60 protein-coding genes (1 of these 60 running past the window's edge) are annotated in these 57,671 nt (G+C 40.4%); 57 read left to right on the plus strand and 3 right to left on the minus strand.

Annotated elements, in window-relative coordinates; genetic code table 11:
* Positions 1-161: 161 nt before the first annotated feature.
* The 26 genes from flgB to AX762_RS10435 all read left to right on the plus strand — a co-directional run bounded on the left by flgB (position 162) and on the right by AX762_RS10435 (position 20,784).
* Positions 162-542, plus strand: coding sequence for a flagellar basal body rod protein FlgB (gene flgB / locus AX762_RS10310; protein ID WP_256244744.1), 381 nt, complete (start codon positions 162-164; stop codon positions 540-542).
* A 23-nt stretch (positions 543-565) separates the two neighbouring features.
* Complete coding sequence (gene flgC / locus AX762_RS10315) at positions 566-1,006, plus strand: flagellar basal body rod protein FlgC (protein WP_071849051.1); 441 nt, start codon at positions 566-568, stop codon at positions 1,004-1,006.
* Positions 1,007-1,032: 26 nt separating this feature from the next.
* Positions 1,033-1,347 carry a flagellar hook-basal body complex protein FliE gene (gene fliE / locus AX762_RS10320; protein WP_143139355.1) on the plus strand — a complete coding sequence of 105 codons (315 nt, stop codon included), beginning with the start codon at positions 1,033-1,035 and terminating at the stop codon, positions 1,345-1,347.
* A 32-nt stretch (positions 1,348-1,379) separates the two neighbouring features.
* Positions 1,380-2,984, plus strand: a complete 1,605-nt coding sequence (fliF, locus tag AX762_RS10325) for a flagellar basal-body MS-ring/collar protein FliF (RefSeq protein WP_071849052.1) — start codon at positions 1,380-1,382, stop codon at positions 2,982-2,984.
* Between the two features lie 27 nt (positions 2,985-3,011).
* Entirely contained in the window at positions 3,012-4,034 is a 1,023-nt protein-coding gene (fliG, locus tag AX762_RS10330; RefSeq protein ID WP_071849151.1) for a flagellar motor switch protein FliG, read from the plus strand.
* Positions 4,018-4,794 (plus strand): FliH/SctL family protein, encoded by a 777-nt coding sequence (locus AX762_RS10335; RefSeq protein ID WP_071849053.1) that lies wholly within the window; start codon positions 4,018-4,020, stop codon positions 4,792-4,794. Before fliG ends, AX762_RS10335 begins: the two co-directional genes overlap by 17 nt.
* On the plus strand, positions 4,795-6,120 hold the full coding sequence (gene fliI, locus AX762_RS10340) for a flagellar protein export ATPase FliI (protein WP_071849054.1): 1,326 nt from the start codon (positions 4,795-4,797) through the stop codon (positions 6,118-6,120).
* A 12-nt stretch (positions 6,121-6,132) separates the two neighbouring features.
* The gene (fliJ, locus tag AX762_RS10345) at positions 6,133-6,570 is read left to right on the plus strand and encodes a flagellar export protein FliJ (RefSeq protein ID WP_071849055.1); all 438 of its coding nucleotides are present in this window, start codon (positions 6,133-6,135) and stop codon (positions 6,568-6,570) included.
* A gap of 33 nt (positions 6,571-6,603) precedes the next feature.
* A complete protein-coding gene (locus AX762_RS10350) occupies positions 6,604-8,229 on the plus strand; it encodes a flagellar hook-length control protein FliK (protein WP_071849056.1) in 1,626 nt (541 codons plus the stop codon).
* A gap of 17 nt (positions 8,230-8,246) precedes the next feature.
* Positions 8,247-8,675, plus strand: a complete 429-nt coding sequence (locus tag AX762_RS10355; RefSeq protein WP_083432928.1) for an FLgD tudor-like domain-containing protein — start codon at positions 8,247-8,249, stop codon at positions 8,673-8,675.
* A gap of 1 nt (position 8,676) precedes the next feature.
* Positions 8,677-9,069, plus strand: coding sequence for a TIGR02530 family flagellar biosynthesis protein (locus tag AX762_RS10360; RefSeq protein ID WP_071849057.1), 393 nt, complete (start codon positions 8,677-8,679; stop codon positions 9,067-9,069).
* An 80-nt stretch (positions 9,070-9,149) separates the two neighbouring features.
* Positions 9,150-10,037 carry a flagellar hook-basal body complex protein gene (locus tag AX762_RS10365; RefSeq protein WP_071849058.1) on the plus strand — a complete coding sequence of 296 codons (888 nt, stop codon included), beginning with the start codon at positions 9,150-9,152 and terminating at the stop codon, positions 10,035-10,037.
* Positions 10,038-10,114: 77 nt separating this feature from the next.
* Entirely contained in the window at positions 10,115-10,312 is a 198-nt protein-coding gene (locus AX762_RS10370) for a flagellar FlbD family protein (RefSeq protein WP_071849059.1), read from the plus strand.
* Between the two features lie 3 nt (positions 10,313-10,315).
* Positions 10,316-11,125, plus strand: a complete 810-nt coding sequence (locus tag AX762_RS10375) for a motility protein A (RefSeq protein WP_071849060.1) — start codon at positions 10,316-10,318, stop codon at positions 11,123-11,125.
* A gap of 13 nt (positions 11,126-11,138) precedes the next feature.
* Positions 11,139-11,933, plus strand: coding sequence for a flagellar motor protein MotB (locus AX762_RS10380; RefSeq protein ID WP_071849061.1), 795 nt, complete (start codon positions 11,139-11,141; stop codon positions 11,931-11,933).
* Positions 11,917-12,417 (plus strand): flagellar basal body-associated protein FliL, encoded by a 501-nt coding sequence (gene fliL, locus AX762_RS10385; RefSeq protein WP_071849062.1) that lies wholly within the window; start codon positions 11,917-11,919, stop codon positions 12,415-12,417. The genes AX762_RS10380 and fliL overlap by 17 nt, the downstream gene beginning before the upstream one ends.
* 17 nt (positions 12,418-12,434) lie before the next feature.
* Positions 12,435-12,833 carry a flagellar biosynthetic protein FliO gene (locus tag AX762_RS10390; protein WP_071849063.1) on the plus strand — a complete coding sequence of 133 codons (399 nt, stop codon included), beginning with the start codon at positions 12,435-12,437 and terminating at the stop codon, positions 12,831-12,833.
* A gap of 3 nt (positions 12,834-12,836) precedes the next feature.
* Entirely contained in the window at positions 12,837-13,502 is a 666-nt protein-coding gene (gene fliP, locus AX762_RS10395; RefSeq protein WP_071849064.1) for a flagellar type III secretion system pore protein FliP, read from the plus strand.
* Positions 13,503-13,515: 13 nt separating this feature from the next.
* On the plus strand, positions 13,516-13,779 hold the full coding sequence (gene fliQ / locus AX762_RS10400; RefSeq protein WP_071849065.1) for a flagellar biosynthesis protein FliQ: 264 nt from the start codon (positions 13,516-13,518) through the stop codon (positions 13,777-13,779).
* Between the two features lie 4 nt (positions 13,780-13,783).
* The gene (gene fliR / locus AX762_RS10405) at positions 13,784-14,542 is read left to right on the plus strand and encodes a flagellar biosynthetic protein FliR (protein ID WP_071849066.1); all 759 of its coding nucleotides are present in this window, start codon (positions 13,784-13,786) and stop codon (positions 14,540-14,542) included.
* Between the two features lie 35 nt (positions 14,543-14,577).
* Positions 14,578-15,645, plus strand: coding sequence for a flagellar biosynthesis protein FlhB (gene flhB / locus AX762_RS10410; RefSeq protein ID WP_071849067.1), 1,068 nt, complete (start codon positions 14,578-14,580; stop codon positions 15,643-15,645).
* A 22-nt stretch (positions 15,646-15,667) separates the two neighbouring features.
* Positions 15,668-17,746, plus strand: coding sequence for a flagellar biosynthesis protein FlhA (gene flhA / locus AX762_RS10415; RefSeq protein WP_071849068.1), 2,079 nt, complete (start codon positions 15,668-15,670; stop codon positions 17,744-17,746).
* Positions 17,747-17,761: 15 nt separating this feature from the next.
* Positions 17,762-18,478, plus strand: a complete 717-nt coding sequence (locus AX762_RS10420; RefSeq protein ID WP_071849069.1) for a sigma-70 family RNA polymerase sigma factor — start codon at positions 17,762-17,764, stop codon at positions 18,476-18,478.
* Positions 18,465-19,247: a flagellar hook-basal body complex protein gene (locus AX762_RS10425; RefSeq protein ID WP_083432931.1), complete on the plus strand. Its 783-nt coding sequence runs from the start codon at positions 18,465-18,467 to the stop codon at positions 19,245-19,247. Before AX762_RS10420 ends, AX762_RS10425 begins: the two co-directional genes overlap by 14 nt.
* A 13-nt stretch (positions 19,248-19,260) precedes the next feature.
* Positions 19,261-20,037: a flagellar hook-basal body protein gene (locus tag AX762_RS10430; protein ID WP_071849070.1), complete on the plus strand. Its 777-nt coding sequence runs from the start codon at positions 19,261-19,263 to the stop codon at positions 20,035-20,037.
* A 27-nt stretch (positions 20,038-20,064) separates the two neighbouring features.
* Positions 20,065-20,784, plus strand: a complete 720-nt coding sequence (locus AX762_RS10435) for a cell division ATP-binding protein FtsE (RefSeq protein WP_071849071.1) — start codon at positions 20,065-20,067, stop codon at positions 20,782-20,784.
* 186 nt (positions 20,785-20,970) lie between these two features.
* On the opposite strand, the gene AX762_RS10440 is transcribed toward AX762_RS10435, so the two are convergent.
* Complete coding sequence (locus AX762_RS10440; RefSeq protein ID WP_071849072.1) at positions 20,971-21,573, minus strand: hypothetical protein; 603 nt, start codon at positions 21,571-21,573, stop codon at positions 20,971-20,973.
* A 453-nt stretch (positions 21,574-22,026) separates the two neighbouring features.
* Between AX762_RS10440 and AX762_RS10445 the strand changes: the two genes are divergently transcribed.
* The 27 genes from AX762_RS10445 (at position 22,027) to AX762_RS10575 (ending at position 52,063) form a co-directional block, all read left to right on the plus strand.
* Positions 22,027-23,532 carry a DUF2254 domain-containing protein gene (locus AX762_RS10445; protein WP_071849073.1) on the plus strand — a complete coding sequence of 502 codons (1,506 nt, stop codon included), beginning with the start codon at positions 22,027-22,029 and terminating at the stop codon, positions 23,530-23,532.
* Positions 23,533-24,123: 591 nt separating this feature from the next.
* Positions 24,124-25,167 (plus strand): methyl-accepting chemotaxis protein, encoded by a 1,044-nt coding sequence (locus tag AX762_RS10450; protein ID WP_071849074.1) that lies wholly within the window; start codon positions 24,124-24,126, stop codon positions 25,165-25,167.
* 140 nt (positions 25,168-25,307) lie between these two features.
* Positions 25,308-26,894: a bifunctional diguanylate cyclase/phosphodiesterase gene (locus AX762_RS10455; RefSeq protein ID WP_071849075.1), complete on the plus strand. Its 1,587-nt coding sequence runs from the start codon at positions 25,308-25,310 to the stop codon at positions 26,892-26,894.
* Positions 26,895-27,086: 192 nt separating this feature from the next.
* The gene (locus tag AX762_RS10460) at positions 27,087-28,796 is read left to right on the plus strand and encodes a sensor domain-containing diguanylate cyclase (RefSeq protein ID WP_071849076.1); all 1,710 of its coding nucleotides are present in this window, start codon (positions 27,087-27,089) and stop codon (positions 28,794-28,796) included.
* A 3-nt stretch (positions 28,797-28,799) separates the two neighbouring features.
* Positions 28,800-29,192 (plus strand): prepilin-type N-terminal cleavage/methylation domain-containing protein, encoded by a 393-nt coding sequence (locus AX762_RS10465; protein WP_071849077.1) that lies wholly within the window; start codon positions 28,800-28,802, stop codon positions 29,190-29,192.
* Entirely contained in the window at positions 29,155-29,634 is a 480-nt protein-coding gene (locus AX762_RS10470) for a PilW family protein (RefSeq protein WP_071849078.1), read from the plus strand. The genes AX762_RS10465 and AX762_RS10470 overlap by 38 nt, the downstream gene beginning before the upstream one ends.
* Positions 29,635-29,639: 5 nt before the next feature.
* Entirely contained in the window at positions 29,640-31,112 is a 1,473-nt protein-coding gene (locus AX762_RS10475; RefSeq protein ID WP_071849079.1) for a pilus assembly PilX N-terminal domain-containing protein, read from the plus strand.
* A gap of 15 nt (positions 31,113-31,127) precedes the next feature.
* Complete coding sequence (locus tag AX762_RS10480; RefSeq protein ID WP_071849080.1) at positions 31,128-32,753, plus strand: GspE/PulE family protein; 1,626 nt, start codon at positions 31,128-31,130, stop codon at positions 32,751-32,753.
* A 12-nt stretch (positions 32,754-32,765) separates the two neighbouring features.
* Positions 32,766-33,797: a type IV pilus twitching motility protein PilT gene (locus AX762_RS10485; protein WP_071849081.1), complete on the plus strand. Its 1,032-nt coding sequence runs from the start codon at positions 32,766-32,768 to the stop codon at positions 33,795-33,797.
* Between the two features lie 28 nt (positions 33,798-33,825).
* Positions 33,826-35,028: a type II secretion system F family protein gene (locus AX762_RS10490; protein WP_071849082.1), complete on the plus strand. Its 1,203-nt coding sequence runs from the start codon at positions 33,826-33,828 to the stop codon at positions 35,026-35,028.
* A 239-nt stretch (positions 35,029-35,267) separates the two neighbouring features.
* Complete coding sequence (locus tag AX762_RS10495; protein ID WP_071849083.1) at positions 35,268-35,621, plus strand: competence type IV pilus major pilin ComGC; 354 nt, start codon at positions 35,268-35,270, stop codon at positions 35,619-35,621.
* A gap of 84 nt (positions 35,622-35,705) precedes the next feature.
* Positions 35,706-36,461: an A24 family peptidase gene (locus AX762_RS10500; protein WP_071849084.1), complete on the plus strand. Its 756-nt coding sequence runs from the start codon at positions 35,706-35,708 to the stop codon at positions 36,459-36,461.
* A 35-nt stretch (positions 36,462-36,496) separates the two neighbouring features.
* Positions 36,497-37,564, plus strand: coding sequence for a type IV pilus biogenesis protein PilM (gene pilM, locus AX762_RS10505; RefSeq protein ID WP_071849085.1), 1,068 nt, complete (start codon positions 36,497-36,499; stop codon positions 37,562-37,564).
* Positions 37,557-38,117 (plus strand): hypothetical protein, encoded by a 561-nt coding sequence (locus AX762_RS10510; protein ID WP_071849086.1) that lies wholly within the window; start codon positions 37,557-37,559, stop codon positions 38,115-38,117. Before pilM ends, AX762_RS10510 begins: the two co-directional genes overlap by 8 nt.
* Positions 38,098-38,661 (plus strand): hypothetical protein, encoded by a 564-nt coding sequence (locus tag AX762_RS10515; protein ID WP_071849087.1) that lies wholly within the window; start codon positions 38,098-38,100, stop codon positions 38,659-38,661. Before AX762_RS10510 ends, AX762_RS10515 begins: the two co-directional genes overlap by 20 nt.
* Before the next feature lie 395 nt (positions 38,662-39,056).
* On the plus strand, positions 39,057-40,430 hold the full coding sequence (locus tag AX762_RS10520) for an MATE family efflux transporter (protein ID WP_143139357.1): 1,374 nt from the start codon (positions 39,057-39,059) through the stop codon (positions 40,428-40,430).
* Positions 40,431-40,668: 238 nt separating this feature from the next.
* Entirely contained in the window at positions 40,669-41,931 is a 1,263-nt protein-coding gene (locus AX762_RS10525) for a tetratricopeptide repeat protein (RefSeq protein WP_071849089.1), read from the plus strand.
* 40 nt (positions 41,932-41,971) lie between these two features.
* Entirely contained in the window at positions 41,972-42,541 is a 570-nt protein-coding gene (locus AX762_RS10530) for a ReoY family proteolytic degradation factor (protein WP_071849090.1), read from the plus strand.
* A gap of 26 nt (positions 42,542-42,567) precedes the next feature.
* Positions 42,568-42,915 (plus strand): nucleotide pyrophosphohydrolase, encoded by a 348-nt coding sequence (locus AX762_RS10535; protein WP_071849091.1) that lies wholly within the window; start codon positions 42,568-42,570, stop codon positions 42,913-42,915.
* A 61-nt stretch (positions 42,916-42,976) separates the two neighbouring features.
* Positions 42,977-44,185, plus strand: coding sequence for a CCA tRNA nucleotidyltransferase (locus AX762_RS10540; RefSeq protein ID WP_071849154.1), 1,209 nt, complete (start codon positions 42,977-42,979; stop codon positions 44,183-44,185).
* Between the two features lie 23 nt (positions 44,186-44,208).
* Entirely contained in the window at positions 44,209-47,019 is a 2,811-nt protein-coding gene (locus AX762_RS10545) for a helicase C-terminal domain-containing protein (RefSeq protein WP_071849092.1), read from the plus strand.
* A gap of 102 nt (positions 47,020-47,121) precedes the next feature.
* Positions 47,122-47,595 (plus strand): DUF5590 domain-containing protein, encoded by a 474-nt coding sequence (locus AX762_RS10550; protein ID WP_071849093.1) that lies wholly within the window; start codon positions 47,122-47,124, stop codon positions 47,593-47,595.
* A gap of 17 nt (positions 47,596-47,612) precedes the next feature.
* Positions 47,613-48,908 (plus strand): asparagine--tRNA ligase, encoded by a 1,296-nt coding sequence (asnS, locus tag AX762_RS10555; RefSeq protein WP_071849094.1) that lies wholly within the window; start codon positions 47,613-47,615, stop codon positions 48,906-48,908.
* A gap of 90 nt (positions 48,909-48,998) precedes the next feature.
* Positions 48,999-49,715, plus strand: coding sequence for a DnaD domain-containing protein (locus AX762_RS10560; RefSeq protein ID WP_071849095.1), 717 nt, complete (start codon positions 48,999-49,001; stop codon positions 49,713-49,715).
* A 23-nt stretch (positions 49,716-49,738) separates the two neighbouring features.
* On the plus strand, positions 49,739-50,395 hold the full coding sequence (nth, locus tag AX762_RS10565) for an endonuclease III (protein WP_071849096.1): 657 nt from the start codon (positions 49,739-49,741) through the stop codon (positions 50,393-50,395).
* Positions 50,396-50,493: 98 nt separating this feature from the next.
* Positions 50,494-51,741 carry an aminotransferase class I/II-fold pyridoxal phosphate-dependent enzyme gene (locus AX762_RS10570; RefSeq protein ID WP_071849097.1) on the plus strand — a complete coding sequence of 416 codons (1,248 nt, stop codon included), beginning with the start codon at positions 50,494-50,496 and terminating at the stop codon, positions 51,739-51,741.
* A 16-nt stretch (positions 51,742-51,757) separates the two neighbouring features.
* A complete protein-coding gene (locus AX762_RS10575; RefSeq protein WP_071849098.1) occupies positions 51,758-52,063 on the plus strand; it encodes a YtxH domain-containing protein in 306 nt (101 codons plus the stop codon).
* Between the two features lie 556 nt (positions 52,064-52,619).
* Here the strand turns inward: AX762_RS10575 and AX762_RS10580 are convergent.
* The gene (locus AX762_RS10580) at positions 52,620-52,895 is read right to left on the minus strand and encodes a DUF2188 domain-containing protein (RefSeq protein WP_071849099.1); all 276 of its coding nucleotides are present in this window, start codon (positions 52,893-52,895) and stop codon (positions 52,620-52,622) included.
* A 91-nt stretch (positions 52,896-52,986) separates the two neighbouring features.
* On the opposite strand from AX762_RS10580, the gene AX762_RS10585 reads away from it, so the two are divergent.
* The 4 genes from AX762_RS10585 (at position 52,987) to trmL (ending at position 56,876) form a co-directional block, all read left to right on the plus strand.
* On the plus strand, positions 52,987-53,820 hold the full coding sequence (locus AX762_RS10585; protein ID WP_071849100.1) for a methyltransferase domain-containing protein: 834 nt from the start codon (positions 52,987-52,989) through the stop codon (positions 53,818-53,820).
* 299 nt (positions 53,821-54,119) lie between these two features.
* Positions 54,120-55,145 carry a D-alanine--D-alanine ligase gene (locus tag AX762_RS10590; protein ID WP_071849101.1) on the plus strand — a complete coding sequence of 342 codons (1,026 nt, stop codon included), beginning with the start codon at positions 54,120-54,122 and terminating at the stop codon, positions 55,143-55,145.
* Positions 55,146-55,188: 43 nt separating this feature from the next.
* The gene (gene queG / locus AX762_RS10595) at positions 55,189-56,355 is read left to right on the plus strand and encodes a tRNA epoxyqueuosine(34) reductase QueG (RefSeq protein WP_071849102.1); all 1,167 of its coding nucleotides are present in this window, start codon (positions 55,189-55,191) and stop codon (positions 56,353-56,355) included.
* An 11-nt stretch (positions 56,356-56,366) separates the two neighbouring features.
* Entirely contained in the window at positions 56,367-56,876 is a 510-nt protein-coding gene (gene trmL, locus AX762_RS10600; RefSeq protein ID WP_071849103.1) for a tRNA (uridine(34)/cytosine(34)/5-carboxymethylaminomethyluridine(34)-2'-O)-methyltransferase TrmL, read from the plus strand.
* Positions 56,877-57,046: 170 nt separating this feature from the next.
* Here the strand turns inward: trmL and argS are convergent, their stop codons facing one another.
* On the minus strand, positions 57,047-57,671 hold the 3' portion of the coding sequence (argS, locus tag AX762_RS10605) for an arginine--tRNA ligase (RefSeq protein WP_071849104.1). It continues 1,070 nt past the right edge of the window; 625 of the gene's 1,695 nt are visible here — the last part of the coding sequence; its start codon lies off the right edge, out of view; its stop codon occupies positions 57,047-57,049.

Here is a 57,671-nt window from a genome sequence, read left to right on the forward strand (position 1 = left end):
GTAATACTATTAATGGTTTGGAAATGATAAAAAATTCCGAATTCAATGGATTTACTAAAAAAGGTGTATTGCGACTTTGACCGTAGTCCTTTAAAATAAGTCTTGTCGGGAAAATGTAAGTATAAATATACATAAAAACCTACGTTGAAAGGATAAATCCAATGATAACTGGCTCAAATATGCACTTATTGAAAAATGCTCTCGATGCCTCTTCGATGAGACAGGAAATGATTTCATCAAATATTTCCAATGTGAATACAACGGGATACAAAGCTAAACGTGTAAATTTTGAAGAGACACTTAAAAAAGCGATAGATGGAACGGGCATGCAGGCACGTCATCCAAATCATTTTGGGGCGTCAAATTTTAATGCTGTCAGACCACAAACTGTGGAACAAAAAGGTAATCGAATAAATGAAAACGGTAATAATGTCGCGATCGATACGGAGATGGCTGAACTATCCGCTAATGCTCTTTACTTTCAGGCCGTGTCAGCGCAGTTAAACAATCAGTACGGTATGATCCGTTCAGTTCTAAGATAAATGTACATAGGAGGTTTTTAAACATGTCAATTTTTAATTCCATGCAGATCAACGCGAGTGGTTTGAATCTTGAACGCTTCAAGCTCGATACGATTTCAACGAACATAGCTAATGTCAACACAACCCGGACAGAAGATGGAGAAGGACCTTACATAAAGCAACAAGTACTTTTTGAAGAGAATTTAAGACAAGTAAAATCAGGCTTTACTGGTGAGGTTTCAACCAAAAGTCAGGGCGTAAGAATAGCTGGGGTACAAGCAGATCAGGACAATATACGTATGGTCTTTGAACCGGCTCATCCGGATGCGAATGAAGAAGGCTACGTGGCTTATCCCAATGTGGATATGGCAGACGAGATGGTGGATATGATGACGGCCATTCGTACATATGACGCCAATGTAACAGCTATCAATACCAGTAAAGACATGTTGAAACGTGCGATGGAAATAGGCAGTCAGCGTTAAATCTTAAATGAATAGGAATGAGTAGAATGATCAATCCATTAAACCAGCTATATCCAAAAGCGATGAACCAGATCGACCAGATTGCGCAAACGACTACCGCAAGAGTGTCAGAAAAAGAAACCGATTCGTTTACAGAACTGCTGAATCAGTCAATGAACACACTTGATACAAAACAAGTAGAGTCCACTCAGGCAATCCAGTCACTTGTCGATGGAACAGCGGATGACTTACATACAGTGATGATCAAAACAACAGAAGCACAACTCTCTTTAGAAGTAGCTGTTCAATTACGAAATAGAGCGTTAGAGGCATATAACGAAATTAAAAATATGCAATTTTAATAAGTGAGAGAACGGAGTAAGGGAGATTTAAGATGAATAAAGTCAAAGAAATGGGACTATCCATACAAAATGGCTGGATCCAGCTGGATAAAACGAAACGAAAGCGTCTGGTCATATTTGTCTCGATGGCACTGATATCGACACTTATCATAGGTTATTTTATGCAACGGAGTACCTATACCGTACTCTTTTCAAATTTAGATGAAGCAGATGCCGGTGCAATTGTTGAAGACTTGGAGTCACAAAGTTTAGCGTACCAATTAGAGGCTAATGGAACGACGATTTTGATCGATGAAAAAGAAGTCGATAATTACCGGATCGATTTAGCTGTGAACGGCTTGATGCCGCAAAAATCAACAGGCTTTGAAATATTTGATGAAACAAGCATGATGACGACGGATGAAGACAGACAGATCATGTACCAGCGGGCGTTATCGGGGGAACTTGAACGTTCCATTTCATCCCTGCAACAGGTCGAAGCAGCTAAAGTGATGTTATCTTTGCCCGAAGATAGTATTTTCCAAAACCCGGAATATCGTGCCGAAGCATCTGCGTCGATCGTTATAGAAACGAGGGGTGCGTTGTCTCAACAGAATATTCAGGGAATCGCGTCTCTAGTAACTGGTGCGGTCGAACGTTTGCCGATTGGGAATGTTCAGATTGTTGACACGAGCGGTAACTTGCTCAGTGGCTTTTTACAATCCGGTGGGGACAATTTATCCGCAGCTGATTTCACGTCAAATCATCAAGCGATGAAACAAGGGTATGAGAAAGATTTAGAACAGCGCGTTTTAACATTGTTGGCGCCTGTTTATGGGTATAACAATTTGCGTGTCGTCATTAATGCGGCGATGAACTTTGATATTGTCGAAGGCGAAACCATTGAATACACTGCACCCATGACTGAAGAGGGTGACGAAAACCGTAAAGGGTTGATACGCAGCCAGATAGAGAGTTTTGACGGTGCGCGTGACATGGTTCAGGGACTGATTGAAGAAGGCGCGATGCCTGTGGTCGAAGATGATGACTCGGATAATAATGCCTCACTTGACCGAACAACGAATTATGAACTGAATCAGGAAACAAAGAGATACGTACAGGCACCAGGCGTTGTTGAAGGTATAAACGCTTCTATTGTTGTGAATTCAAAATCAGGAGTTGTGCCCTCAGAAGCCGACATTTCACGAATAGTTTCTCGTGCGTTAGGTTTAGACAATGATGCAGATGTTCCGCTTTCAGGAGATGTGACTATCGGTATCTTACCTTTTGCTGATGGAGAAGAACTTATCATTGATGGCGTCGGGACCGGCGGTTTACTGGGCAGTATTACGCAGTTCCTACAGGCTAACTGGATTTATATGGCTATAGGATTACTCTTGTTGGTTGTATCCATTTTCGTCTTGTCTCTGGTAAAACAAGGGAAAACAGAAGAGGACTACTTCGAAGAAGAACCCGTGAATACGGCACCGGAGAGAATGAACAAAGAACCAGATATAACTGATATCTTGGAAAAAGAAAGTCAAGTCATGCAGCAAAAGAATAAAGTGATGAGTGATAAAGAAGATCAAGTAAGAAAAGAAGCAAAAGAAAATCCGGAATTAGTAGCAGATTTAATGAGAATTTGGTTGAAAGACTAGAAAGGGTGGACAGTATTGGCAGATACTATGGAAACAAGCGTAACTAAAAAAGAGATAGATGGAATTAAAAAAGCCGCTATTTTTTTGATTTCTTTAGGTCCAGAAACATCAGCTCAAATCATGAAACAACTACCGGATGGCTATATCCAAAAAGTCAGTTATGAAATTGCTAATATGGATCACGTGAGCCGGGAAGAACGTGAAAATATTATTAATGAATATATTGAGATGTCGCAGGCCAGAGAATATATTTTAGAGGGCGGCTTTGACTATGCAAAAAACCTATTGAATAAAGCGTTAGGGTCACAGCGTGCCAAAGAAGTGATCGATATGTTGAACCAGATCCAACTGCGTGAACGACCGTTCAATATTGCGAGAAAGGCCGATCCCCAGCAACTGACCAATCTTTTGCTGGGCGAGCAGCCTCAGACAGTAGCACTGATTTTGTGCTATATGCAGCCAGACAAAGCTGCCCAGATACTGGTCAATTTCCCGCATGAGAAACAAGCCGATATTGCCGAACGTATTGGCACGATTACCAATACATCTCCGGCGATCATTGAAAGAATAGAACAAGTTATTGAGAGCAAATTCTCTACATATATTGAAAACGATACTGAAAATGTCGGGGGCGTCTTGACCTTAGTTGAAATCTTAAATCAAGTGGGACGTACCACTGAAAAAGCTATCGTCAGCGAACTAGAACTGAAACAGCCTGTCCTTGCTGAAGAGGTTAAAGCCAGTCTCTTTACGTTCGAAGACATTGTGTCACTGCAAAAGAGCGATGTACAGAAAGTCTTGCGCGAAGTCAATCACGACGATCTGGTATTGGCACTCAAAGGTGTTTCCGACGAGTTGCGTGACTTTATCTATAATAATCTCTCAGAACGAGCAGTGGATACGCTCAAAGAAGATATACAATATCTGGGACCTGCACGTTTATCAGCTGTAGAAGAAGCGCAGCAACATGTGGTCACAGCGATCAGACGTTTAGACGAGCTTGGCGAAATTTATATTATGAGAGGCGATCAAGATGCCATTATCGAGTAGACTTATCAAATCGGTTCAAGCCAGTTCGCAGGAAACTCATGACTGGGTGATCGATACCGCCTATGAGGTTCAAGAAGAAGATACGGATAATTATATAGAAGAAAACGAAGACGCCTTTGCTGAAATCGAACAAGCGAAACAAAAAAGTGCCCAGTTGATCAAGAAAGCGTTGACTGAAAAAGAACAAATGATTGAAGAAGCAATGCAGGAAGTTGAACAGCTCAAAGAAGAAGCGTATAAGTGTGCCTTTGAAGAGGGTGAAAAAGCCGGATTTGACGCTGGTTTCAATCAAGGAAAAGAAATGGGTTTCAGTGCCGGCAAAGAAGAAAGTGACCATTTAATAAAAGTAGCACAAGCCTCGATAAGTGATGCCCAACGTGATATTGCACGCTATATTGAGGAGAAGAAAGACAGTTTATTGTCGCTGTCCGTGCATATGGCAGAAAAAATCGTACATGAACAACTGGATTTAACGCCAAATGGCATTATGGAACTGGTTCACCCTATCCTGCATCAACTTGATCGTAAAGAGGATTATGTCAGTTTGACTATGCATTCTTCTAAGCGACAAAAGTTAAGAGAACAAATACCCGCTTTGGAGAAAACATATCCGGGTGTCCGCTTTATCGCTTTACAAGATGATAACGTCGAACCATACGGCTGTGTGATTGAGAGCACCCATAAAATCGTTGATGTGCAGGTAAGAAAGCAACTCGCTGCCATGATTGAGGAAATGAAAGAAAGAGAACGTGAGATGTAGATGATTAATATACCGTTTGATCTTTATCATGAAACACTGAACACGAAGTCCGTGACTTTAAAACACGGTAAAGTAAGTCAGGTCATCGGGCTCATTATCAAAGTCGATGGTCTGGATGCCTTTATTGGGGAAGTATGCGAGATTGCAATCAAATCACGATCTAAATCGGTGTTAAGTGAAGTCGTCGGTTTCGTTGAGGAAACCGTACTCTTGATGCCACTTGATGATTTGGAAGGCATAGGACCGGGATGTCTGGTTTATCCAACAGGGAAAGCGCTGAAAATCGAGATCAGTGATGACATGCTGGGTAAAACATTTGATGGCTTAGGCCGTCCGATGAGCGATGAAGTACTTAAGAATCCGAAGACATTTGCGGTACACCGGGCTGCACCGGATCCATTCAAGCGACCTAAAATAGATACGATCCTACAAACTGGAATTAAAGCCGTTGACGGTTTACTGACAGTCGGTGAAGGCCAGCGGATGGGGATTTTTGCTGGGTCGGGTGTCGGTAAATCGACCTTACTTGGCATGATGGCCCGTTACAGTGATGCGGATATTATTGTTATCGGCTTGATCGGTGAACGTGGCCGAGAGGTTTTAGAGTTCATCGAGAACGATTTGGGTGAAGAAGGCTACAAAAAATCAGTGGTCGTTTGTGCGACATCCGATCAACCGCCTTTGGTTCGGTTGAAAGGCGCTTACGTCGCGACAGCTATCGCAGAGTACTTCCGGGACCAGGGGAAAAAAGTGGTACTGATGATGGATTCTGTCACGCGTGTGGCGATGGCCCAGCGAGAAATCGGCTTAGCCACAGGCGAACCGCCCACCACTAAAGGCTATACACCATCTGTTTTTACCGTTTTACCGAAGTTACTTGAACGCAGCGGAAAAACCGAAAAAGGATCGATCACGGCTTTTTATACGGTTCTAGTTGAAGGTGATGATATGAACGAACCGATTGCGGATGCTGTTCGTGGCATACTCGATGGGCATATCATCTTGTCCCGAAAAATCGCATCAGAAAATCACTACCCGGCTATAGATATTCAGAGCAGTCTAAGTCGTTTGATGAAAGATTTAATCAATGACGATCACGATGAATGGGCAGGCAAACTAAGAGAGAACTTGGCTACATATAAAGAATCCAAAGACTTGATCGATGTCGGCGCATACCAGCAGGGAACGAACCCTCTAATTGATCAGGCAATCCGCTTAAATCATCCGATCAAATCGTTTTTAAAACAGAAAACAACGGACTCATACACCTATGAAGAAACGATTCAAGAAATGAAAGCTGTATTTTCTAACCAGTCAATAAGGTAAGGAGAATGTTAAATGCAAGAGTATCGTTTTTCAATGGAAAAAGTATTGGATTGGCGTGAAGATTTAGAGGATGTTGCTCAGTTGAAGGTGAAAGAAAAAGAAGAAAAAATTAGCAATGAAAATGAGAAGTTGAACCGCATTGTTGGTGAGAGTAGAAAACTTAAAAGTGAACAATTATTCTATTCAACAATCGATCATCTTAAACGACATCACTTATACAGGGATTTGATCGACGAGAAGATCATACGTCAGCGCTTGACCGTGCAAAAGGCTGAGAAAGAACTCGAGCAGGTACGTATAGAACTACGCGTTGCTCACAAAGATAAAAAAGTGATGCAAAAATTGGAAGAAAAAGAACGTACGCGTCACCAGGACACCGTTAAGAAACAAGAACAGTCTCAGCTGGATGAAATTTCTACGCTTAGTTACGGTCGTCCTTCAATATTTTAAGGGCATTATTACTTGAAAGGGGGTGAAAACACAATGAACATCGCCCAAGTTGACACATCAGCAAAGGTCACATCTGCTAAAAGTAAGCTGACACTGATTGACGCCAAGTCATTTTCAGAAGAATTTGAGAAGTATTATACCTCAACAGCTAAAAAAGAAAAGCCTCTAACAACGGAGGATTTTGAAGCGGAAGGACTTAACGAAGAATTGTCAGATCCAAAAGAAGAAACAGATCAGGAAGTGGAATTAGCTTCTTTCAGTTTGATCAATCCATTTTTAAAACTGGACAGTGAAGTGACTGACTTGAAACAAACGCTTGAAGGTATGTCACTCGCTAGATTAACGAATGGAACAAATAGCATGAGTGATTCAATTTCACAAAAGGTAAATGCTGATACTGCTTTGAATGATTTATCTGACGAAGAACAAACTTTCATTTTACATAATGAACCAATTGATAATGAAAGTAACCTGTTCACAGAAAACCAAGCGAATACGATTGAGCTGCAAGTGAAACAGGATAGCAAAAATAGCTCAATCGATACGAAGCCTTTAACTGAAATATCATCTCAGGATCAGACAGAAATACTAACGGCTTTATCCGATTTCACTCAGACTCTCGACGCGAACTCGCTCTCTACATTAGTGAAAGAGATCAGTGAAATGATGGAGTCGATGGAATTAAACGAAGCCGCTAAATCGAGTGAATCTGAACTGTCACCTGCTATCAAAGAAATACTGGAAACGGGCAAGTTCGAACCAATCGATCCTGAATCACTTCAAAAAATAGCTGCTTCATTAAACGAAGTATTAGATACCGAAAAGAAAACTGAACAGAAATATGTAAATCAGCCTGAAGTCGAACAAATCACGCAGTCAGCAAAGAAAGATACTGAGTCACTGAAACAGCCGGACGAAGAACGAGGTAAAGCCCAAAAGACATTGAGTCAAAATCTGGCTAAATCACCAGATGAACAGAAATCGTCTCAAACAGTGGAAATGAATCGATCCAGGGAGTTGCAGACACCTGATGTTGAAACTGAAGTCACTGACAAGTTAGTTTCAGTGACAAGTGCAAAAAAAGAAGAGACACAAGCTGATACTGATCATGAATTTGTATCCATGCTTCGTCAAATAAGCACTCAATCAACGAAGGAAAGCAGTCAAGTAGCAGCAAAAAGTAATACGGAGGCTAGCGTCACTGTTCCAAAAGAGCAGAGCCTTAATCTTATTCAAGACATGGTAACGAGTCTGGCAGAAAATAAAGAAGGTCAAAAAACCTATCAGACAAGACTACACTTGTCACCTGAAACACTAGGAAAAGTAACGATTGAACTTTCATTAACCGAAGAAGGATTAAGCGGTAAGTTAACGTTCCAGTCCGACGAAACCAGAAAATGGATGGAAGGTGAATGGTTGGATCTGAAACTGCCTTTGGAATCAAAAGGAGTCATGATTAAATCTTTTGATTTTACAACCAGTCAGCCAGCTAATCAGCAGCAAAGTGGTTTTTCTTTCTCAGAAAACCCTTCTCAGTCTGAACAGGAATCACAAAAACAGAGATTTTCAAAAAATCAGCATGTACCATCGGCAGAGAAAGATGAACAAATGTCTGAGGTGAATTTGAACAAGAAAAATGGCATAAATGTCTATGTCTAACAGAAGGGAGAAAACGAGTGAATATTCCAAATAATATGATGATCGGGTCACTAAGTGCGATCCAGCCTGCAGAAGAAACCAAGCAAAATTCGGATCTTGATATGGAGCAGTTCCTACAAATCATTTCAAGTGCGATGAGCATGCCATCATTTGACGGTCAAGGTAGCGGCGGTGGTGGGTCAGAGACAGACTACATCGGCCAGATGGTACAGTTCGGTATGTTGAATGCCATGGAGGATTTGAATAAATCCATGCAGACAACGGTCTTGATGTCACAACAGCAACAAGCACTAGGACTGGTTGGTAAAAAAGTCACGTTAGCATCGGAAGAAGCACAGTTAGTTTCAGGCCCCGTCGAAAAAGTACGTTTTGATAATGGGTATGCAACTTTGCAAGTTAACGGTAAGACGTATCAATTAAATGACGTGATCGAGGTGAGCGAATAAGATGCTGCAAAACATCAACAGTGCCCTACCTGCAGCACGAGAAGTGAAAGTAAAAGAGCCCAAACAACCGACGATCGACAGAGCCTTTCAGTCATTTATGCAGGACGCACTGAACGAACCGGTAAAGAAATCAGCGACCGTTACTTTTTCTAATCACGCTCAAAAAAGAATGGATCAGCATGGCTTCAAATTAAGTGAAACAGATATGCAGCGTTTAGAAGAAGCTGTAGAAACACTTGAAGCAAAGGGATCTGAAAACTCATTGATTTTATATGATGATTTGGCCTTGATCGCCAGCATAAAAAACAAAACAGTGATCACTGCTTTGAAATCAACAGACATGTCTGAAGTAACAAATATTGACAGTGCCATAAAAATAAACCAGAAAAGATAAACGTAAAAGTTGGACTGAAAAGAGACTTTTTTCTGATGACCGATTGATTCAGAAACGTTAACTATTAGGAGGAAAATTAAATGTTAAATTCATTGTATTCAGGTATTACAGGTATGAAAGGCCAGCAAACAAAAATGGACGTGATTGCTAATAATATTGCGAACGTCAATACAACGGGCTTTAAATCACAACGAGTTCGTTTCCAGGATATGATATCTCAGATGAATGTGAATGCACAAGGACCAAACAACAACGGCCGTGGCGGAATCAATGCTCAACAAGTTGGTCTTGGAACGTCTGTCAGTTCAACAGACATGATGATGCAAGGCGGTTCGCTCCAATTCACCGGTCGTGCTTTAGATTTTGGAATTCAAAATGGCGACAATTCGTTCTTTATCGTCAGCCCAGATGGCAGCCCGGATGGCACCATGCAATACACACGTGACGGAGGTTTTTACACCGACTTTGAAGGTAACTTGACCACTTCAAACGGTTCACGAGTGATGGGAATAGCTAACACCCCACCGGCACAAGATAACGGAAACGTAGATATGGGTATCAACGATAATCAGGCTTTACGACCATTATCAATTCCACAAACCGTAAATGGCTTTCAATTACAAGATTACAACATTGATAATACTGGAACGATCCTAGGCACATACAGTGACGGGAATGCTTATGTTATCGGACGTGTAGCTTTAGCTAATTTTGCAAATGCAGATGGCCTGGAAAAAGCCGGTGAAAACTTGTATAATGCCTCAGCTAACTCAGGTGAACCTGTTGAAGGTGGACCAACCGATAATGGTTACGGAACGATTCGTTCAGGTTTCATGGAAATGTCAAACGTTGATTTAGCTACAGAATTTACTGAAATGATTGTAACAACGAGAGCTTATCAGGCTAATTCACGAAGCATCACAACGTCAGACGAAATGCTGCAGGAATTAATCAATCTTAAACGATAATTTTTCGGATATCAGTTGAGTATGAACTAAAATCCTGCTCAGCTTTCAGCCTATTTTAGACTAGAAAGAGGTTTGCCATGATTGCATTACGAACGGTTTCAGGAAAAGAATTTTATTTGAATAATGAATTAATTCTTAAAATGGAACGGGAATATGACACATTGATTACCTTAGTTGATTACAAGACCATTCGTGTCATGGAAACACCTGCAGAGATAGCGGAAAAAGTTATCGACTATAAACGAGAAATTTATCAATCATCGACGGGAGTGTAAACAGTGAAGCGAAATTTATTACCAGCTGTTGGATTAGTGGTCGGTATCGGGTTGATCATCGGAGCAATGTCGCAGAATAGTTCATTGATAAATTATTTTGATGCACCTTCATTGGTTATTACGTTGTTTGGATCTTTTTCAGCTATTCTTATCAGTTTTCCATTAAACACCTTGAAAAAAGTGCCAGCTTTACTCAAAAAATTGATGTTCACACCAGATGATGATCGAGTAGCTTTACTCGAGACATTAACTGCGCTAGCCAAGAAAAGTCGGACTGAAGGCATATTAGCGATTGAAGCAGACATAAAGGAGTTGGATAATTCGGTATTGGTATATGGACTGGAAATGGTTGTTGACGGGACAGATGTAAATACCATCGAAGAAATTTTAAATATCGAATTAGTTCAAACAGAAGATCGTCATTCTATCGGTCAGGAAGTTTTCTTGAAATGGGGAGAATTTGCACCTGCTTTCGGGATGATTGGAACCTTGATAGGACTGATTGCCATGCTGGGAGATTTACAAGACCCCTCATTAATCGGTACAGGAATGGCTACGGCTTTACTTACCACGTTTTATGGAAGTTTCTTGGCTAATATGATATTTTTGCCCGTTGCCAAAAATTTGGAGATGCAAACAGCCAACGAGTTGAAAACAAATGAAATGATTATTGAGGGTATTCTTGCTTTACAAAGAGGAGATAATCCAAGGATCATTGAACAGAAATTACAAAGCTTCATGTCGAACTCTGATCAGAACGTATCATCAAAGGCGAAGAATGAAGCAGTAAATGTTGCAGAAGAATTTTCATAGTTAGGAGAGTATCATGGCTAGACAAAGAAAGAAAGCTAAACAAACAGGGGCTCCTCCTTGGATGACGACCTATTCTGACTTAATGTCTTTGCTCCTTACCTTTTTCATTTTACTCTTCTCAATGTCGGTGGTGAGTGAAGAACGCTTCAGAGAAGTCGCGGAATCTTTACGTATGGCCTTGATCGGTAGCAGCAGTGATGCAATACTTGATAACGAAGGTAATGCTCTAGAAGATTACGAGTTTGAAGAGGTAAGTGAATTCGAAGATATAGAACCAGAAGATTTAGGGGTAGAGGAATCTATTTTAATGGAAGATACCATATCAGAAGAAGTTCATGAATTGTATCAGACCGTTACCAATTATTTAGAAATTAAAGGTATAGAATCAGATATAACGCTCTCTCGTGACCAGGAAGGTGTCTATATAGACATTCAAGAAGCGATTCTGTTTGATTCAGGGAGCGCTACTTTGAAACCAATCGGTCGAGAAACGATTGGATCATTAGCCGGCTTGTTTGAACTTTTTGATAATGAATTAATTGTTGAAGGGTATACTGACGATATACCGATGAGTTCAAGGCGATTTCCGTCGAACTGGGAGTTGTCAGTCGAACGGGCGGTATCCGTGTTGCGGTACTTAAGTGAATCACATTCTGTAAAAGCCACTCGGTTATCTGCTAGGGGTTACGGTGAGCACCGTCCAGTCGTTCTCAATGATTCGAGAGAAAACCGGGCGCAAAACAGAAGAGTGAATATAGTAATTGTTCATGAACATAGAAAGGAAGGCACAAATGGCTCAGAAGAATGAAACGAAAGGTTCTGAAATAAAAGGTTCTAAAACAAAAAAATCTAAACTACTGCTGATCAGTGTGTTGATGTTGATATTAGTGTTTGCCGGCGTAGGTGTTGGGGTTTTCTTATTCTCGGGTCCTGAGGATGAAACAGTCATTTCTCGTTTTTTTTCAGAAGCAGAAGCGTCGGAAAGTTCGATCCCGTTGAATGAATTTTTAGTCAATCTAAACAGCGATTCAGCTAGAAGTCAATCTGTTGTAAGAATGGAGATAACGGTCACAAGTTTAAATGAAGATGCCACGGAGATTGTTAATACAGATATTGCAAAAGTTAGAGACGCCGTTATTCATACCGTTTCCAGCCAAAGCGCAGAATCATTGTACGATGAAGCAGAGGGCCATTTCTTGATTAAAGATGAGATCAAGACGAAAATTAACCAGGCTCTAGAGGCTGAAATAGTTGAAAACGTTTATATTACGGATATTTTATTACAAAAATAGTTGAAAGGATGGAGAAAATGGGATTAGCTGATATCGGACAGATGCTTCTAGCATTAGGTGCAACAGTTTTACTTGCCAACTTTTCACTTAAAAAACTGAATAAGTATTCTCATAGTACAAGTGAAGTCATCAAAGTCATTGAGCGAGTCCCAGTTTCTAAATCTTCTTCATTGAGTATTGTACAGGTTGAATCGGAATACCTTTTGATGAGTATTTCGGAAACAAAGAGTGAAGTGATCAAAACGTTCACGCAGAAAGAAAAAGAAGCCATTCAAAAACGCTTGATTCAAAGCAGACAATCCAAGGAAATGGCAAGCAAAATTTCTCCTTACTCAAAACAAGTGATAAAAATAAAAGAAACGATTTTACATAAAGCAAAACAGTTTGAAGAACAACGTAGAGAAAGGAATACATAAAGAATGACAGAGAATTTAGTCGATGCCTTATCTCTAACGGGTGAATCAGCTGAAGCCGTTAACTTATATCTGCTGTTATTCATGATTGCACTCGTTCCGTCTTTTCTGATATTGACGTCAAGTTTTACACGAACAATTATTGTTTTATCTTTTACGCGTAATGCACTCGGCACACAACAGAGTCCACCGAATCAGGTGCTGCTGGGTTTGGCTTTGTTTTTATCCTTATTCGTTATGAGACCTGTTTATCAGGAAGTCAACGATCAGGCTCTGCAGCCGATGCTGGCCGGAGACATTACAAGAGAAGATGCGCTTTCAAGAGCAGAAGAACCGATCAAAGGGTTTATGCTTCAACAGACACGTACAAGCGATCTGGAATTGTTTGTAGAATTAAGTGGTGAGTCATTTCCAGATGAACCGGAAGATCTATCTATATTTAATGTGATTCCGGCCTTTGCAATCAGTGAACTGCGTACCGCCTTCACGATAGGGTTTCTCATATTCATTCCATTTTTAGTTATCGATATTGTGGTAGCGAGTATCTTGATGTCTATGGGGATGTTCATGCTCTCACCCGTCATGATATCGCTGCCGTTCAAGCTGCTGTTATTCGTTATGGTGGATGGCTGGTACTTAGTCGTCGAATCGTTAATTGAAAGTTTTTATTAGAAAGGATCAGAGGATGTCAACACAAAATGTTTTAGATGTTTTACAAGACGCATTCTTAGTATTGATACGAGTAGGAGGACCTGTTCTCATCATTGCTTTAGTCGTTGGACTTGTTATAAGTATCTTTCAGGCTACAACCCAAATTCAGGAACAGACACTAAGTTTTGTACCGAAACTCTTTTCCATACTTTTAACGTTAGTTCTGTTAGGCAACTTCATGTTGAATTCACTGATTTCGTTTACTGAGCGCATGTTTTCGATCATCGCAGGATTTTGATTGAATGACGGCCGATATCCAGCAATTTCTATTGATTTTAATAAGACTGACGGTTTTTATTACCGTTAGTCCCGGCTTTTCCCATAAATCTTTTCCGGCGGCCAGCAAAATAGCCCTATCCGTTGGCTTAGCCTTGCCTGTTATGGTAACTGTCAATGCATTTGATGCCGAAATATCCATGGCTTTGTTTTTGACGATAGCTGTTAAGGAAGTACTGATTGGTTTGGCGCTCGGATACATAACGTTACTCTTTTTTACAGCTTTTGAAATTGCTGGAGCATTTGTCGATTTTCAAGTCGGTTTTTCAATGGGACAAATATACGACCCGGCTCTAGGCGTTAATGCTTCTTACTACGGTAGAGTGTATTACTGGATATCAATGATGATATTCTTCATAGCCAATATTCATCACCAGGTGATTCGAAGTTTAGTGAAATCATTTGAGTGGGCACCACTTGAACAACTATCATTCAGTCATTTCGGAATGGAAGGGATGATACATTTATTCAGTCACATGTTTGCGACGGCAGTTCAATTAGCAATTCCGCTTATTATCGTCGCTATCTTGTCTGAATTAACTTTAGCATTGATCTCACGAACCGTTCCGCAGATAAATGTATTGATATTGGGGATGCCCATGAAGATTGTCGTTAGTCTGGTCTTTATGTTTTTCTTTCTGTCCCTGCTCATGAGAAATATAGGGGATGTCTTTCCGGATATGATTAAATACATGAACGAATGGTTATACGGGTTACAAAATTAACTGACTAGTCTGACTTTGAAAGGGGTGAACGTCTGATGTCTGAGAAAGATGGTAAAACAGAAAAACCCACGCCCAAGAAACTGAGAGACGCAAGGAGAAAAGGTCAAGTACCCAAGAGTCAAGATTTGTCCTCAGCCTTATCCTTTGGCTTTTTCGCGTTAAGTCTGACAGCATTAGCCTCTTATGTTTTGGAACGTTCCTTTGTTTTTTTAAGACAGTCCCTTAGGTTTGGACAAGATCCCATGTCGTCCATGCGTGAATTGTCTCAGATAGGGATGAATGCGATTATGTGGTTTATAGTTCTAGCCGCGCCCTTTTTGATCATTGCTTTTTTTACAGGCGTTGTCGGAAATCTGGTGCAGGTGGGCTTTCTCTTTACGACAGAATCGATGAAGCCAAGTTTCAGTAAAATCAACCCAGTAAGTGGCTTTAAAAATATCTTTGGTAAAAAAGCAGTTTTTGGATTAGCAAAAAATCTGATGAAACTATTCATCGTCGTTGGTTTTACCCTTTATACCTTATGGCAGTCCGCCCCTATTATTCTGCAGTCCGGGAGAATCGGTTTGTATGCTATTTTTCCGCTTGTTATCAAGCTCGTTTCGACTCTAGCTTTCAGGTTGGCACTGTTTTTAGCAGTATTAGGTATTGCAGATTATTTCTTCCAGCGTTATGACCATAAGAAAAAGTTGATGATGTCTATGCAAGACATTAAAGATGAATATAAGGAAATGGAAGGCGATCCGCAAGTTAAGTCGCAAAGAAAAGCCCTATACAAAAACATGCTTGCAGGAAATATCAAAGATGTTTTGGAATCAACTGTCCTGATCACCAACCCGACCCACTTTGCGATAGCGATTCGCTATGATCCAAGTAAAGATCAAGTACCGGTTGTATTAGTCAAAGGTCAGGATCAGGTAGCTTTAAGAATGAAAGAAATGGCAAAAGAAGAGGCTATTCCTATTATTGAAAACAAACCTCTGGCAAGAGCCATGTATAAAATAGTCGAACCCATGGATCCAATCCCAACGGATATGTATGAAACCATTGCAGAAATCCTGGCATTGATTTTCCAAGCCGAACAGAGTAAAAAGCATAAAATCTAAGTGAAAGGACGGGAGAGAATAAATGAATAATACAGCTGCTAAAAGTAAATCAACGAACTTAGGCAATTATTTAAATATCATCATCGCATTTGTTGTTGTATCTATCATCGGTATCATTATCATTCCTATGCCGACATTTTTACTCGATTTTCTATTAGTACTAAACATCTCATTAGCTATAACGATACTTGTCCTAACCTTGTTCACGCATTCTGTGTTGGAATTCTTGAGTTTCCCTACATTGTTGTTAGTGACAACAATGATTCGTTTAGGTTTAAATATCAGTTCAACTCGATTAATTTTAAGTGAAGGCGATGCGGGTAGAGTCATCGATGCTTTCGGTAGCTTTGTTGCTGGAAACAACTACATTGTAGGAGCTGTCTTATTTGTTATTATCGTCATCGTTCAGATACTTGTTGTAACCAACGGATCGAGTCGTGTTGCTGAAGTTTCCGCACGTTTTACATTAGATGCGATGCCTGGTAAACAAATGGCCATTGATGCGGATTTAAATAGCGGATTGATCACAGAAGAGTCAGCGAAAACACGTCGGTCAAACCTCGAAAAAGAAGCGAATTTTTACGGAGCAATGGACGGAGCCAGTAAGTTTGTCAAAGGGGATGCCATAGCCGGTATCATTATCACCCTGATAAACTTAGTGGGTGGGATTGCCATTCATTCCTTACAAGGTGATTACTCTGTCGGCGAAGCTTTAAGCCATTTTGGTCAATTAACTATTGGTGATGGTTTGGTCAGTCAAATCCCTTCCTTATTGATCTCGGTTGCTTCAGGTATTCTAGTCACTCGTACATCAAATGAAAAAGGTTTCGGAGACACTATTGGTGGGGAATTATTCCATACACCAGAAGTTATGTACATAGTCGCAACCATGTTATCTATTTTCGCTCTCGTTCCAGGCTTTCCATTCTTTCCTTTTATCTTGCTAGCGACCGGGTTAGTTGTGGCCGGCTACTTAGTTAACGAAAGTCAAAAAATAACCAGTCAAGAAGAAATGGATAGCCAGAGACAAGCGACCATGCAACACGAAAGTGCACCAGTCGAGGAAACAGCGTCGCAGTTCCAAGTTGATAGAATAGCCGTTGAGTTGGGTTACGGTCTGATTCCTCTGGCAAGTGAAGAACAAGAATCTAATTTGACGAATCAGATTGCAGCTATAAGAAAACAACTGTCGTATGAAATGGGTATTCTACTTAATCCGATCCGTATCAGAGATAATCTTCAAATGAGTCAACATGATTACGTGATCAAAATCAAAGGTAATCAGGTGGCCTCGGGGACGCTGTATCCAGATAAATTCCTAGTCGTCGAACCGGGTGGTATTGAAGACGAGATTGACGGAATCGATGCGAAAGAACCGGCTTTTGGTCTCGATGCCTTATGGGTCAATGACCGGAACAAGGAGATTGCCGAATTAAATGATTATACCGTCGTCGATCCACTAACGGTCTTGGTCACGCACGTAAAAGAAATCATGAAAACGAATGCGGATGAGCTTTTAGGTCGACAAGAAGTAAAAGAGCTGCTTGAAGGATTGAAAGAGGACTATAACGTGGTAATAGAAGAGTTGATTCCTGATATCCTGCAGCTTGGTGACGTGCAGAAAGTCCTGCAGCGCTTATTGCGAGAATTTGTGCCGATTACTGACTTGGTAACAATCTTGGAGACGCTTGCTGATTACGGAAATACAACAAAAGATCATGAAACCTTAACTGAATACGTAAGACAAGCACTCAAGCGTACAATCGTAAAAGAACACATTGATGACGAAGGAACCTTGAATGTCCTGGCAATTCATCCGGATGTCGAAGAACGCGTGAGCTCGAGCATTCAAAAGTCAACTCAAGGGTCCATTCCAGTCCTTCAGCCGCAAGAAGTCAATCGCTTGTTTGATAGCATCAATCAGCAGAGTTCGATATTATCAGCTCAGGGACTTCCGTTCGTCCTACTTACAGCACCGAAAATCAGACCGGCCATGAAAAATCTTTTATCATTTAATTTTCCAGAGTTAGCTGTTCTATCACTAAATGAAATTCCTAATGACAGTGCGATTGAAAGTGTCGGAACGGTAACGATGAATTAGAATGGGGGGATAAATGTGGAAGAGAATCAACGAAACGAAACAGTGATTCAGTATATGCCGTTAATTCATAAAGTTGTGCATGGTTTGAAGATAAATAATAAAGATTACGAGCATGAAGATCTAGTCAACATCGGCGTGATCGGTCTGATGAAAGCCATTGAAAAATATGATGCCTCTTTAAATGTTCCGTTTATAAATTACGCCTACATGCGGATCAAAGGCGCAATCATCGACGAGATCAGAAAAACGTCTCGAGTTTCTCGCGGTAAAATAAAAGCTGTCAACAACTATTACGACGCGATCAGTACCTTACAACAGAAATTACTTCGAACACCTACAGACAAAGAATTATGCCGACATCTCGAAATAACGGATGAAGAACTGAAAAAAGTGTATGAGACGGTTCATCAATTAGCGGACGTTTCATTGGATTCGATTTTGTTTGATGACTCCACGAATGAAACCAATCTTATAGAAGTCATGTCGGATGAATCAGCGCCTAATACAGAAAATAGTGTGATAAAAAAAGAACAACTTAGTTATATGAAAGAAGCGATCGTTAAATTACCGGAAAGAGAACAACAGATTCTCCAGCTGATCTACTTTGAGGAATTAAGCATGAAAGAAGTGGCTTATATTTACGATATCTCAACACCAAGAGTTTCTCAAATCCATGGGAAAGCGTTACTGAAACTGAGAGAGTATCTAGGAAGGGTGTATGACAATGATTAGAGGATTAAATACATTATCAAACAGCTTCAACGTGTTAAATGAAAAGCAGAAGAATCTGGCTACCAATGCGGCCAACACGATGACACCGGGATACAAGTCTCAGCAGCTCGTGACAAGCACAACGGGTCAAGTAGATATACATAATTACACAAGAGGCTTACAAGGAAACAAGAGAAGCGATATCGGGCAGTTGACATTTGGGAATCAGCTTGATGAAGCAGTAAGAAACTTCTCAGCCGGCGGAATGAAACTGACAGAAAATAAAACGGATATGGCGATTAATGGGGATGCCATGTTCACTGTTCAAAATGAAGCAGGAGACCTTTTCTATACGCGTAACGGAAACTTTTCTGTTAATGAGCAGGGCCAACTGATCACGCAGGAAGGGTTTCAAGTATTAGGCATCGAAAATGGTGGCGGCATCGCACCTATTAATGTTGGAACAGATATTGAACAGTCATTTACAATCAATTCATTCGGTTTCGTCAGTACAAATACAGATGATTCTCAATTTTTATATTTGACTCAATTTGAAAATCCAGCCGAGCTCACAAGCGCAGGTGGCACACTTTTCCAAGGTGGTAACGGTGTGCCTGTAGGAATCGGCTTCCAAATCGAACAAGGCTATGTGGAATCATCCAACGTCGATATAGCTGACGTGATGACTGAAATGCTGCAAATATCCAGAGAATTCGAAGCCAATCAGCGTGTCCTGCAATCGATGGACGAGACACTAAAACGTGCGACTCAAGAAGTCGGACGGACATAGGAAAGGTGAAAAGATGAGAATCCCTTACAATATATCCAAAAGTGCTATTCAAGCGCATCAGCACAAACTTAATCATGTGTCGCATAATATCGCTAACGTCAGTACGATAGGCTTTAAGCAAAAAGATGTTCAGTTTACTGAATTGATGCATAATGCCGTCACAGAGCAAGACGTCCGTTTGTCAGAAGAAATAGGCAATCCGAGTTTAAATACCGGAGTCAAGATGGCTTCAAGTAAAAATAGGTTTTCTCAAGGCGGGCTCACGCAAACCGGGGATCCGTTTCACCTGGGGATTGCTGGAAATGGCTTTTTCGGTGTGACAAATGCTGACGGTGGATTGATGCTGACACGTGATGGTGCGTTCCATTTGAGTACGGAAGGCCAACTCGTTAATGACCGTGGAGATGTTTTAGAGTTGAACAATGCTGTCCCCGCTGATCAATGGGGCCAGGGTGATGTGACAATAACTAAGTCCGGAGAAGTTAATGTACTGAATAATGGACAGACAAATACAGTCGGTCAAATTTCTCTCTATTTACCGCCGCATCATACAGCGATCACTGAAGCGGGAGACAATATGTATAGAGTCAACGAGGGTACGGAACTGCTAACCTCAGTTGATAATCCGGAAGCATTCGGTTCGATTACGAGTGGTTACCTCGAAGGGTCTACGGTAGATTTAGCACAAGGTATCACTGATATGATGATGTCTCAGCGCGCCTATTCTTTGAACTCAAAAGTTATGCAAAGTACAGATGAAATTTATTCTTTGATCAACCAATTCAATTAGATAGAAAACTATAAGGAAGGTTAGGCCATGATTCGATTAAAAAACATTTTCCATAAATACGATAATTCGGAAGAATATACATTAAAAAATATTACCTGTGATATTGAACAAGGAGAATTTATCTATTTAACAGGCGCAGCTGAATCAGGGAAAACAACCTTTCTTAAACTGATGTGTGGCGACCTTAATGCGGGTAAAGGCTTTGTAAGTGTGCATTCGTATGCCCTGAACCGCTTGAAAAAGAATAAAACTTATCTTTTAAGAAGACAAGTGGGCGCTGTTTTTCGAGATTATGAATTACTTGAATATAAAACGGTGTATGAAAATGTCGCTTATGTACTAGAGGTTACGCAGTATCCTGTTGGGAAATTGGAACAGCGTGTTTTAGAAACGTTAGCTATGGTTGGTTTGAAATACAAAGCGTTAGATTCAGTCTCAAATTGTTCTGTTGAGGAGAGAAGACGCATTGCAATTGCTCGAGCCATGGTAAATGATCCGCGAGTTTTACTTGTGGATGAAGTTACTTCAAACTTGAATGCCAAGCCCAGAATAAACATACTTAATCTTCTGCATAAAATAAATAAAATGGGAACTACAGTTGTTATGGCTACGCAAGAACTGGATTTGATAGATCATATGCCTTCTCGCATGATTGAACTGGAAGATGGTGCAATAAAAAGTGATCGCACCAAGAACCATATATTGCTTATCTTAAGTGATAAAATGGGAGAGTATTACATAAGTTGAGAGACTGGACCAAAATGAACAATCTGAAAAATCCATCCGACTTCATATACACTAAAAGATAAAAAAACACGATTTCCATATATATCTGGTTCGATAAGATATATATGGGATCGTGTTTTTTGCTAGACTTTTTTCAAGGCTCTAATGTATGTATTAATAGAACTTGATAAGTATCTTCTATGAAAGTTAATGGTTGAGTTGCTGATACATAAATCGAATCGGTCTGGGGTAACGCCGATTGGATGGATGAGGATTGGAAATTGCATGAATCAATCCAGGATACTGCTGCAGCTGTCCGTCATACACACACGTTGGATGAACGGCTTCAATAACGTCTCTGGGATGCATCAGGTTCGGACGGTTGAAAGGTGACATGACGCCTGCGGACTGTAATAGTGTGGCTACGAATTCTGAACAAAAGAAATGATCAGGACGTTCCCACGAATACTGAAAATAAGCAGGCAGCAAGCCCAGCAAGTTGTAATGCCAGTCAAGAGGATGTGATTCAAAAGACTGAAGGTGTGTTTTGATCACATGCCATTCCTGATCGCTGACTTGGACGGCATACACCCGACCACTGGACTCTTTATAAAACGGATGACTGAAGTCTTCTTTAGCGAAGCCAGCCATAAGCGGATTTATCGGTTGGCGTCGTCCAAAGCTGTAGACCTCGGATAAAGATGCTTCCAGGGAAATGGAAAGATGGTTATACGGGTACCGACTGAATAGGCGGATACTTTGGCTCAGTACCGTTTGATTGTTGGTTTCAATAAGATAGATGATTGGCATAATAATTCCCTTTCGGTTACAGTGATTTTAGTTTTTGAAATGCGGTGCCAACTGAGCTAAGTAGACGTAAGGGCGATGGCAACATGTGTATACTGCCTCTATCCTATACGATTTCAACATAGTGATTAGTTTACTTTAAGTGTCTGGTTCACGAAAATCAAGTCATTTTTCAAGTTAATCAGTTGTTTGAGGATTGCGAACGTTGTGTTACGTATTTTAGCGAAGGCACTAAATATGTTTCCAGATTTTAATTGTATATCACGTATGAACCGTTTGTACAGGTTTTATTGCACTGTTTTTTTCAACAGGCTCTGGAACAGGTTTATACTTAGTTTTTTTTTCTGAAATCAACCCCCATAAATCAAGTCTGAAGTGCATTTTTTGTGTGTGGCGTGTATACTGATACATAACAAAACATATAGAAGTATGTTTAACTGCTGCGGAGGGATAGCAATGATTGAAAAATGGAATTTAAATATGGAGGAAAGAAAGATTTGGATTACATTAGGTGGGAGCGTGCTCTTTTCTTTCTTTCTGGCCATATTAGTTATTCTTTTTGATACACGAATTTTTATGGGTGTAGAATATCTTCCAATATGGACATTGACGAGTGTAAACTTAGCAAGAGAAATTTTAAGTTTATTAGCTGGTTCACTCTTTTCTGTGGCAACCTTTACTTTTGCGACGATGTTAACGATCGTTACGCTATATACCTCTAATTTTAGTCCGAGAACTATTGAAAATTTTTTACTGAACCGCGCCTCGATGCAAACATTAGGCATCTTTTTAGGTGGGTTTATCTATTGCTTGTCTTCACTATTCTTTATGCGTAATTCGGAAGATGAATTTTTAGTCATTTCTGCGACGGTAGCCCTAGTTTACGCTTTTGGCTCAGTATTTATGTTTACCCGTTTTGTCTACACGAGTTCTCAATATGTGCAGCTTGAAAAACTGATTCATAGCTTATACGAAGAAGCACAGGAAGTTTATGACAACTATATTGTGAGATTTGAAGATTTTCCATCCATCAAACATTTGCCAAAAATGTCTTATATGTATACCTATGATATCGAAGCAACCAAAAGTGCTTATATTGAACACATTAGTTTCGAAATTTTAAAAAAATTAGCGGATGAACATGAAGCAAATATTATCATTGATATTCGTGTGGGTAATTTTGTAACCGACGGGGAGCCGGTAATGGAATTCAAAACAAATAAGAATCTGGAAGATGAAATGGATAATATTACAAAAAAAGTAAACCAAAGTTTTAGTTATGAGTCTGAGAAATCAGCTATGTATGACCCTGATTATGCTCGTACAAAACTCACAGAAGTCGCTTTACGTGCGGTCTCTTCAGGTATTAATGATCCGAATACGGCTATCCACGTGTTACGCTATAAGTCCTTACTAGAAAAAAGATTAGCCGGATTACCGGGTAAATATGTAATTTTTCATAACGATGAACAGGAAGTAACTGAAAACAATAAGGAAACAAAGAAAAAGCCTATTGACAAGCAACTAGAATGGAAAAAAAATAAATTAAAGATTGATATTACAAATAAAAAATTAAAAACAGAAATTATATCTGGTGAAAACGAAGAAGATAAATCTGATAAGAACGAAAAGAATAAATCTGACAAAAAAGATCAAGAATACGTAAAAAGTGTCTTTTATCGCTACAATGATTTTGCGGAAGATTTGTATTCAGGTTATTGGCAGCTTGTTTTTTATATGCAAAAAGACATATCCGGCGTTCACGCACTCTTTGAGGCGCTTAAAACAATTGCTTACGCAGCCCATTTAGATAATTTAGGCTTCATTAATGAATACAACGACTATTTGTATAATATGACATCTAAAAACTTCAACGAAACATTTGATCAGAATATTATTGAAAGAGATTATAATAAAGTGAAGATGATTATTGAAAAGAAAAAATCTCAAATAGAAAACTGATACGTTCTAAAAGTATATTTATTTTTAATATGCTTTTTTTGTAAACCGCTTAACTTTACAAAAAAAATACCGATTATATATTATATAATGTGAGTAGAGGAACAATATGGAAACAACGATGATGTCTAATAATCTTTCTATTAATAATAAAGATACATCAATGCATGAATCACTAAAATGAAAATACAATCAAAAGACCTCAAGATTATTGACATTTTCAACTATCATACTGATAGTGGGTGCTTATCCTATTGTCTATCTTTTTAGTTAATACCTGCTGAAACCTTTTGGCGCTTTTTAATTTCTACAGCTTTCATTAATAGTCTTATTTTTATAGGGTATACGTTTTTTGTTAAAAGAACAGAACTTAAGTACATTATTGTAACTGTAATGTTTACTCTGCCGATTATTATTAATCTAACCTTGACATCAAAATTGTTGTGGGCTGTACTTTTTCTATATCTCTTTTTGTCTCTCTTATATTTAGATAAAAAAGTGTATTATTTAGCAGTGGTATTAGGACTGATTAACCTTGGGGCTATATTGTATTTTGATCCCACGGCCGTAAGTGATTCACAAGAGATCGTTATCATGGTTTCATTTTACATATTCGTTGCAGTTGCGGGTTTGTTTGTTGCTTATAATGGGGAACAGTTAATTCGTCAAATGGAAACAACTACTGATAAATCAGAAATACAATCGAAAGAATTAGTAGAGATAATAAAAGCGGCACAGGCAACGATCAATCAGTTAAATTCGAGTTCACACGCTTTAGATGATTCCAGTGCTTCAATCGTTCATGCTTTTAATGAGTTAGAAACTGCCATTAAAGATATTGCAGGCTCGACAAGTAGTCAGGCTGAAGATACAGAAAATGGTGTTAATCGAGTTGTGGAGTTGGGTGATCTGCTAGGTAGCTATTCTAAACACATGAAAGAGCTGCTGAGTAAAACACAAAGAGCAAGTGGTTTAAGAGAGTCTAGCATGACCAACTTGTTGTCTTTAACCAATAACACCGAAATGAGCATTGAGAACGTTGAAAAGATTGAAACGATGATTCGCTCAACTTCAGTATTCGTGGATAAAATCGAAAGAGCATCTGCTGAAATTGCTAACATTTCGGAGCAAACCAATTTGCTTGCTTTAAATGCGTCGATCGAAGCTGCTCGAGCGGGGGAAGAAGGCCGAGGTTTTGCGGTCGTTGCAGAAGAAATCAGAAAACTTGCTGAAAAATCAGCCCGTTTCAATGAAGAAATAGCTGATGTGATTCAAAATCTTATTATACAAGCCCAAGGATCAGTTGGTGCAGTAACGACTTTAAACAGTATCACTAGTCAGCAGCAACTTAGCTTGAGTGACACCAATAAACAGTTTGAATCATTATCAGACGCTTTGATTACTTTAGAAGATGTGATTACTCTCGTATCTAAAGTAGGAGATCAAATGAAAGTTAAAACAGATGATTTGATCGAAATCATGCACAGTCTTTCTGCTTCTTCTGAAGAAAATGCGTCAACGACTGAGGAAGTTTCAGCGTCGATCAGTTCAACAAATACAGATCTTGAATCAATTACTAAAGAAATACACATCATTTCAAAACAAATAAAAGAATTGGAACAGGTAACAAAGCATTAAAATGGACCTTACGAATAGATGATTTTTATTATTCTATATGGATATAAATACAGGTTCATGGAAATAAGAAAATCGATATTCTAAAGAAAAAGAGACATATTTTAATTTAACTTAGTGTTTAGTGAGGAGTAAAAGCTAATATGACATCACTACTAATAGACGTAATAACGCATTTATTTAAAATCGATAGTTTAAAAATTATTGGTTTCTGTGTATATGTACTCTCTCTTTATTTTATCAGTAGAAAGACTTGTCCTTCACATTATATTTTTTCAATCGTGGACGAATCTTATAATAGTAGAAATAGAGATCTCAATAAAAAAAGTCAGGGCTTGGGATGGTTCAAAAAATTATTTAATAAATTCAGTTTTTTGAGTAGTCAGGAAAAAGCATTGATACAAGATGTAGAGCAGCACAAAAAGGAATTACATAAAGTCACTTATTTCGATATGTTGACCAAACTACCTAATCGGACGAAGCTTCACGATGATTTTGAATTAAAGACAATGCAATATTCTGAAGAACAGTCGACGATTGAAATTTCTATTTTTGTATTGGATATTGATCGATTCAGAACAATCAATGAATTATACGGACGTGATGCAGGCGATAAAGTCCTGATAAAAGTCACTCAAAGGCTTAGAAATCTTGTAGGAGTAGATGCAGTCATTGCTAGAGATAGCGAAGACGAAATCTTTGTCCTGATAGAGAACGTCACAGAAGCTAAGACCACAGAAATTGCCAAAGATATTGTAACCTTATTCTCAAAGCCGTTTAAAATTAACGATTATACTTTTTACGTTACTGCAAGCATAGGTATTAGCCGCTATCCAGAAACGGCTCAAGACATTGATGCGCTATTGCAGCAAGCAGAAATTGCCATGTATAAAGTAAAGAAATCAGGTAAAAATAATTTCCATATTTTTATGACTGATGATGCAGCCGCTATTGAACGAAAAAGACGGATTGAATTTGGCTTGAAAGAAGCACTTATTAATAATGAACTATACTTATTGTATCAACCGAAAGTAAAAATGACTTCAGGAGAAATATACGGCGTTGAAGCTTTACTGCGTTGGGAACATTGTATTTTAGGTTTAGTTTCTCCTGTAGAATTCATCCCTATTGCGGAAGAATCGGGTATGATCAATGAAATAGGGTATTGGGTGATTCATGAAGCGGTAAGACAAGCCAAAGAATGGCATGAGCAAGGTAAATTTTTAAGTGTGGCGGTGAATGTTTCGTCCTTGCAATTTGAAGATCCTTATTTTGTGAAACGAATCCAGAATGTTTTAGACTTATATAATTTAAAAGAAAAGTACTTGATTGTTGAAATCACTGAGAGTGTCATGCAAAATGGAGATTATGCGAATAGAATAATCAAAGAGTTGCATGATATCGGTGTGAGTGTAGCGATTGATGATTTTGGTACAGGATACTCCTCGTTAAGCGTACTAAACAATATGTTTATAGATACTGTGAAGATCGACAAATCCTTTATCGATCATGTTGTCACAAAAGATAATACCGCATCTCTGGTTAAAACAATTATTCAAATGAGTAAGAGCATGAATTTTAATACAGTAGCTGAAGGCATTGAAAGTATCGAACAATCTCTTTTCTTGAAAGAAAATGATTGTGAGTTTGGTCAAGGTTATTATTTCAGTAAACCTATTTCCGCTCAAAAAGTCATTGAATTAATGCTAGTTCAAAACCGCGAAGTATAACACTTCGCGGTTTTTTGTCCATACATTTGAAATGAGAGCGGTTTATAAAAGCTAGTTTGATTTTTATGAGAGGATATGGTGATTTATTTGTTTTATACTAATGTTAGAGGATTGACTAATTGCTTGAATAAATATAAACTTATAATGTATTACTTATTAGAATTTAATAATCAAATTAAAGAGGTTATATAAATGATTGATATAAAAAAGAAAAGAGCAATATGGTATATCTATGCCCCTGTAGCAGCAGCCTTGTTTTATTCCGCGTGTCATATTCAATTGAACGTTTCACCGTTTTTTAATGCAGATTATACTATATTCCTTTTGCTGGCAGTATTAGTTGGTCTTTTTCCAATAAAAACAGAAGATTCAATTTTGTTTTTAGTGAATGGCATTTCCTTACCTGTTTTAGTTATCTATGGTTTAGTTCCTGAAATGATCGTTTCTTCTATTGCCATCGTCTTTTTGATGATCAGATCAGACATCAAATTAGATCAGCTTTACCGTTATCCTTTAAATTTACTCATGTTTCATTTTTTATCTATCTTAGCTGCCGGAGTTTATTATTTAACTATTCTTCTCTCGGATCAATTAATTAGCATCGTGGCAGAATTGCTTGCGTTAACGATGTATATGTTAGCTCATATATTATTTAACCAAATCGCAATATACATAATCGATAAATATTTTTATGGAAATTCTAACATCCAAATAATTGATGAAAACCTTATTTTTTCACTCTATATCACTATTTTTGTTGTTCCATTATCTTTCATTCTCATTTATTTATATGAAACAACTGGTTCTATCGGTATTATTATCGGGGCACTCCCATTTGTTAGCGTCACCATATGGACCAACTCTTACTATAAAAGTAAAATGAATAACAAATATCTGAGGAAAATGAATCAATTGACTCAAGAATTAAATGCAAAGAAGAATAGAGAAAGCATTATCGATATGTTCATTCATGCTCTATTGGAAATTTTTCCAGCTGATGCGCTTTCTTACTTTTCTGTCGAAAATGAAGAGACGATTCAAAGAGAAAAGGTCATAGTTGGTAAAGGTAACGTTAGCGACAAAAAAGAAATTTTCAAACTTTCAAAGCAATCTATTTTAAAGAGAGCGATTTCTAGCAATAAAATCATTTCACATGCAGATGCCAAAGAATGGAAAGAGTATTGTATTAATGATCTTTCGTATGAGGCAGAAAGTGCTATTGTTATTCCGATAAAATTGTTAGAGCGTAATCAAGGGGTCATATTAATTACACATAAAACCCGTTCAATGTATGATGAAATGATTGTCTCGCTTGTCGAAGTCTTTCATAAATACTTCTCTATTGCGTTGGATAACGCTTACCATTACGAACAACTTGAGGAATCAGTTGCAAAAGATTACTTAACAGATTTGCCGAACCTAAAAGGATTATCTAAATATCTTCAATTATTGAAAGAAGATTCAGTTGATCAATTATCTTTAATAGTGCTGGACTTAGATCGATTCAAAAAAGTGAATGATACTCATGGACATCCAGCGGGTAATGAAATCCTTAAAAGTTTAGCTAAACGGTTAAGAGATAATCTCAATGAAGATATATATATTGCCAGATTCGGTGGCGAAGAATTCATTATTTTACTTCCTAATTATAGTCAGGAATTTGCCGAAGCTATGGCAGAAGAGATTCGTCAGCTGATTAAAAACACATCATTTGAAATATCTAATTCTATGAAAACGAACAGCAATGAAAGAATATTCGTAACTGCAAGTTTAGGTTTGGCGACAAGCACAAATGAATCTGATGAATTCGAAGAATTGATCAATCTTGCTGATCGCGCCATGTATATTGGCTCCAAACAAAACGGAAGAAATAAAGTAACAGTAGCTCAAAAAGGAAGTTAACCTATGAAAAGTAAACTGTTCATCAAAAAGTTAATAAAAGACGATTCTGGGGTCACTTTAGTTGAGCTTTTAGCAGCTATTGCCATTTTGTCTATCGTTGTCACTGCTTTCTTAGCCTTTTTTATCCAAGCTGCGAATACCAATAAACAGACGAACGAAGTCAATGAAGCGACGTTTATAGCACAGGGAGTCATGGAAGAAATTACGTATTATTCCGGTGAAGGCTATACTGTAGCTGATACAGAAGCTGCGGTCGTATCACCTCAATCAGGATTTGTTATTAAAACTGAGTTTAATGAATTAACTGATTCTGCTCTATATCAAGTTATTGTTATTGTCTCTGAAGGAGTGGAAGACCGTGCGCAAATGGAAACGCGATTATCTTTTGAAAAATAAACTGAATAAAAATAGCAGTTGGAAAAGTGATAAAGGCTTTACTTTAGTGGAATTGCTTGCTTCCATAGCTTTGCTTTCAGTTGTTATCCTACTCGCCGGATCCGTTCATATTTTCGGACAAAAACAATTTATCAGTCAAACAGAATCAGCAAGTCAGGCAAATGACATGAGTTACGCACTGTCTGTGATGTCGAGAGATTTGAGAAAAGAAGCGTTTTTAGATGTAACAGTGGAAGGAAATACCATAAAAATATTAGGAGATCCTGTATTTGAAAAAGAAGGTCAGAGGCTATTGAAAAACGGAAATACTCTTTCCAGTTCTATTAATGACATGACAGTGAATAGGAGTGACGAAGACAGGAGCTTGGAAATTGTTTTGCGAAGTTCTAGAAGTCAGACTCAACAAAAAGAATACAGAACGACTATCTATTTCAGGAGGTAAAACCCATGTCCTTTAATTATAAACAATTACATATAAAAAATGAAGAAGGCAGCGGTTTAATTCTTGCTTTAATGACATTGATGGTGTTATCTGTTCTTGGGGCTTCTTTAGGTGCTATAACAATTGGAAGTTATAAATTAGGGGATATCAATCGCGATGATACATCTGCTTATTATATCGCCGAAGCTGGCGCGAATATGGCGTATGAAGAAATGAAAGCTGGTGTATTGGTAGTCAATGCAAAGAATCTACCAGAAGGTTCTTTTTTTGATAGTGGTGAGGGAGTCAAAGGTATCATTGATAGTATAAATGGGAAAGAGTATGCTAATGCTTATTTTGACCCTCAGTTTGGTGACCAGCCAAGTGCAAAAGTCGAACTTAGAGAAGTTTCAGGCACGAATCCAAGAGAATATGTTCTAGAGTCTATCGGAACTATTGCGGGGAAAACGCGAACGATACAAAAACCAATAGAAGTTACATGGGTAGACAAAAACACAGGTGGCGGTGACTTGCCAGCAATACCTGATGATGCATCAATTATTGCTGGGAAAAGTATAAATTTCACAGGTGGATATATAAATGGAAATATTTATTTAGATTCAAAACAAAAGAATTCATTTAGGCTCGGTTCGTGGGGAGACATCAATAGCACCAATATATTCACTAAATATGAAGGGAACGTTGCAGATATTTATGCAAATGTTCCTAGTTGGAAAAATATTACCCCATTAATTAATAAAACGGCTTATTTACCACTAAATCCTCCTTGGGAAGCATTCAGAGAATCACTTGACTATATTAAGTTACCCCAATCTGAAGGGTATACATTATTATCGAATCTTTCTATTTCTGGTGCTGGATTTAAAGAAATCAGTGAGAACACAATTATACCTAATCTTTCTCTATCAGGTGGGAGTAGACTAAATATATTAACTAATGATAAAGAAATTAATATTGTTATAAACAATTTAACTATTTCAGGTGATAGTCACATTAAAATTATTGGTAATGGAAAAGTGAATTTATTTGTCAAAAACAACTTCTCATTTAAAGGTGGGAGTACTCTAAATGATTCCGGAATAACTTCCAAACTTAATATTTATTATTTCTCGAATAAAGAAATTAGTCTAGGTGGCGGAGACTATCTAAACGGTAATTTACTTATAAAACAGGCGGATATCGTTTTAAATGGAGGCTTTAATATCACTGGAGCAATTTTATCAGGTGGTAAGAATATAACTATTACGGGTGGATCTACAAATAATACGATAATAATTGCACCAAGTATAGGAAGTACTGTTCATTTCGATAATGGATCAATTAAAGGGATTATAATAACGGAGAATCTAGATATGACAAATGGGACATTAACATATGAATGGTTTGATCCAGATATATTATTTCCAGATAATTCAAATACAACAGAGCCGTCTTTAGAAGACCTCATCTCTTCCGAACCCGCAATTGAATCAGATTAGAAAGGATTGTGCACGATGGTTGAACGTAAACGCAAAAAAATAGGAGATCTGCTAAAAGATACAGGTCTGATTACTGAAATACAGATAGTAGAAGCATTAGAACAAAAGAAAGGAAGTCAAAAACTGGGTGTTTCTTTGGTCGAGCAGGGGTACATTACTGAGAAACAACTCTTAAACGTACTTGAAATCCAGTTGAAACTTCAAAGTGTATCATTGTATCAATACTCGATTGATGAGACTTTGATCAATCTCATTTCCAAAGATTTTGCCCGCTCAAATTTACTCTTACCAATCAAACTTGAAAATAATCGGTTGATCGTGGCCATGCATGACCCGCTAGATTTCTATGCCATTGAGGAACTGGAATTGTCTACGGGATATAACCTGCAGCCGATGATTGCAACGAAGGACGATATTTTACAAACAATCAACCGTCTTTATGATTCGGAAGAAATGAATATTCAGGAAATTGAGGGTGAAGATGCTCCGGCCGTTCGTGTTTTTGACCAATTACTTGAAACGGGTGTCGCGATGCATGCGTCAGACATTCACTTGGATTCCAAGGAGAATAATGTCTCTGTCCGTTACCGTGTTGACGGGATCTTGAGAAGTGACCGGACATTACCGAAGTCCTTGATGAATTCACTGGTGGCTCGAATTAAAATCATGGCTGGGTTAAACATTACTGAATCACGGTTGCCACAAGACGGGCGGATAAGTACAATCGTCATAGATAAAAAAGTGAATTTGCGTGTATCCACTTTGCCTACCGTTTTTGGGGAAAAAGTCGTTATTCGTATCCTTGACATGTCCAATGTCTTCAATAAAGTGGCTGACATAGGACTACAAGAAGACACTTTAAGAGATTATGAGGAGCTGATCAAACAGCCTTCGGGATTGATTTTGCTTACGGGTCCTACAGGTTCGGGGAAATCGTCCACTTTATACGGGTCGATCAATGAGTTAAATAGTCCGGAAAGTAACATTATTACAATTGAAGACCCGGTTGAATATCAACTCGATGGCATAAATCAGGTACAGGTGAACGCGCCGATCGGTTTGACTTTCGCCAAAGGTTTGCGCTCGATTTTGCGTCAGGACCCAAACATCATCATGGTCGGTGAGATTCGTGATACGGAAACGGCCGAGATCAGCATCCGTGCTTCATTAACCGGTCACTTGGTATTCAGCACGTTACATACGAACAGTGCGATCGAAGCGATTCCCCGTTTATTTGACATGGGTGTGGAACCCTATTTAGTGGTCTCCTCACTCAGTGGCGTACTGGCACAGCGTCTGGTGAAAACCGTTTGTAAAGATTGTGCATATACCCGTAAAGCCAGCCCAATCGAAAAAGAGTTGTTTGAAAAACGTGACATGACGATAGAAGACGTAACGTTAGGGAAAGGCTGCGATGTGTGCCGTCATACCGGTTACCGCGGGCGAATGGCTATTCACGAACTGATTGTCATTACTGACGATGTGAAAGAATTAATGATGAATCAGGCCTCCATACAGGAAATTAAGAGACATATAAAAAATAAAGGTGTTCGTTTTCTTATTGATGATGGGCTAGAAAAAGTGAGACAAGGTAAAACCACCATTGATGAAGTATTACGTGTGGCCTCACTAGATGAATAAAGGAGTTAATCGATGGAAGGTTTAGATGAACTACTCAAAACAGGACATGATAAGGGTGCTTCAGACGTGCACATTGTTGCTGGCTCACCACCTATTTTCAGAATTAACGGCCAACTGATTCCACAAAAAGCTGATAAAATATTACCGAAAGATACATCAGAGATGGCAAAAGCGATTCTCACCGAAGAATTATGGGCAACACTCGACCGCAAACGTGAAGTGGATTTATCCTATGGTATAGTAGGCGTATCACGTTTCAGGGTCAATGTTTTCTATCAGCGCAGTGCTATTTCGCTGGCTTTTCGTGTAATACCTAGAGGCATTCCTTCCATAGACGAACTGGGCTTACCTAAAATTTTAGAAAAAATCGTTCAAAAACCGCATGGCTTGTTTCTGGTGACCGGGCCAACCGGGAGTGGTAAAAGTACGTCTCTGGCCTCAATGATCGATTATATGAATCAACACATGAACCAGCATATCATCACTCTGGAAGATCCAATCGAGTATTTGCATTCGCATAATCAGTCGATTATCGAACAGCGAGAAATCGGCTTTGATACGTTGTCATTCAAAAATGGTTTGCGGGCAAGTCTCAGACAAGATCCGGATGTCATTCTTGTTGGTGAACTGCGCGACTTGGATACGATCCAAACAGCTATAACCGCAGCCGAGACCGGACATTTAGTATTAGGCACCCTGCATACACAAGACACTGCCGGAACGATCGACCGAATGATCGATGTCTTTCCAGTTCACCAGCGCAATCAGACACGCACGATGCTGGCAAATGTTTTGATCGGTGTGATGTCGCAACGCTTGTTTCCCACAATCGATGAAAAGGGTCGGGTGGCAGCAACGGAAATGCTAATCAACAATAGCGCTATTAAAAATCTGATCCGCAATGAAAAAATGTATCAGATTCCAAACGTCTTACAAACCGCGAGAGACCAGGGCATGCATACGATGGAAATGAGCATCAAAGAACTTGTCGCTCAAAAACGAATCAGTTCAGCCGAATTATGGCCGTATTCTTCAAATAGTTGATCCTAATCAAAATGAAAGGAGGAAATCAGTGGCTACATATGCGTATAAAGCAAAAACTAAAGAAGGCAAAGTGATCAAAGGGAAGCTTGACAGTTCTAATAAAAAGGAAGCGGTCAATGAGCTTTCACAGATGAATTTGATTGTTTATCAAGTGGAGCCGTTAAATGACATCTTGAATAGAGATATCGTGATAGGCCGCCCCTTGAAACAGAAAGAATTTGTTGTTTTTCTGAGACAATTTTCGACTTTGATGGAGGCTGGGATTTTACTCGTCGATTCTGTCGATTTATTAGCTGAGCAGTCAGAAAGTAAAGCACTACAAGCGGCACTTGAAGAGATTTCTGTAGATATTAAAGAAGGTGTTGCCCTATCTGAGGCAATGAAAAATTTTCCTAAACTATTTCCAGAATTACTGATACAAATGATTAAATCAGGAGAAGTGAGTGGTCAACTCGAAGATGTATTGGAGCGCATGGCGACCTATTACGAAAAACAGTACCGTATTAAGCAGAAAGTTTCGACCGCTTTAACGTATCCAATTGTTGTTGGATCTTTTGCAATCATCATTACTGTTTTCTTGTTGCTATTTATTGTGCCTATATTTGGAGGGCTGTTTGCTTCTTTTGGAAGTGAATTGCCGCTTATAACTAGAATTGTTCTGAACTTGAGTGAATTTATCCAGCGTTTCTGGTGGCTGTTTGTCCTGTTCACCGTCTTACTAGTAATCGTATTCATGCAACTGAAAAAAAGAGAAGACGTAGCCTATTATCTAGATAAATTAGAACTCAAGATACCTGTTCTTGGACCCTTTATCCAAAAAGCGGTCTTGGCCCGAATGACGCAAACACTCAGTTCACTCATCAACAGTTCAGTGCCGATCCTGCAGGCGGTGGAAGTAACCAGCCAAGTAGTCGGCAATCGAGTCGTTAAAGAAGTGTTGCTTGAATCACGCAGTTCATTGGAACGAGGAGAATCACTAGCAAAACCAATGGCTGATCACTGGGTCTTTCCACCTTTGATCATTCAGATGATACGTGTAGGCGAACAGAGTGGGTCATTGGATGATATGCTTAAAAAAGTGGCGGACATTTACGATCAGGATGTGAATGAAGCCTCAGACAAACTGCAGTCACTCATTGAACCCGTGCTGATTATCTTTTTAGCGGTCATCGTGGGACTGATCGTCCTATCAATTGTCGTACCAATGTTCAGCCTTTTCGAAGCGTTTTGACAATCTTTACAGAATATATATATTTAGGTTGTTGTAAATATACAACAATTGTTTTATAATTATGCTAGTCCATAAAATCTGTTAAAGTAGGCTGAAGCTTAACAGAGCAGAAGATTATGCACTACACAATGTAATACTATTCACTCGAATTAGTAGTAATAAAGGAATCTTAGTGCAATTTACATAAAGATTTTTTTGTTCTACTAATAGAGTGGAAAACACTATTAGGAGGAAAACATATGAGAAATAAGATCAGACAGTTGATGAAGAAAGAAGAAGGGTTTACACTTGTTGAATTACTGGCAGTTATCGTTATTTTGGGGATCATAGTAGCAATTGCGATACCATCGATTGGTGGAATTATTAACCGTGCAGAAACTGGGGCAAATGAAGCTGAATATGCTTTAATCGAAGATGCTGCAAGATTATATCATATTCAATATGAGGGTGAAACCGCACTTACCACTGTAAGTGTTGACGACTTATCTACTAACGGTTATTTAGACTCTAGAGATGGAACTAAACCTACAGGATCTGTAAATATAGGCGGTACACCGACTAATCCAACTTATACCTATACTGGAAGAGAATAAGTAGAATAATAAGATTTTTTATCATTCATTAATTATTTGAAAGACCCCAAATCGGGGTCTTTCTTCATACATAGGAGTTTTTTTATGAACATACTTATTACAAGTGTTGCCTTACTTTACGGACTCATTTTCGGATCTTTTTTCAATGTGGTCGGACTACGTGTGCCAACGCAATCCTTATTCGACCAAAACCGGTCATACTGTGATACCTGTGAACGCACATTGACGTGGAAGGAACTCGTTCCGGTCTGGTCTTTCATTATTCAAAGAGGCAGATGCAAAAGTTGCAGTCAGTCTATTTCACCTTTGTATCCAATCATGGAGCTGGCAACGGGTTTATTATTTGCCTTAACATATTATCTGACAGGTTTCAGTTCTGACCTTATATTAGGTCTGCTTCTTATCGCGCTGATTATTCCTGTCACAGTGTCAGATATCGCTCACCGACGTATTCCTAACCGCTTATTGCTGTTCTTTGGTCCGTTATTCATCATCTATCGGATCATTTATCCATTGACGCCTTTCTGGGACTCATTTTTGGGTGCCGGATTTGCTTTTTTGCTGGTCTTTATGATCATTTTGATTTCAAAAGGCGGTATGGGCGTTGGAGATTTAAAGTATTATACTTTGTTCGGATTCATCTTTGGATTCAGTCACTTTTTATTGCTTTTTTTCCTGTCCACGCTGTATGGTGCGCTGTATGGTGTCGTCATGATGAAAGTTAAAAAGGTTGGACGCAAGACCAAGATTCCCTTTGGACCGTTTATTGGTCTAGCTGCTTTAACGGTTTTCTATTTTGGTGACGCACTAATTCAATGGTACTTAAACTTATTTATGTAAGAATTATTTTCGCTCGATTATTGGAGGAGATCTTTATGTTGTTCAGTTCAAAACCTTTACTATATCTTCAACTTTTAGACCACAGTCTACGCTATCTAGCACTCGACCCCAAAGATCATACGGTCGTGGATAAAGATGAAATCGTTTTTGATACCCTCATTATTCAAGACGGCAAGATCACCAATGTTCCACTGCTGGAAATGCGTCTCGATGCCTTAGTCAAAGAGAAAAAATGGAAAAATGCCAAAGCACATCTGTTACTCTTAAATGATTTTGTTACGGTGAGAGAAGAAAGTGTGCCGAGTCAATTGTCACCGTTTGAAGTGAAAGAGTATTTATCTTTACATATCAACCAATCGATCCGTTTACCTTTCGAGCATCCAAAATTTGATTTTGAGATCATCGAAAAAAATAATGACCAGCAAAAAGTTGTAATCATTGCTTACCCAGGCGAATATGTGCGGCAGTATCAGGATATTTTACAAAATGTTTCTCTCAAACCTGTGGTGGCCGATATTGCGGCGCTCTGTTTTTACCGACTGGCTGATCAGCAGGATCTCGTTAAGAAGAATCCGGATAACCATACATTGCTTTTAGAGTGGAACCCGTTTGACTTATCTATTATGGTGTTTAATAAGGACGTTCCTAAATTTAATCGTCATACCCGTTCGGCGCGGTTAGCTGATTCCTGGAAATTGAGTCAAAAAGGGGAATGGGTATGGCAGAATTCGGAAACAGAACTGGAAGATATGATTGAAGACCAGCTCAACGGTCTGGAACGCTTTTTAGATTTTTACCGTTATTCTGTTTTGGATGACAAAGGAAGCGTCACAGATATCATCTTAACGGGTCACTACCCCAAATTAATTGATCTGAAAGCACTTCTGGAAGAACGCTTCTCTGCAATTGTTCACCTGCTTGATTTACCTGAAACGATAGGACAACACAATGGGGCCTTATATGGCTTATCACTGAAAGAAATAAAGAGCACGCGAAAGAAAGACACTAAACCGGTCAAAGATGAAACTGGGACTGAAACTGAAAAGGTGAAAAAAGGAACCAAAGAAACGGCTGCGAGCAAGGAGGAAGAGGTACATGCTTGAGATTAACTTTTTTGAAAAAAAACAAGTCAATGTACTGCCTTATATCCTGGCGGGTATCTTCGTATTATTGGTAGCTTTTATGGGAGCGTATTTTTATTTCACACAAGCACATTATGTTAACTTGGAACAGGAACAGTCCTTATGGATTAAAAGCAACGCTGAAGAAGTGGCTTTATCTAAAGAAATTGAAAAGCTTGAGCAGTTGGCCAGTCAGTCCATACAGGTACAAGACACCCTGGATCAGTCGCAGTTTCCGATGGTTTATGCAACTAAAGACTTGGCTTCTGCCGTTTCGAATGAAGGAGACCGCGTGTCATCCTTTCAATTCGGTGAGATGAGTCAGGTGGTATTATTACTTGAAAACACCAAAGTGAGTGATGCTTCCGCCATAATTGACGAGTTGGGAACGCGCGCTTATATCGACCGCGTTCAGTTACTACGCCTGGAAAATCAGCAGGCTGAATCGAATGAATTCATATTTGAACTAACGATAGACCTGAACGACGAAACGTTACGTGAGGAGGCATCACCTAATGACACTGAAGTGGAATAGAGAAACTTTCCTCGTCACCCTGACCCTCGTTACGATCCTGTTTGGTTTTTATTATTACGGGAATCAATTTTTCGTTGAATCAGTCAAACAAGATGCCGATCAAATGACCCAGCTTGTCAGTGAACAACAATCTATTTTAGAAACTTATGCACCGAGTGAAGAGCTGTTAGCTGACTATGAACAGAATTATTCACAAACTGAATCCTATTTACCCTTGGGTGATGATGCGAACAAAGCCATGATCACTCTGGAACAACTCGCTGCACGTGAAACCGTGAGTGTAACCAGTGTGTCTCGGATAAGTGACCGAGAAGTGGTTGAAGAGCTGCCGGCATCTTTTGTAAAAAACATCTACCAGGCTGAGGTAGCCAGCGACTCGCCTGAGAATCTGCGAAAACTGATCGATCGGTTAATGAATGAAGAGCGCATGTGGAACGTCACGTCTTTCTCTTATGCAAAAGCAGGCGAAGACAGTTACACGGGCACGTTTACTTTCGAGCTGTTTTATTACTTTGAGTCAAGCGCATTAAATTTAGAGGAATAAACGTAATCTAATTACAATCAAAATTAAGGAAAAGCAGCTGATCCCAGTTAAGAACTGGATCCAGCTGCTTTTTTGAGCTTATCGAGACAAGTGAGTGCTCAAAATGAACCAACTTGTCTCTATCAACTAATAACGACTTTACTGTTGTTTATCTTTCAGTGCAGCACTAACGAAAGATAAACACTTTCATGAAATTTACATATAGCTATTTAGAAATGAGTCAGTTATCATATATAGGATAGTTTGGCTAGATGTACAATTCATATACTGAAATGTGTTTACTTAATACTAATAAAAAAATGTTTGTTTAATGGCTATAAAATAGATAGGTTTAGTTTGAAAAATATATAATTATTATAGTATGAAACCGATACGTATAGATAAGGAAGAAAAAAATGAAACAGAATAAAATGGAAACCATGTCAGTCAACAAGCTCTTGATCAGTATGTCATTACCGATGGTGTTATCGATGCTGGTGCAGTCTTTATATAACGTCGTCGATAGTATTTTTGTGGCTCAGATAAGTGAAACGGCCCTGACCGCCGTTACGCTTGCTTTTCCGATCCAGAATTTGATGATAGCGATCCAAGTGGGAACGGGTGTAGGGATGAGTGCCCTGCTTTCAAGGAATTTAGGTGAACGTAGTTTTGAGGATGCGAATCGGGCAGCAAGCAACGGTGTGTTTCTTTCAATGATCCACTATCTTTTTATATTGGTGTTAGGGTTGACCATGGTTCCGCTTTTTTTCAGGAGCCAAACGAGTGACCCGGCAATAATAGATCAGGGGGAAGCCTATGTACGCATCATCATGATTTTTTCTTTTGGTCTCTTTATGCAGATCATCTTTGAAAAACTGTTGCAGGCAACCGGTAAGTCCATTTATTCGATGTGGATCCAGGGTACGGGAGCGGTCATCAATATCATTTTGGATCCCATCCTTATTTTTGGCTGGTTTGGATTTCCGGCATTAGGCGTCACCGGTGCGGCGATAGCCACGGTTATTGGGCAGACACTTGCGGCACTGTTAGGCTTTGTCTTGAATTATTATAAAAATGAGGACATCAAACTACAGTACCGACGTTTTCGTCCGGATCCCAAAACGATCAAGCGCATCTATGATGTCGGCGTGCCTTCCGCCATTATGATAGCGATCACGTCTGTAACGGTCTTTTCGATAAATAAAATTTTGATGCAGTTTACCCCAACGGCCATTGCTGTGTATGGTGTTTACTTCAGACTGCAGAGTTTCGCCTTCATGCCAGTATTTGGATTAAACAACGGCATGATCCCAATCGTGGCGTTCAATTATGGCGCTCGCAATAAAGAGCGCATCAAAGAGGCGATACGCTTGGGTATTCTTTATGCCATGATGATCATGTTACTGAGTCTGGCTGTTTTTCAAATCTTCCCAGTCGTATTACTCAATCTATTCAATGCGTCACCGGAAATGCTGGCGATCGGTATTCCAGCCATGCGTATCATCAGTTTAAGCTTCCTGTTTGCCGGATTCAGTATCATCGTGAGTACGGTGTTCCAGGCTTTCGGTAAAGGCATGTTTGGTTTGTATGTGTCGATTGCCCGCCAGTTAGTGGTATTGATCCCGTTAGCTTATGTCTTTTCTTTGACAGGAAGAATTGAGGGGATATGGTGGGCTCACCCAATATCTGAACTCGCTTCGGCTCTCTTGTGTATTTACTATTTGAAAGTCATTTTTAAAAAGTATGTGGACCCACTGCCAGATGTGCCGTTACTTTCAGAAAAAGATTAATTTCTCGCATGCGCTGTCCTCTTTTAGTTATTGAAAGAGGTCGGAGGGTGTGCTTTTTCTTTGTAAGAAAAGACGCTCTTTTGATTGTTTGACCGACAGAGAGAAAGATTTTGACCCCCTGATTATAGCGGCTGCTTTGATTCAGTTTAAATTTATCACAGGCTCTATTTTATTGTGAAATCACGGACTGTCTATGTTAAGATAAAGGAATAATGATTAGAAAAAGAGGCGATGTTAGATGTCCTATTCAGCACAAATGATCGAAGCAATACAAAATGAAGATTTAGACCAGGCGAACGCTTATTTAGAGAAAGCTTTGACGGAAGACAGTGAAGAAGATTTATACGCACTGATTGAAACGTTGTATGATTTAGGCTTTTTAAAGGAAACAAAACAAGTCGTGACATACTTGTTGACCCGGGTTCCCGATGAGGATGGACTGAAGCTCACACTGGCTGAAATCGCGATCGAAGAAGGCAGTGAACTGGAAGCTTTTGAATGGCTCGAACAAGTGGACGTCAGCAGTCCTTATTACATTCAGGCCTTACTCGTTTCCGCAGATTACTACCAGACGCTCGACTTGCCGGAAGTGTCCAAGCAGAAACTGATCGAAGCCAAAGAGTTACTGCCTGAAGAACCCGTGATCGATTTTGCCTTGGCTGAGTTGCTGTTCACTAGCGGCAACTACAAACAAGCAATCACGTACTACGAAAATCTACTCGAAGGGCATCACCTCGAATTTGCCGGAATAAGCATTCACGGCAGGCTCGGTAACGCTTATGGCGTAATCGGTGACCTGGACACTGCCATCGACTACCTGAATGAAGCCGTTGAGGTGCAGGAAACCAGCGACCATTTGTTCCAGCTTGGGTATATTTATTTCCAGAAAAAAGACTTTACGCATGCCGGCGAGTTGTTTCATAAAGTGAAAGATCTGGATCCAAGTTACACCTCTGTATATGTGTATCTGGCTAAAGTCTATCTGGAACAGCACGAGGAAGAAAAAGCCCTGGAGATCATTGAAGAAGGCCGATACTACGACAAAGAAACTTCGCTGCTTTACAGTATAGGTGCCGAAGCCAGTTTAGCCTTGGGTAACACGGAAGCGGCCGAAAACTATTACAAAAAAGCCATGGATCGCGATCCGGAGAACTTATCCATCACGCTGCATCTGTCTAATTTACTCCTTGAACAGGAACGTTACCAAGACGTACTTGCGCTCATGGAAATGAAACTGGAAACCGGCGAAGAAGATCCGCAGCTCTTCTGGAACAGTGCCAAAGCGTATAACGGCGAAGAAGAGTTTGAAAAAGCCCGGGAAAATTACGATAAAGCGTATTATTCGCTAAAAGATACACCGATTTTTGTCAAAGAATATGCCGTTTTTTTGCGTGAAGAAGGCGACCGTGAAGGCTTTCTGCGCGAGGCAAAACGTTATGTGCTACTTGATCCAAATGATTTGGAAGTTATTGAGTGGATTAGGAATGAAGAACGCTACTAAATTTGGTATACTATAGATGAGGAAAAGGAGGGGAGTATCCATGTACAGTCGTGTTCAGCTAAAAGATAAGAAGGCCTTTCTGAAATGGTTCTTACAACGCTATCAGATGAAACGCAGGGAATCGATGTGGATTTTAAACTATTTACTCAATCACGATATCGTGTTGAATAAAACGAAGTTCGTTGAAGAAGCAGATAAAACTCCTCGAGGGATCAAAATGGGGACAGTAGGAACAGAAGACGAAGCGTTCCGTTTTTACAAGGACGGACAGGAATTTGACCATCCGGAACAAGCCTTTCACGAAGTCAGACTCAACTGGCACACCGATTTATATGTTGAATTGCTTTTTCAGGATTCGTGGTTGTCGCCAGAATACGCAGAAGTACTGGAAGATAACCCCTATTCCAAATGGAATGACCGTATGCCTAAGGAACTTGACCAGCAGGTGGATGACGCGGTCGACAGTTTCTATTTACAGGAACAAAAACATCAGATACTCAACGAAATCGACCTAGCGCTTGAAAGTGACAACCGGGCAGATTTTTACTCGCTTACAGAATCTTTAAAAGACATTGAAACGAAGCTGGAAAACGAAGTCTCACCTTCATAAACGAACTGAAATGAGGAGAATCACGTATGACAGAAATGAACGACATGCAAAGCAGAGTAGACCAGTACATTAGCCAATTCAAAGACGGCTATTTTTCTCCTCTCGTTCAGTTGGCCCGTCTCTCTGAAGAAGTCGGCGAACTTGCGCGTGAAATCAATCATGTTTACGGCGAGAAGCAAAAGAAACCTTCAGAAGCGAAAAAGCCTATGGAAGAAGAGATCGCGGATGTGCTTTTCGTGTTGATCAGTTTGTCGAACTCGTTGGATATCGACTTATCTGAAGCGTTTGATCTAACGATGAAGAAGTTTGAGTCGCGAGATCATTTCAGGTTCGAGCGTAAAGACGGTCAGACACGGTCAGACTCAACTAGTTAAGTTGTAAAGGAGAGAAAGAGTGTTAGAGACTGTCACACGTCTCTAGATGCTCGACTATATGATGAAACAGGTCCCTATTACAGGTGTATTTGAAAAAGCGCTGCCTGTGCTGGAAACGATACAAGAAGCCGGATTTGAAGCGTACTATGTCGGTGGAAGCGTCCGTGATGCTTTGCTTGGAAAAGACGTCAACGATGTGGATATTGCGACGAGTGCTTTTCCGGAAGAAATCAAGAAGCTGTTCAAAAAGACAGTGGATGTAGGTATCGAGCATGGAACAGTAATGGTTTTAATGAATGATGAAAGTTATGAAGTCACAACATTTAGGACCGAATCGACGTATCAAGATTTTAGACGTCCTGATTCGGTCACTTTTGTGCGCTCTTTAGAGGAAGATCTGAAGCGCCGAGATCTGACGATCAATGCCTTTGCGATGGATCAGACGGGTGATATCCAGGACTTTTTCGGTGGCGAACGGGATCTGGACGAACAGGTCATCCGTGCCGTTGGAAAAGCGGAAGAACGCTTTAACGAAGATGCCCTGCGCATGATGCGTGCCGTCCGTTTTGCTTCTCAGCTGGGTTTCCATCTGGAAGCGGACACCTTTTATGCCATCGTGGTCAACGCGCATTTACTTGAGAACATTGCGATCGAACGTATCCGGGTCGAATTCGTCAAGATGGCGATGGGCAAGTATGTCAGGCAGGGGTTCACGGGGTTTGTGGAAACAAATCTTTATGCCTACTGTCCTGGACTGGTTCATGCCAAAGATGCGCTCGAGAATTTTGCGAAAGTGATCGAACCGATCCAACGTGAACGTCAGATGTGGGCATTGCTCTTATATTATTTAGGTATACAAAGAGAACAAGAGGCCCGGGCGTTTTTGAAGCACTGGAGACTGTCCAACCAGCTGTTGAATCAAAGTGCGGACCTGCATCAGCTGCTCTTATACCGTTTGAACTACGAACAGACCAACGAGACCGTGTACCGGTACTCCAAAGAGGTAGCGTTGGACGCCGAAACGTGTCTGGACCTTATCGAAAAACCGTTTGATAAAAAAGCAGTCGAAAACATCGATGCCGCCTTACCGATCCATTCCAGAAAAGAGCTGGCCATCAACGGGAAAATAGTGATGGCAGAGAATCACCTGCGCGGTGGCAGATGGCTGGGAGATGCCATCGAAGCGGCGGAACGTGCGGTTGTGAAAGGCGATATCGCGAATGAAACAGCCGAGATCCTTGATTTCTTGAAGAAAAATGACTATGTCTAGCGACAGTGAGGGGAGGAGACAAGATGAAAAAAGATCAATTATATGCGATTGTCGATATCGAAGCGACTGGCGCGAGTATTGGAAAAAATGAACGGATCATTCAGTTTGCCTGTGTGCTGATGAAGAACGGCAACATTGTTGAAACCTTTGATTCATTTGTCAATCCTTCTCGAAAAGTCAGTAAACTGATTCGAAATCTGACGGGGATCTCTTCTAAAGACCTGGCAACGGCGCCTTATTTTGAAGATGTGGCGTTACTTATCCATCGTTTACTGGAAGACACTGTTTTTGTCGCTCATAATGTGAGTTTTGACTTTCAGTTTTTAAACGAATGTTTCCAGCGTGTTGGATTGCCGCCATTGACCATTCCCGCAGTGGATACGGTGGAACTGGCACAAATTTTATTTCCAAAGCAAGACAGCTACCGGCTAAAAGAGCTGACGGCTTCGCTTGGGTATGATTTGAATCAGGCTCATAACGCCCTATTTGATGCCTATGCGACCGTATATCTTTTAAATAAACTTTATGACAGATTGAAAAAATTGCCTTTAGTGACGGTGGAAAAGTTAAGTGACCTGTCCGAATCGACAACAGCAGACACCTCACTTTTTTTCAGACAAGCACTGGAGCAAATGAAAGAAAATCCGGCCGACCTGGATGACTCACTCATTATCGTCGAAGGATTGGCACTCAAGAAACCGGGTTTCAACAGCGAACAGGAACGGTACCGTGAAACACTTACATATCCGTACAAAGAAGAAGATAAATTAGCACAGCTTGAATCGCTCGGGTTACAGTACCGGGAGAGTCAGAACCAGATGATGAACACCGTATTTAATTACTTCAAGCAAAAAAAACCGGACTATGTTCAGTTTATTGAAGCACCAGCGGGTCTAGGCAAGACATTCGGGTATTTGTATCCAAGTCTGTATTTAGCAACGCTGAAAGAGAAGATCGTGATATCGACCTATACGAAAGTGCTGCAGAGGCAGTTGGTTGAAGATAGCCTGCCGCAGCTGACGCGTGTATTGTCGTTTGATAAATCGATCGCTTTGATGAAAAGCCCGAGTCATTATCTGTCCATGACAGCTTTTTATACCAAACTGAAAAATGTGGATCCCAAAGACACTGAAGCCTTCTTTTGCATGAAATTATTGGTCTGGCTGACAGAGACAGATGAAGGCGATTTAGAGGAAATCGGTTTGGACAAGACGCTTCAACATCCTTTCTGGAATGAAATAAGAAGTGTGCCTCATACCAAGTTGCAGTTCAAAGCCTTCGAATCAGTGGATTATGTGACCCGCAGAGAAAAACGTCTGGAGCAGGCGTCTATCCTGGTAACGAATCATGCTTATTTATTCTCTGAATGGCAGAAACAGCCTGACCGTTTTGAAAACGTGAAGCTGATTTTAGATGAAGCGCATCATGTCCCAGATGTCCTGGATCAAAACGCGACCATCACTTTGTCAACAAAATCGATCACCAACGAATTGAAACGGCTGGGATCCAAAGACAAAGACGAGACGCTCTTGTCTGATTGTCATAAACTTTTACCCTCAGACCATATCAAAGCCTATCAGCTGGACACCCTGCACGCGATCGTTCAGTTGTTTTCGGAAGAATGGGAAGAATGGAGCAGAAAGTGGATCGTCTGGCTGATCCATGCTCCAAGCTACGATGACCGAATCATCGAATGGAAAGAAAAAGTCATCACTTATGCTGACTTGCCGCTGGACATCAAACGCGATACGAAATTTTTGAGCAACAATTTGCAGGAACTGGTTTATGTGGGACAACAGTTAACGGCGGTCTTGAAAAAAGATGACGTGTCGTTGACGCAAAAAGAAAAACGGGTCTTATCTAAAATCAAGGTGATCCTGGATCATTTTGAAACGGTGATCGTCCGGTTCAACTATTTGTTTTTGAACAACACGCAGATAAATCAGACGGGGGTCCGGTTTTATTCGAAAAACCCGCTGCTGACCTTATCGTTTGCGCGCTTTGATCAGGAAACCAAAGAAGTCTTGCTCAGGCAATTCAATACCGCGCCTCACATGATCCTCACAAGCAGTACTTTGGCAGTAAACGACTCGGTCTCTTATCTGGTTAAACAGCTGGGGATAGAGAAAAACAGACTGGACACGTATGAATCACCTTACGATTATGCCAGTCAGGCAAGGTTGTTCGTGACCACAGATGTGGATACGAACACACAGAAGACAACGCGTGTGTCGGTTGCGTTTATCACGGATCAGATCGACAGGGTGCTGAGTCAAACCGACGAAAACTGTCTGGTGCTGTTCCGCTCGCACGACATGATCCAGCACGTCTATCAGGCCTTGAAACGGCGCACCCATTTGCGAGACAAGACCATTTTGGCCCAAAACATTTCAGGCAGTTCGACTAAGATCACTAAACAATTCAAGAAAGCAAAACAAAGCGTCATTCTAGGCTCAGATACCTTTTGGGAAGGCGTCGATTTCCCGCTAGATGAACTGAAAATCGTGATCATCACTAAACTGCCCTTTGATTCGCCCGAAATGCCGATGGTGAAAAAACGCCATCAAGAATTAAGAGACAGAGGCGATAATCCGTTTGTGCACGATGTCTTGCCGCGAGCGGTCATCAAGTTCAAGCAAGGACTGGGCCGACTCATCCGCAGTCAGCAAGACAAAGGCGTTTGGATCGTTCTGGACCGCAGGTTTGTAGACGCGAGCTATGCTTCCATCTTTAAAAACTCTTTACCTGCTCAATTGGAAGTGGAGGAACTTCCGCTCGACCAGATCGTTGCGGAAGTGTCTGATTTCTTTGAAAAGAGCGAAGAATCACAGTAATTTTATTTAATCGTGCTTTTATCTAAAAGCCTTATTTATTTCTGATGACTGATTTGATATACTGAGAGAGTTGATCAGGAAAGACTAAAAGAGGAGATTCAAGTGAAGAAAGTAATTATAGGGCTCGTTATTGCATTGAGCGTGTTCATCGTCGGATCCTTGTACATTTATCAGCGAGCCAATGCACCTTTTGCTCGTGCTGAAGACGAAACCATCGCTTTTGTATCTGAACGGACAGATCTCGACCGACCCGAAGACTTCTATTGGTATAATGGGGAGGAAACGACTTTTTCTGTGATGGGATTTAATGAAGCAGATGAAGAAAATCTCTACATCGTTAAACAAGAGGGTGGCGCGATCATAACTGTCGCTGCGTCTGAAATGATAACCGAACAGCAAGCGATCAGTCAAACGAGGCAGGCAAGAGAGCCAAAAAAAATATTAAATGCTAAAGTCGGTCTAATGAATGATACCCCAATTTGGGAAGTGACTTACAGAAACGATAATAATCGATTGGGCTATTACATCATCAATTTACAAACAGGTGAATGGATACGAACCATTGATAATATTTAGATGAAGGAGATTGCCTAGTGAAAAAGATACAAATTATAGACTCAAAAAAACATGTCGGTGAAAAAGTTAAGATCGGTGCCTGGGTTGCCAATAAACGCTCAAGCGGAAAGATTGCTTTTATAAGCCTGCGTGACGGTTCAGCCTTTTTCCAAGGTGTTGTCGTAAAAAGTCAGGTAGACGAAGAGGTCTTTAACCAGGCTAAAAACTTGACTCAGGAAAGTTCCGTTTGGATCACTGGAACGATTTCCGAAGATGCACGTTCAAAATTCGGTTATGAAATACATATCGAAGACATTGAAGTGATCAGTGAAGCTGTGGATTACCCTATCACACCAAAAGAACACGGGACTGAATTCCTGATGGATAACCGTCACTTATGGCTGCGTTCAACGAAACAGCATGCCATCATGCAGGTTAGAAATGAAATCATTCGTGCAACCTATGAATTTTACAATAACGAAGGCTACGTTAAAATCGATCCGCCCATCTTGACAGGCAGTGCTGCTGAAAACACGACCGATCTGTTCAAGACTCAATACTTTGACCGCGAAGCATACTTATCACAAAGTGGCCAACTGTATATGGAAGCTGGCGCAATGGCAATGGGCAGAGTTTTCTCTTTCGGTCCGACCTTTAGAGCAGAAAAATCTAAAACCCGTCGTCACTTGATCGAATTCTGGATGATCGAACCTGAAATGGCATTCATGGATCAGGATGATTCGCTTGAAGTACAGGAAAAATATGTGGCTTATATGGTGCAAAGTGTCCTGGACAATTGTGATCACGCGCTGGATATTTTAGAACGCGACAAAGACTTGCTTAAGAAATTTACAGAATTACCTTACCCGCGTGTTTCTTATGATGAAGCTGTTGTTATGCTTCAGAAAAATGATTTCGACGTCACTTGGGGTGAAGACTTCGGTTCGCCGGAAGAAACGTTCATTGCTGAACAATTCGATAAACCGGTCTTTATCCTCAACTATCCTAAGGCCATCAAACCGTTTTACATGAAGAGACATCCGGAACGCGACGATATTGTCTTGTGTGCCGATATGATCGCACCTGAAGGCTACGGAGAAATTATTGGTGGTTCTCAGCGTGAAGATGACTACGAGACCTTACGCCAAGAAATCATTGATTTTGGCCTGGATGTAAAAGAATACGAATGGTATCTGGATCTACGCAGATACGGCAGTGTGCCGCATTCAGGATTCGGCTTAGGACTGGAACGCACAGTGACTTGGATCAGTGGAACAGATCATATTCGTGAAGCGATCCCGTTCCCACGTCTGCTAAACCGCATTTACCCATAAAAACAGTAATCAGACCGCTTATGTTAGGAGGATTGGGACTTAAAACCCGGTCCTTTTTTCATAAACTTGAAAGAGCAGAGGAGGTTAACGATGAACCAAGATCCCTTATTCGAATGGATAAGTGCCGGAACGATGGCCATACCGAATTATTTGTTGAAACATTATAAAAAAATCGGTTTGAATAACGATGACCTGGTAACACTCCTTCAACTGCTTTCATTAGTTGAAAATGGGCAGCGTTTCCCGGACAGTCAGTTACTCGCTGAACGCCTGGACGTTTCCCGAGAAGAAGCATTCAAAGCGATCCATCAGTTGATGAAAAAAAAGGTGCTGACGATCGAGACACGTAAAGATGAAGAAGACAAGACCATCGATGAGTTTTCGTTCGATTTACTGTATGAAAAACTATCTGCGTTGCTGCATCAGAGTATAAAAAAAGAAGAAAAACAAAAAGACGTCCTGGCCTCTAAAAATCTGTATCAGTTATTTGAAGAGGAATTTGGCCGCAGTTTATCCGCTATGGAGATTCAGACATTGAACATTTGGGTCGAAGAAGATAATTATCTTCCTGAACTTATCGAAATGGCTTTGAAAGAAGCGGTCATGAATCAAGTCTACAGTTTGAAATACATTGACCGCATTTTACTCACTTGGGAAAAGAAAAATATCCGGACAAGAGATCAAGTCGAAAAAGAATCCAAACGTTTCCGAAAAAATCAGTCCAACGACGTTACAAAGGAAAAATCGGATCCGGATGAGAAGCCCGTACCCATGTACAATTGGCTGAAAGACAAATTTGACAATTAATCAAGCTTAGAGGAGCAATCAGTTTGGCTGAAACCCCAAAATTACTCACAGCAATAGAAACAACAGCATTGATCGAAGCCATCGGTGAATTATACCCCGATGCAAAAGCGGAGCTCACCCATAAAAATACGTTTGAGCTGCTTATCGCCGTTATCATGAGTGCGCAGACGACGGATGTGGGCGTGAATAAAGTCACCCCGTTATTGTTTGATGCTTACCCCACGCCCGAAGCGTTGATGGAAGCTGACGTTGAAGAGATCATGGACAAGATCAAAACGATCGGTCTGTATCGCAATAAAGCAAAATTCATAAAAAAATGTGCGCGCCAGCTGGTTGAAGAGTTTGACGGCGAGGTCCCCGGCACGCATAAAGAGCTGCAGAGTCTGGCGGGCGTCGGCAGAAAAACAGCCAACGTGGTCCTGAGTGTGGCCTTTGACGAACCGGCGATAGCGGTCGATACGCACGTCGAACGTATCAGCAAAAGATTCAATATAGTGGCTCCTAAAGCCACGGTGGTTCAGGTAGAAGATGCCTTGATGGAAAAACTTCCCAAAGAGTTGTGGAGTATCGCCCATCACCGTCTGATCTTCTTTGGACGCTACCAATGCCCCGCTCGTGCGCACGATCATGAGGACTGCATAAAAAAAGTGACCGAGATCATAAAAAAGAATTATAATTGATGGAAATGAATCATTCTGAGAAACTATAACGTTTTCAAATTTTTTACACATACGTTATAATTATAGATATTACGTTATAGTTATGAAGGGAGTCCCATATGAGTCAAGAGGAAACACAGTTAGATGTAGTCAAAGCGCAATATGCACTTTACAAGGAACGCCCAATGGATCTAACCATTGCGAGAGGGATCCCTTCTCAGAAACAACTGAAATTATCAGAAGCCTTGATAAATGACACAAAAATTGAAGGCTGGCTGAGCGAAGACGATATCGATATCAGAAACTACGGTGGGCTATACGGCATTAAAGAAGCCAGAGAACTGTTTGGCACCTTACTTAATACTACCGTGGAAGAAACGTTTATGGGCGGCAACTCCAGTCTGCAGCTCATGTTTGCTGTGCTGAGTCACCACATGTTTACAGCAGCTGAGCCCTGGAACAAAGAAGAGACCGTGAAATTCATCTGCCCGAGTCCCGGCTATGACCGTCACTGGTTCATGCTCGAACACTTGGGGATAGAAATGATTCCTGTCGAATTGACCGGCAACGGCCCCGATATGGAAGTCGTTGAAAAATTGGTCTCACACGACCCGGCGATCAAAGGGATGTTTGTCGTACCGAAATATAATAATCCAACAGGCGAATCAGTGTCTGACGAGGTTGTCGACCGGTTGGCAAATATGCATACGGCTGAAGAAAACTTCCTGATCCTTTGGGACAATGCTTATGCCGTGCATCATTTAACTGAAGAAAAAGTAGAAGTCAAAGATATCTTTGAAGCATGTAAAACAGCGGGTCATCCGGATCGTGTGATCCAGTTTGTATCCACCTCTAAAATGACCTTACCTGGAGCTGGTGTAGCCGCAATGGGAGCTTCTGTGGATAAAATCAAGGAAATCGCAGATCACTTCAGTAAGCAGCTGATCAGTTTTGATAAAATAAATCAGAAGCGACATGTGGCTTTTCTTAAAGACAAGGAAACGATCGACGCCCACATGGAAAAACATGCGGAACTCCTGTCACCTAAATTCGAATGGATCGAAGCGATCTTATCGACTTATTTCCACGGTGAACGCAGATCATTTGTTTCCTGGACGACTCCTAAAGGTGGCTATTTCGTTCATCTGACAACTGAAGCAGGCTGCGCCACTGAAATCGTTCAGAAAATGTCGGACATTGGCATTTCTTTGACACCGGCAAACGCTGCCTATCCATACGGTATAAACGCGCTGGATAACAGCATCCGTCTGGCACCGAGTTTTGCAAAGCTGGATGATTTGGAAATTGCAATGGAAGCTTTATGTATCTGTATTGAATTGGTCACACTAGAAAAATTTGAAAGTTAAACGAGGAGGAGTTCATATGTCAAAAGCAAGTTTTGGATTTGGCGCAGTTCTAGGAGCATTGGTTGGAACAGCAGCCGCTTATTTATTCGCACCACAATCAGGTGAAGAATTTCAAGATGATATGAAAATCAAAGCAAGAGAAGCGAAAAAGAAAGCCATTATCCGCATGGATGAAGCGGTCATGGAAACTGAATTCTGGCTGGAGCAGAAAATGGCGGAGCAGGATATCAGAAACGAACCGGTCAAATACGAACGCACACCGGATAACGTCGCACCTGCACCAGCGTACACAGAATCATCAGACATATTTATCGAAGACTAATGATTATCATATGAAGAGAGAAGCCCAGGGCTTCTCTCTTCCTTTTTGATTTAAAGGCCAAAAGAGGCGAAAATGATCAAACTGCTCATTTTTTTGAACGATCAGGCGGTTTTACGGTAGAAATCTGATGCATTCGGTAGATAGAAACCAAAGTTGCTGCCGTAACTACCGAATGAGAGGCTATTCGGTAGTTAGCAGCGCGTAACGTTTTTGAACTTACCGAAGTTGTTGTAAGTTCGGCACTTAGAGAATGAAGTTGCTGCCGTAACTACCGAATGAGAGGCTATTCGGTAGTTAGCAGCGCGTAACGTTTTTGAACTTACCGAAGTTGTTGTAAGTTCGGCACTTAGAGAATGAAGTTGCTGCTGTAACTACCGAATGAGAGGCTATTCGGTAATTAGCGGTGGGTAATGCTTTTGAACTTACCGAAGTTAAGATAAATTCTTCGTTTTTGAGAAGAAAGGACCGTATAAATACCTCGAACGATGACTTTCTATAGGAAAGACCCTTGAAATCAAGAGTTCATTTGATTTCAAGGGTCTACTAAATTTAATGATCAGTCTTGCCGTTTGCCATCTTTAGTGAACATTATGACAGACGTCTCTTTGTTTGCGGCGATTTCTTTGGCTCGCTCTAGAGCCTGCTCTTTTGTCGCATACGTCGAATCGGCACGTTCGGGCCACACTTTGGCTTGTTTGGTTGCTATGGGGATATCCTGGCCGTTATCGTAACCTTCCTCGAGTAAAGCATTGGCGATGTCGATCGCTTTTTTCTTGACGACGTGATCAAAATTCTTAAATGAATCGGGATAATCTGATAAATTCCATGGCATTTGCGTTTCATCCTTTCATCTTTAGTGATTTCGTTATATCATGAATAAGTAGAATCGTCTAACAACAGCTTTGAAAATGAGGATAAAAACGATGAAGAAAATAGATAAGGCAAAAACATTTCTGTCAGAACAGTTACATCTCTTCAAGTGCCCGGTGTGTCAACGTTCTTTTGATGCGCTCGATGGGTATCAATTAAGCTGTACACATAATCATTCGTTTGATTTATCCAAAAAAGGGACGCTGCATTTTTTATTGAAACCTTCCAAATCAGAATATTCCAGACCGATGCTTTTATCCAGACAACGCATTGCCAAGATGGGATTTTGGCAGCCGATGCTGGATACCTTGTATTCTTTGATCGAGAATATAAACGGGGTGGCGCTTGATGTCGGTTGTGGGGAAGGGGCACACAGTGCTTATCTCATAGAAAAGGGGCTTGCCGGTCCGGTGATTGCTTTTGATATTTCCAAAGAAGGCGTAAACTTAGGCGCAGCCACTTATGAGGATATCTTTTTCCTGGTCGCGGATTTAGCGCAATCCCCATTTGCGACCGAACAATTTGATACGATCCTTAATATTTTGTCCCCTTCAAATTATGAAGAGTTCAATCGGCTATTAAAACCAGGGGGCCAGGTCATTAAAGTTATCCCGGGGAAAGACTACTTAAAAGAGTTAAGAGCCTTTCAACCGAAAGAAAATCAGTCGTATTCAAATAAAGAAGTAAAAGACAAATTTATGACACATTACCCGAAAGCGTCAGAACATGCGGTCCGTTATTCAGTCGACCTAAACGATGAAGAAGTGACAGATTTCCTTAATATGACGCCTTTAGGTTGGCATATCGAGGCATCTGAAAAGGAGATAGTTTCCTTGCATCATATCACAGTCGATATGGTGATACTTGTGGGAAATAAACCACAGTAATTGAATAGCGAAACTTTATTTCACCTTTCAAATTCCGATGGCTTGTGTTTAGTTTTGAGAAGTGATATTATGTACTGCATAAGCTATTTTGGTTCATTGGCTTTTATCAGTAAACCCATCAGAAGCTGATAAAAACACATGATATCTGAAAGGCTTCATTAACGTATCTTCTCGCAGTGCTTGTCACCGAGGGGGTACGTTTTTCTCTGCGCAAAAATGATAAAATTTAATCAACTTGACTTATTTCGTCGGGTATGAATAGTGTATAATACGTATAGAACATAGGAGGAGAATAATATATGGATATAGTAGTATTAGCAGGTGGCTATAGTCACGAGCGTGAGGTTTCGATGAGCTCGGGAAGTTTGATAGCCAATGCCTTAATGGAAAACGGTCACCGCGTCATTTTACTTGATTTATACTTTGGTACAGATCAGGCAGCGACGTTTGAGGACGCTTATAAAATATTAAATAAAGATAAATATGAACATACCGTGAAAAGACAAATTCCAGATCTGAACGCGTTACGTGCATTAAAAGAAAAACCGAACGAAATGATTGGTGAAAATGTTATTCCGATTTCTCAATCGGCTGACGTGGTCTTTTTATCCTTGCATGGTGAGCTTGGCGAGAATGGTCAGTTGCAGGCGGTGTTTGATTTATACGATATCACCTATACGGGTACAGGCTACATAGGCAGTGCCCTTGCCATGAACAAGATACTGGCTAAAGAAGTGATGTCCCAGCATGGTGTTTTAACTCCGCAGTGGGAAGTGCTTAGCGAAAATGAAACGCCAACAAGCCCGGTTCCCTCTGTCGTCAAACCCGATGCCAGTGGTTCCAGTATCGGCGTGTATATTGTCGAAGAACAGGCAGATATGGACAAAGCTATCACTGACGCTAGAAAATACTCTAAAGACGTTTTAATCGAAGAAATGATCAAGGGCCGTGAGTTTTCGATAGGTATCTTGGAAGACAAGGCTTTACCACCGATTGAAATCATTCCAAAAACGGGTTTTTATGATTACGAAAACAAATACCAGGAAGGCGCTACGATCGAAATTTGCCCGGCAGATATCAGCGATGAATTGACGCAAAAAATGCAGACTATCGCTAAACACGTCCATAAGATTTTAAGGTTGGAGTACTATTCACGCATCGACTTTATGGTTAATGATTCTGGAGATATCTACTGCATCGAAGCCAACACGCTTCCAGGCATGACGCCGACCAGTCTCTTCCCGCAAGAAGCAACCGCAATGGGCATGACCTACAATGAATTATGTGATAGACTTGCTCAGCTTGCTGCCGATAAACATAAATAAAGGCTGTAATAAAAACACTAAATAAAAGAGAGGGGATCGGAAGATGAGCCAGCAATTAAAAGAATTGATCAAAGCGAAAGCTAAAGAAATCGGTATCGATAAAATTGGCTTTACTCATGCCGAACCTTTTTACTCTTTGGAAGACAAGTTGATCAAACAGCATGCTAAAGGGCATCATTCCGGCTTTGAACACAAGGTGATCGAAGAACGCATCTATCCGGAAAAAATCTTTGACGAACCCAAGTCGATCATTGCGATTGCCCTGGCGTATCCGTCCAAGATGCAGAACAAGCCTCCGCGTGTCAAAGGTGAGCGCCGGGGTGAATTTGCGCGTGCCTCCTGGGGAACGGATTACCACTTCATTTTAAGAGACCGCATGAAAAAGCTGGTCGAGTATATCGAGGAGATCGCACCCGGTGAGGTCGCGTTCAAGCCCATGGTCGACACAGGTGAACTGGTGGACGTGGCTGTCGCTCAGCGAGCCGGATTGGGATTTATCGGCCGCAACGGCTTACTGATCACCGAGGAATTTGGTTCATATGTCTATTTAGGTGAGATCATAACGAATATTGCCTTTGAATCAGATGAAAAAGTGGCGTTTGGCTGCGGGGATTGTACCCGCTGTATAGATGCGTGCCCGACTGATGCCTTGCTGGGTGACGGCCGTATGAATGCGAACCGCTGTTTATCTTATCAGACCCAAACCAAAGGCTACATGCCGAAAGAATACCGCCGGAAAATGGGGCACATGATATACGGGTGTGATATCTGTCAGATCGTCTGTCCGTATAACAAAGGGATGGATTCGCATTTCCATGAAGAGATGGAGCCTGATCCAATCAACACCATGCCGGAGCTCAAACCGCTTTTGACTATTTCTAATCGTGAATTCAAAGACACGTTTGGTGATTTGGCTGGATCGTGGCGCGGAAAGAAACCGCTACAGCGTAACGCCATTATTGCTTTAGCTAATTACCGTGACTACACCGCAGTCCCAGACTTGCTGAATGTCATCGATAACGATCCGCGACCGATGATCAGAGGTACGGCCGCGTGGGCGGTTGCTACCATCACGAATAAACATCCAAACGAAGAAATCGTTTTATTTCTAGAAGAAGCGGTCAAGAAAGAAACGGAAGACGAAACAGTCAGTGAATTCAACGAAGCCATTGGTGACTTGAAAGCACGATTAAATACACTGAACAATTGAGGAGAGATTGCGTGACCAATCATATTGCATTATTTGAGCCCCTGATACCCGCTAACACCGGAAACATTTCCAGAACGTGCGCTGGCACGAACACCACGTTACATTTGATCGAACCCTTAGGATTCAGTACTGACGATAAACAGTTGAAACGCGCAGGACTCGATTACTGGGATAAAGTAGGGATTCATTATCATAAAAATCTGGATGCATTTTTAGAAGTGGTGGGAGAGAGCCCACTTTATCTGATTTCGAAATTTGCCGACAAAGTTTATTCGGACGTTGATTTCTCTGATACATCTAAAGATCATTACTTCTTATTCGGGAAAGAGACCACGGGCCTGCCAAAAGAATTCATGCAGGAGAACCCCGAGAAGTGTCTGCGTATTCCGATGAATGATGAGCATATCCGCTCACTCAATTTATCGAACACTGCCAACATCCTGATTTATGAAGCCTTGAGACAACAGGATTTCGCAGGACTCGAACAGGTTCATACGTACGAAAATGATAAACTGAAATAGAATAACGGCAGTGGTTTACGTCCTCTTTTCTCTTATCGAGAGTGGGGAATAACCACTGCCTTTTTTATTCCGATGAGTTACTAAAACCAAAACTAGCAGAATCTTTCCAAACAAAAAACGACGTCTCCCAGAATAAAAGGAGAGACGTCGCTTTTTGATTTATAAGCTTTTTACATTTTATCGGGTGATTGAACGCCAAGAATACGCAAGTCTTCTTTAAGCACTTCAGTTATTGCGAAAACTAAAGCTAGGCGTGCCTCTTTTTCTTCATGGTCATCCAAGACGCGAACATTGGCATAAAACTTATTGAACGCTTGAGCTAAGCTGACAGCGTGTTTAGCAATGATCGATGGTTCATAGTTTTCATACGCACGTTTGACCGTGTTAGGATATTCTTGAAGTAATTTGATGATTTCCCAGCTATACTCATCACTGAGTTCGAAGGCGTTTGAAGCATCAAAGTCAGAAGCTTCAGCTTTTTTCAAAATACTCATCGCACGTGCACGAGTGTACTGGACGTAAGGACCCGTTTCGCCTTCAAACTGAACCACTTCTTCGATCGTAAAGTCGAAACTGTTTAAGCGGTCATTTCTCAAGTCGTGGAACACGACAGCGCCAACGCCGACTTGTTCTGCAACGATTTCTTTATTTGGTAGATCAGGGTTCTTATCCTCGATCTGTCTCAAGGCCTGAGCGCTTGCTTCATTTAAAACTTCTTCCAGCAAGACCACTTTACCTTTACGTGTGGATAGTTTCTCGCCGTCTTTGGTGATCAAGCCAAAAGGAATATGATGG

Source organism: Alkalibacterium sp. 20 (assembly GCF_001885615.1).
Lineage (GTDB): Bacteria > Bacillota > Bacilli > Lactobacillales > Carnobacteriaceae_A > Alkalibacterium.

Excerpts from the sequence above, each read along its gene's own strand:
- AX762_RS10365 (WP_071849058.1), top strand. The coding sequence starts at position 9,150 with ATGTTAAATTCATTGTATTCAGGTATTACAGGTATGAAAGGCCAGCAA.
- AX762_RS10495 (WP_071849083.1), top strand. The coding sequence starts at position 35,268 with ATGAGAAATAAGATCAGACAGTTGATGAAGAAAGAAGAAGGGTTTACA.
- AX762_RS10335 (WP_071849053.1), top strand. The coding sequence starts at position 4,018 with ATGCCATTATCGAGTAGACTTATCAAATCGGTTCAAGCCAGTTCGCAG.
- AX762_RS10430 (WP_071849070.1), top strand. The coding sequence starts at position 19,261 with ATGAGAATCCCTTACAATATATCCAAAAGTGCTATTCAAGCGCATCAG.
- AX762_RS10500 (WP_071849084.1), top strand. The coding sequence starts at position 35,706 with ATGAACATACTTATTACAAGTGTTGCCTTACTTTACGGACTCATTTTC.
- AX762_RS10445 (WP_071849073.1), top strand. The coding sequence starts at position 22,027 with ATGATTGAAAAATGGAATTTAAATATGGAGGAAAGAAAGATTTGGATT.
- AX762_RS10350 (WP_071849056.1), top strand. The coding sequence starts at position 6,604 with ATGAACATCGCCCAAGTTGACACATCAGCAAAGGTCACATCTGCTAAA.
- AX762_RS10440 (WP_071849072.1), bottom strand. The coding sequence starts at position 21,573 with ATGCCAATCATCTATCTTATTGAAACCAACAATCAAACGGTACTGAGC.
- AX762_RS10465 (WP_071849077.1), top strand. The coding sequence starts at position 28,800 with ATGAAAAGTAAACTGTTCATCAAAAAGTTAATAAAAGACGATTCTGGG.
- AX762_RS10485 (WP_071849081.1), top strand. The coding sequence starts at position 32,766 with ATGGAAGGTTTAGATGAACTACTCAAAACAGGACATGATAAGGGTGCT.
- AX762_RS10545 (WP_071849092.1), top strand. The coding sequence starts at position 44,209 with ATGAAAAAAGATCAATTATATGCGATTGTCGATATCGAAGCGACTGGC.
- AX762_RS10540 (WP_071849154.1), top strand. The coding sequence starts at position 42,977 with ATGAAACAGGTCCCTATTACAGGTGTATTTGAAAAAGCGCTGCCTGTG.
- flhB (WP_071849067.1), top strand. The coding sequence starts at position 14,578 with ATGTCTGAGAAAGATGGTAAAACAGAAAAACCCACGCCCAAGAAACTG.
- AX762_RS10585 (WP_071849100.1), top strand. The coding sequence starts at position 52,987 with ATGAAGAAAATAGATAAGGCAAAAACATTTCTGTCAGAACAGTTACAT.
- AX762_RS10590 (WP_071849101.1), top strand. The coding sequence starts at position 54,120 with ATGGATATAGTAGTATTAGCAGGTGGCTATAGTCACGAGCGTGAGGTT.
- AX762_RS10380 (WP_071849061.1), top strand. The coding sequence starts at position 11,139 with ATGGCTAGACAAAGAAAGAAAGCTAAACAAACAGGGGCTCCTCCTTGG.
- fliQ (WP_071849065.1), top strand. The coding sequence starts at position 13,516 with ATGTCAACACAAAATGTTTTAGATGTTTTACAAGACGCATTCTTAGTA.
- pilM (WP_071849085.1), top strand. The coding sequence starts at position 36,497 with ATGTTGTTCAGTTCAAAACCTTTACTATATCTTCAACTTTTAGACCAC.
- AX762_RS10475 (WP_071849079.1), top strand. The coding sequence starts at position 29,640 with ATGTCCTTTAATTATAAACAATTACATATAAAAAATGAAGAAGGCAGC.
- fliP (WP_071849064.1), top strand. The coding sequence starts at position 12,837 with ATGACAGAGAATTTAGTCGATGCCTTATCTCTAACGGGTGAATCAGCT.
- AX762_RS10575 (WP_071849098.1), top strand. The coding sequence starts at position 51,758 with ATGTCAAAAGCAAGTTTTGGATTTGGCGCAGTTCTAGGAGCATTGGTT.
- AX762_RS10450 (WP_071849074.1), top strand. The coding sequence starts at position 24,124 with ATGGTTTCATTTTACATATTCGTTGCAGTTGCGGGTTTGTTTGTTGCT.
- flgC (WP_071849051.1), top strand. The coding sequence starts at position 566 with ATGTCAATTTTTAATTCCATGCAGATCAACGCGAGTGGTTTGAATCTT.
- fliE (WP_143139355.1), top strand. The coding sequence starts at position 1,033 with ATGATCAATCCATTAAACCAGCTATATCCAAAAGCGATGAACCAGATC.
- AX762_RS10435 (WP_071849071.1), top strand. The coding sequence starts at position 20,065 with ATGATTCGATTAAAAAACATTTTCCATAAATACGATAATTCGGAAGAA.
- AX762_RS10455 (WP_071849075.1), top strand. The coding sequence starts at position 25,308 with ATGACATCACTACTAATAGACGTAATAACGCATTTATTTAAAATCGAT.
- fliF (WP_071849052.1), top strand. The coding sequence starts at position 1,380 with ATGAATAAAGTCAAAGAAATGGGACTATCCATACAAAATGGCTGGATC.
- AX762_RS10530 (WP_071849090.1), top strand. The coding sequence starts at position 41,972 with ATGTACAGTCGTGTTCAGCTAAAAGATAAGAAGGCCTTTCTGAAATGG.
- AX762_RS10460 (WP_071849076.1), top strand. The coding sequence starts at position 27,087 with ATGATTGATATAAAAAAGAAAAGAGCAATATGGTATATCTATGCCCCT.
- flgB (WP_256244744.1), top strand. The coding sequence starts at position 162 with ATGATAACTGGCTCAAATATGCACTTATTGAAAAATGCTCTCGATGCC.
- AX762_RS10560 (WP_071849095.1), top strand. The coding sequence starts at position 48,999 with ATGAACCAAGATCCCTTATTCGAATGGATAAGTGCCGGAACGATGGCC.
- fliI (WP_071849054.1), top strand. The coding sequence starts at position 4,795 with ATGATTAATATACCGTTTGATCTTTATCATGAAACACTGAACACGAAG.
- AX762_RS10535 (WP_071849091.1), top strand. The coding sequence starts at position 42,568 with ATGACAGAAATGAACGACATGCAAAGCAGAGTAGACCAGTACATTAGC.
- AX762_RS10370 (WP_071849059.1), top strand. The coding sequence starts at position 10,115 with ATGATTGCATTACGAACGGTTTCAGGAAAAGAATTTTATTTGAATAAT.
- AX762_RS10520 (WP_143139357.1), top strand. The coding sequence starts at position 39,057 with ATGAAACAGAATAAAATGGAAACCATGTCAGTCAACAAGCTCTTGATC.
- AX762_RS10480 (WP_071849080.1), top strand. The coding sequence starts at position 31,128 with ATGGTTGAACGTAAACGCAAAAAAATAGGAGATCTGCTAAAAGATACA.
- AX762_RS10425 (WP_083432931.1), top strand. The coding sequence starts at position 18,465 with ATGACAATGATTAGAGGATTAAATACATTATCAAACAGCTTCAACGTG.
- AX762_RS10510 (WP_071849086.1), top strand. The coding sequence starts at position 37,557 with ATGCTTGAGATTAACTTTTTTGAAAAAAAACAAGTCAATGTACTGCCT.
- AX762_RS10515 (WP_071849087.1), top strand. The coding sequence starts at position 38,098 with ATGACACTGAAGTGGAATAGAGAAACTTTCCTCGTCACCCTGACCCTC.
- AX762_RS10360 (WP_071849057.1), top strand. The coding sequence starts at position 8,677 with ATGCTGCAAAACATCAACAGTGCCCTACCTGCAGCACGAGAAGTGAAA.
- AX762_RS10570 (WP_071849097.1), top strand. The coding sequence starts at position 50,494 with ATGAGTCAAGAGGAAACACAGTTAGATGTAGTCAAAGCGCAATATGCA.
- AX762_RS10390 (WP_071849063.1), top strand. The coding sequence starts at position 12,435 with ATGGGATTAGCTGATATCGGACAGATGCTTCTAGCATTAGGTGCAACA.
- flhA (WP_071849068.1), top strand. The coding sequence starts at position 15,668 with ATGAATAATACAGCTGCTAAAAGTAAATCAACGAACTTAGGCAATTAT.
- fliG (WP_071849151.1), top strand. The coding sequence starts at position 3,012 with ATGGAAACAAGCGTAACTAAAAAAGAGATAGATGGAATTAAAAAAGCC.
- AX762_RS10525 (WP_071849089.1), top strand. The coding sequence starts at position 40,669 with ATGTCCTATTCAGCACAAATGATCGAAGCAATACAAAATGAAGATTTA.
- fliR (WP_071849066.1), top strand. The coding sequence starts at position 13,784 with ATGACGGCCGATATCCAGCAATTTCTATTGATTTTAATAAGACTGACG.
- queG (WP_071849102.1), top strand. The coding sequence starts at position 55,189 with ATGAGCCAGCAATTAAAAGAATTGATCAAAGCGAAAGCTAAAGAAATC.
- fliL (WP_071849062.1), top strand. The coding sequence starts at position 11,917 with ATGGCTCAGAAGAATGAAACGAAAGGTTCTGAAATAAAAGGTTCTAAA.
- AX762_RS10580 (WP_071849099.1), bottom strand. The coding sequence starts at position 52,895 with ATGCCATGGAATTTATCAGATTATCCCGATTCATTTAAGAATTTTGAT.
- fliJ (WP_071849055.1), top strand. The coding sequence starts at position 6,133 with ATGCAAGAGTATCGTTTTTCAATGGAAAAAGTATTGGATTGGCGTGAA.